A 55,718-nucleotide genomic window follows, 5' to 3' on the forward strand; every position below is an offset into this window, starting at 1 on the left:
CTTGACGATGAGCGAGCCCGAGCCGTACAGCGACAGTTCGGTGGAGCCGGTGTTGACCACGGTCACCTGGACCAGGATGTACGTCGTGTCCGGCGGGAACGTGGCGCCACTGCTCCGGCTCGGCGGCGAGGCGGGGGTCGGTGCGGCCATGGTGACCTTCAGACCGTCGGGGTAGGTGTAGCTGCCACCGAAGGACAGGCGCCGGGCCTTCTCGTCCGCCTCCCGCGCCGCCTGCTCGGCGGCGGCCTTCTTCGACCGCTCGTCCGCCAGGCGCCGCCGCTCGGAGTCGTCGTGCTCCTGCTGCTTCACGGTGCGGCTGCGCTCCCGCATGTCGGAGCTCAGGTCGGCGACCAGGAGGACGCCGGTGCTGACGGAGGCCAGCAGGCCTACGACGCCGAGAGCGGTGCCGGTGAGCGCCATCGCCCGGTTGGTGGCCAGGCGCTTGCGGACCAGGCTCAGACCGACGCCGCCGAAGCACACCGCGAGCAGGGCGGGCAGCCAGGAGAGCCAGAACAGGAACAGCGGCAGGCAGAGCACCACGCCCACGATCCCGAGCACCAGGGCCGTGATGCCCACGCCGTTGCGCGGCTCCGGGGTCGGAACGGGGTACTGCGCCCAGTACATGCCGTTCGGGTGCGGCCCGGGGGCGGGGAACGGGCCGGGAACCGGCCCCGGCATCGGCGGGGGAGCCGCCGGCGGCATCGCGTTCGGGTCCGGCGCGGCCCACGGGTTCTTGACGGGCGCCGGCGCATCCTCGAACACGGGCGCTGACGACGGCGCGGGCACGGGTGCGGACGACGGCGCGGGCACGGGCACGGGCTTGGCCTCGGGTGCGGCCTCGGGCCGGGCCGTGGCTTCGGCCTCGGACGCGGGCCGAGCCTCGGGCTCGGACTCGATCGGGGCCGCGGCCGCGGTTTCGGGCTCGGGACGGTCGGGCGGGACGGGGACGGTCATGCGGCACCTTGGGCTTCGGGAGGGCGGTGATCGGCGCATCGATCGCGACCCGGAAGTCTCTCCTGAAGGACCGTCGGGAGGCGAACCGATTTCCGTATCGTCCCACGGGTGGTGGCGCTTGCTGAGGGAGGGTCAGGCCGGTCCGAGGTAGGTGTGGACCACGGCGGGCTGCCCGGCGGCGGTCAGCCAATCTCCCGGGGCGGTGCCGACGCGCCGCCACCCGGCGCGCTCGTACAGCGCGATGGCGCCCGCGGCATCGGACTCGACCTCCAGCACCGGCCGGCGCCCGTCCGCGACCGCCGCCTGTACCGCCCGGGCCAGCAGCGCGGCGGCCAGTCCGGTTCTTCGAGCCGAGACGTCGACGAACAGCCGTGCCACGGCGGCGAGTTGTGAGGCCGGTCGGCCGACTGCCGCCGCCAGGTCGGGGCCGGTGCGGGTGAGGGCCACGTGGCCGAGCACGGCCGGTCCGTCGGCGACGACCCACACGCCGAGCAACTCCCGTGGCGTCAACCAGTGTTCGGTCTCGGCCGACCACACCGCCGGATACCCGTCGACCCGGTGGACGGCGGCCAGCATCCGGACGCAGGCGGGCAGATCGTCGTCGTGTCGCGGGCGGATCACCGGTTCGGCCATGGCCCGATCATGGCACGGGGTGGCCCGCCCGCCTCAGGTGGTGCAGGAGAGGACGCGGCCGTCGGTGGTGCCGAGCAGCAGGCGGCCGGGGCCGGGGACGGTGAGGGCGGTCGCGACCACCGCGACCCGGCCGACGGTCAGCGGGCCCCGGCGCCGGACGGTGCCGTCGGTGGCCGACAGGGTGACCAACTCGGCGTCGTCGTACGCCAGATGGACGGCGTCCCGGTCGACGTCGAGGTCCAGCGCGGTGGCCGGTCGGTCGGTGCGGAACACCCACCGCGGCGTGCCGTCGGCCGGGCTGCGGCGGACCACGAAGGAGCCGCCGGAATGCCGGCCGCGGCCGTCGTGGACGGTGCCCGCGTACACCAGGCTCCCGTCGGGGAGTTCGACGCCCGGGCCGGGCAGGTGGGTCTGCGCCGGGTCCCAGGACAGCGGAAAGCAGCCGCGGTACCGGTCGGACGGCCGGTACGGCCGGTCGTCGGCGGGCAGTTGCGAAGGGTCGGCCGCCACCAGCCACTGCTCGGACTGCGAGGGACGGCGGTGCGGGGCGGTGTACACCAGTCGGCCACGCCGGATCCGCAGGTCGCCGGGCCGGAACGGGACGAGGGCCGGAAGGCCGTCAGCACAGGCCAACAGCGTGAAACGGCCCGGGAGTTCACGGCGCGCGAGGAGGGAGCCGTCGGTGAGGGAGTGTTCGGCGACCGACGGCGGCTCGGCGGCCCGGACGAAGACCGACCGTCGGCCGGCGGCGACCGCGAACTCGCCGCCGTAGCCCTCCCGCCGGAGCGACCAGGCGACGGTGTCGGACGGCGTGCGGCACTCCACCACCACCTCGGGCATCGCCAACAGCAGTCGCCCGTCGGCGAGTTCCTCGACCGCGCCGATCGGGCCGCGTGGCTCCCAACCGCTGTGCAGGCCGTCCAGCAGGAGGCGGGCCGCCGCTGCGCCGTCGGGGCGCGGGACGGCGAGGCGCGGCCCCGCCAACTCCGCGGGCGGGACGGACGCCGGGGCGACGGCGCGCCAGTCGTCCCGGTGCAGCTCGGCCAGGTGGCCCTCCTGCCACGCGGCGCGGTCCCGCCAGTCGTCCGGCGGGGCGAGCAGCAGCCGCAGCGACCGGCCGTCCAGCCACTCCAGGCCGAGCACCTGACGGCCCGACCGGTGCTCGAACAGCGAGACGGCGGCGCCGGATTCGAGGTCGAGCAGCAGCAGCTCACCGTCGAAGAAGTAGCCGCCGTCGTAGCTGCCGGTGCCGATCGCGAGCAGCGGCAGGTCGGGGTGGAAGGCCAGCGCGTGCACGGGGAAGCGGCAGCGCGCCAGGGCCACACAGGCCAGGTCGGCGGTGCGATACACCGCGACCGGCTGCGGCCACGGGCCGACCGCCCGGCCCGCCACCGCGAGCAGCCCGCGGCGCTCGTCCGGCACCGCGAGCACGGGGTCGCAGGCCTCGGCGAAGGGGCGGTCGGCGAGGACGCGGTCGATGTGGAAGGCGCTGGTCACAGTGGTGATCCTGGCAGATCGTCCGAGCCGGGAATCTTCGTGGGGGAACGAAAGTTGGGATCTTCGGTCGACGGACGGCCGGATCGGACAGTCGGGGGAACGGCGATGGCCCATCAGGGCGGGGCGGCACAGAGCGGGGCGACACCGGGCAGGGCGGCGCAGGTCGATGCGGTGCGCGGCACCGTGGCCGCGGGGTTCGAGGGCGTGCGGGACGAATTCGCCGCTGTGCTGGGCGAGATGCACGAGTCGCCGGAGGCGCAGCTGGTGGTGCACGTCGGCGGGCAGCGGGTGGTCGACCTGTGGGCCGGCGGCGGGACGGACGCGGACACCCTGATGAGCGTGTTCTCCATCACGAAGGGCGCGACGCACCTGGTCGCGGCGCTGCTGGTGCAGGACGGCGTGCTCGACCTGGACCGCGAAGTGTCCTCGTACTGGCCGGAGTTCGGCGTGCACGGCAAGGAGCGGCTGACGCTGCGCGAGCTGCTCGCGCACCGCGCGGGCGTGCCCGGGGCGGACGGCGGCTTCACCGACGAGGAGCTGGCCGACGACCGGGTGATCGCCGCCCGGTTGGCGGGTCAACGGCCGTTCTGGGAGCCGGGGTCGGCGTACGGCTACCACGCGTTCGTGATCGGCGCGCTCACCGGCGAGGTGGTGCGGCGGGTGACGGGGCGTTCGATCCAGGAGATCTTCGAGGAGCGGGTCCGCGCCCCGTACGGGCTGGACTTCTACCTCGGCCTGCCCGAGGAGCTGGAAGCCCGCCGGGCCGAGACGCTGCCGCTGCGGCCGACACCGGAGCAGGCCGAGCGGCTCGCGGCCAGGACGCTCGACCCGACCAGCATCCTCGCCGTCGCCGGCAACCGGAACGGGCCCACCCCGACCGATCTGGTGGAGTTCGCCAACAACCGCACCGTGCGGGCCCTCGGGCCGACCTCGGCCGGCGGCGTCGGCACCGCCCGCGGCGTGGCGGCCATGTACGCGGCGGCGATCGGGGAGGTGGACGGCCGGGCTGCGCTGCTGAAGCCGGAGACCATCGTCGAGTTCGCCCGCCCGCAGTTCCACGGCACCGACGTGATCACCGGGAACGAGGACGTCTTCGGCCTCGGCTTCGAGGAACTCACCGCCCTGTTCCGCCCGTTGGGCCCGGACGCGTTCGGCCACAGCGGCGCCACCGGCTCCCTGGGCTTCGCCGACCCCGGCAGCGGCCTGGCCTACGCCTACACCCGCCGCCGCTTCGGCCTCCCGTCCCGCTACGGCGCGGGCCCGGAGAACCACCGCCTGATCGCGGCCGTCTACGCGGCGCTCCGGGCGTCCTGACGCCGCGTCGGAGCGCGTGTTGCAGGCCGGCTCCCGTGGGGGTGGGAGCCGGCCTGCAACGGGCGGGGCGTGCGGTCAGTGGCGGGCGGCCTCGTCGCGGCTCTCGACCTGGACGGCGGGCTCCAGCGGGGAGGCGATGTCCTGGGGCTTGCTGCGGGAGGCCCAGTCGCGGATGCCCATCAGCACCATGACGAAGAAGATGCCGTAGACGATGCCCGAGAAGTACAGCTCGGAGTGGATGGCCAGCGGCACGCCGACCAGGTCGACGGCCAGCCAGACGAACCAGAACTCGATGTAGCGGCGAGCCTGGCTGTACATGGCGAGGATCGAGCCGATGAAGATCCAGGCGTCGGCGAGGACCATCCACCACGGCGCGCCCGGGTAGAACGAGGCGTCGGTCCACTTGAGCAGACCGCCGAACGCGGCGGTGCCGAACACCATCGCGCCGATCAGCAGGGCGCGTTCGCTCCCGGTCGCCCAGCGGACGTTGATGGCGCCTTCCTGCTCGCGGCTGCGCTTCCAGGTGGCCCAGCCCCAGGTGGCCGACACGATGATCACGACCTGCCGGGCGGCGTTGCCGCCGAGGTGCACGTTCAGGCTGGCGATCAGCAGGAAGACCGAGCCGAGGATCTGCACCGGCCAGGCCACCAGCGAGCGGCGCAGGGCCAGCCAGACGGTGGCGAGCGCCAGGATGTTGCCCAGGAAGTCGGACCAGTAGACGGGGAGCCCGAGGAAGCTGAACTGCTCGTTCAGCCAGTGGAATGCGCTCATTACTCACACCTTTGTTCGTTCGGAGCGAGGCGGGGAGGGAGCGGCCGGCCGCGCGTCGGGGGAAGCGGGGGCGGGGCCGGCCGGGCACGCGGGCGTTGGGCGCGGACGTGGGTGTGGGGTGGGGGTGCGTGCCGTAAAGGAAGGGAGGGGGAGGGAAAGGAGGCGAGGCGGGGAGGGGCCGGCCGGGCACGCGGGCGTTGGGCGCGGACGTGGGTGTGGGGTGGGGGTGCGTGCCGTGGGGGAGGGTCGGTCGGCCCCGCAGGGGGAAGCGGGAGAGCGGGGCCGACCGGGCTTGTGGAGGGACGGTGAGTCAGTGGGAGGCGGCGGCCAGGACGTCGCGGCCGTGCGCGGAGTCCAGCAGCGCCTCCGAGTGGTGGACGTCCGCCCGGGCGGCGAGCAGCAGCTCGTCCACCGAGGCGAACCTGACGGTGTCCCGGATCCGGGCGACGAACCAGAGCGAGACGCGTTCGCCGTACAGGTCGTCGGAGGTGTCGTGGCAGTACACCTCGGTGTGGATCCGCGGACCGTCCTCGAAGGTGGGGTTGGTGCCGATGCTGATCGTCGCGCGGTGCACGGCGCCGGTGGCCGGGCGGGTCAACCAGCCGCTGTAGACGGCCGGTTGCGGAACGTCCGAACCGGGGTCGGGGGAGATGTTGGCGGTGGGGAAGCCCAGCCCCCGGCCCCGTCCGGCACCGTGGACGACGGTGCCGGACAGGCAGGTCGGCGAGGTGTCAGGCATGGGGGGACAGCTCGCGGAACTGGCTGGTGTGGAACACCAGCGGCTCCACGCCGGGGAACAGCTCGGTGGTGAGCAGCTCCATCAGGACGATCTCGTGGTCGCCGCCGTCGTACACCGCGCCGACCCGGGCGGTCAGCCACAGCGCGGCGCCCTCGATCAGCACCGCGCCGTCCGCCGTCGCCTGCCAGTCGGTGCCCTCGAAGCGGTCGCCCGCCCGTGAGGCCAGCCGCCGACAGAGTGAGCCCTGGCCGTGGCTGAGCACGCTCAGCCCCAGCACCGGCCGGTCGGCGAGGCGCGGCCAGGTGGTCGAGGTGCGGGCCACGCTGACCGCGATCATCGGCGGCTCCAGCGAGATCGACACGAACGAGCTCGCGGCGAACCCGTCCGGTGCGCCCTCGCGCAGCGCGCCGATCGCGACCACGCCGGTGGGGTACGCCCCGAAGGCCCGGCGCAGCGCGTCCGCGCTCAAGTCCTCGGCGGTCGTGGGGTGGTGGGCGGGAATGGCCATGGCCGTCGCCGTCCTCTCGTCGCGAATGGCGTGGGTGGGGTGGGATCAGTGGCGGTACCGGGCGGCCGGGTGGCTGGCCGGCAGCGCCCGGTCGTCGGCGCCGGTCAGGCGCTCGCGCAGCGACTCGCCGTCCTCGTACTCGCCGCGGAACACGCCGCGCTCGCGCAGGATCGGCAGCACCGACTCGACGAACTCGACGGTGGAGTGCGGCTGCACGGGCGGCGAGAGCAGGAAGCCGTCCAGGTCCGCGCCCTCGGCGAGCGCGCAGATCTCGTCGGCGATCTCCTCGGCGGTGCCGACCACCGGGCGGGCGCCGACGCCGTGGGTGTGCCAGTCGGCGAGCACGTCGCCGACGGTCTTGTCCGCGAACCGGGCGACCTGGGTCTGCGACATCTCGGTGGACAGCGCGCTCATCGGGGTGTCCGGCGCGTACGAGGACAGGTCCAGGCCGGTGAACATCGCGTACGAGGCCACGGTGACCTCCGGGCGCTGCGCGTCCAGGATCCGCTGCCAGCGGCGCTCGGCGTCCTGGGTGGTCGCGCCGACCACGCAGGAGAACGCCGACATGATCTTGACCTGGTCGGCGGCGCGGCCGGCCTTCACCGCCTCCTCGCGGATCGCCTTGGTGTGGCCCGCGAGCTGCGCGACGCTGCCGCTGCCGACGAACATGCACTCGCCGTGCCGGCCGCCGACCCGGCGGCCCGCCGGGGAGGCGCCGGCCTGGAACAGCACCGGGGTGCCCTGCGGGGAACGGGCCGTGTTGCCGTAGCCGTGCGAGCGGAAGTACGGGCCCTCGTGCTCGACCAGGTGCACCTTCGCCGGGTCGGCGAACCGGCCGGCCTTGTCCTTCTCCAGGGCGTCCGGCTCCCAGGAGCCCTCCCAGTACTTGTAGACCAGGTCGAGGAAGTCCTCGGCCATCGCGTACCGGTCGTCGTGCGCCACCATGTCCATCCCGAACGCCTTCACGGCGGTGTCGGCGGTGCCGGTGGTGACGATGTTCCAGCCCAGTCGGCCGCCGGACAGCTGGTCCAGGGTGGCCAGGCGGCGGGCGAACGCGTACGGCGGCTCCACCAGCACCGAACCGGTCACCACCAGGCCCAGGTCGGTGGTCGAGGCGAGCAGCGCCGAGGCGATCACGAACGGGTCCAGACGCGGCAGGTCGAGGGTCTCCTCGGTGGCGATCGGCGGGCGCACCCCGTTGATCTCCGACCAGCCCCAGGCGTCCGCCAGGAACAGGAAGTCCAGCTTGGCGTCCTCGCAGAGCTGCGCGACCTCGCGCCAGTAGCCGAGGGTGTCGAACAGATGGCGGCGGCTTTCGGGGTGGCGCCAGGTGGCGGTGCCGCTCGCGTTGGTCTGGGCGTTCTCGAACAGTCCGAGTTTGAGGCTGCGCATGGGTGTTCTCCGTTGAACTGGGGGTGCGGGGGAGTCGACTGGTCGTCAGGAACCGCTGACGAAAGGCGAGTTGAGTCCCGTTCCGCCAAGAACTTGAAACGGTGCGGGAATTGGTGCTGCGGGTGGTCAGGAGCCGTTGACGGCAGGGGATCCGAGCTGCGCCGCGGTCGGCATGGAGGACTGGGCGCCGAGCCCGGTGACGGCCAACGAGGCCGCCCGGACGGCGCGTTCGGCGGCGGAGAGCAGGTCGCCGCCGCGGGCGAGGGAGTCGGCGAGCGCACCGCAGAAGGTGTCGCCGGCGCCGACGGTGTCGACGGCGTCCACCACCGGTGCGGGCAGGTGGACGGCCGGGCGGCCCGGCTGCTTGACCAGCGCTCCGTCCGCGCCGAGCGTCACCACGACGGCCCCGCACGGCAGTTCGGCCCTCTCCAGCAGGTCGCGCGCGCCGTCCGGGCCGGTCGGGCGTGCGACGTCGAGCAGGGTGGCGAGTTCGCCGAGATTGGGGACCAGGACGTCGACCGCCGCCAGCACGTCGGACCCGACCGGCCGGGCCGGCGCCGGGTTGAGGACGACCGTGCCGCCCTGCTCCCGGGCCCGCAGCACCGCGGCGGCGACCACCTCGGGGGCGATCTCGTGCTGCACCAGCAACACCTCGCCCGCGCCCGACAACTGCTCGGGCAGGTCGGCGACGGTGAGCGCCGCGTTCGCGCCCGGGTTGACCACGATGGTGTTCTCGCCCGCCCGGTCGACGACCACCGAGGCGATCCCGGTGCTGGCGTCCGCGGCCGGGAGCACCGCGGTGACGTCCACGCCCTCGGTGGCCAGCGCCCGCAGGATCGTCTCCGCGTCCGCCCCGACCCGGGCCACCAGCCGGACCCGGGAACCGAGCCGGGCGGCCGCCACGGCCTGGTTGGCGCCCTTGCCGCCGACGCCTTCCACGAAGCGTTCCGCAAGCACGGTCTCGCCAGGTCGCGGCAGGTCCTGAACGGTCAGCACAAGATCGCGGTTGACCGAACCGACGACGGTGATGGACGACATCTGCGCTCCTTGGGAGCTCCTTGGGAGATCGATTTCCCACACTCTGGCCCAGCCCTCGCCGACCGTCAAGTACCCTCGTGCTGCGCATTCCGCCAGCTCGGACATCCCGGCCTGCGGCCGTCCGATCCGAGACCGCGCCGACACCGTTTCGACACCGGACCCGCCTCGGCGCCGCAACCGACACCGCTTACGACAACGCCTTCTGGCACCGTTCCCGACCGGGGAGGACCCCCACGTGACAGCGCCCCGACTCCTCGACGTCGCCGCCGCCGCCGGCGTCTCCCGCGCGACCGCCTCACGCGTCCTGGCCGGCACCCCGCGCAACGTCGACCCCGAACTCGCCCGCCGCGTCGAGGACGCCGCCCGCGAACTCGGCTACCGCACCAACCACTCCGCGAGGGCGCTGCGCACCGGCACCACCGGCACCGTCGGCGTGGTCGTCCCCTCCCTCGCCAACCCCTACTTCGTCCAACTCGCCGACGCCATCGCCCAGCAGGTCCGCGCCGCCGGCGGACAGCTGGTCGTCTCCGACGCCGCGAACTCGGTGGAGATCGAGGCCGAACAGATCGAGACCCTGCTCGGCGGACGGGTCGACGGGCTGGTCGTGGTCCCCGTCTCCGCCGCCGCCTCCGGCCCCGCCGTCCGGGCCGCCGCCAAACGGGCGCCCCTGGTCCTGTTCGACCGCTGGGCGCGCGGCTCCGGGACGGTCGCCGTCACCCTCGACAACGCCGCCGCGATGCGCCTGCTCCTCGACCACCTCGACACCCTCGGCCGCCACCGGATCGCCCTGGTCGCCGCCGACCAGGCGTCCTCCTCCGGCGCGGAACGCCTCGCCGCCTTCACCGAGGCCCGCGGCACCGGCGCCGCCACCGTCCTGCTCCCCAGCTTCACCACCGACGCCGGTCGCACCGCCGCACGGCGGATCGCCGCGCAGCGCGACGAGATCGACGCCGTCGTCTGCGGGGCGGACGTCCTCGCCGTCGGCCTGGTCTCCACCCTGCAGCGCTCGGCCGTGTCGGTGCCCGGGGAGATCGCCGTCACCGGCTTCGACGACACCGAGATACTCGAACTCCTCGACCCGCCGATCACCTCCATCCGCCACCCGCTCACCGCGATGGCCGAACGCACCCTGACGCTGCTTCAGGCCCCCGCCAGGGAACGGGCGGAGAGCGTGGAGCGCTTCGCCCCGCAACTGGTCGTGCGGGCCTCGACGGACGCGAACGCCTGACGGCGCGCCGGGCGGGCGCCCGCCCGGTCGAACGGTGGTCACCTCCCCGGCGGGGCCGAACACCGGTGGACCTCGATGCGGCCGCCACCGTCGTGCTCGCCCGCCTGCGCGCCGGCCGCCGTCCTCGGCGTGTCCCGGCCCGGGCGGACGTCCCGGATCAGGTCAGCGGACCGGGGTGGCTGAAGTGGCCGGCCCTGCGGTGGATGCGGTGGGCCTGCTGCCGGAGGCGGGGTGCGCGCGGCACCTCCGCGGTGGCGGGGCGGGAGAAGAACCACCGCTTGACCCCCTCGATCAGCACGAGGTAGACGACGACCATCGTCACCAGGGCGAGGAAGAAGGCGGGCGGGAGAGCCGTGAATCCCAATGTCGCGGCCACGGGCGAGAACGGGAGCGCGACGCCCAGGGCCACCACGCCGAGCGACGCGGCCAGCAGCGGGATGCTCGGGCGGCTGCGCAGGAACGGGATCCGGTGGGTGCGGATGGCGAAGATCACCAGGGCCTGGGTGGCGAGGGACTCCACGAACCAGCCGGAGCGGAACAGTTCGGGCCCGGCGTGGAAGACGCCGAGCATCACCCAGAAGGTGAGGAAGTCGAAGAGCGAGCTGACCGGGCCGAAGCACAGCATGAAGCGGCGGATGAAGGCGATGTCCCAGTGCGAGGGTGCGTGCAGCTGCTCGTCGTCGACCCGGTCGGTGGGGATGGTGAGCTGGCCGGTGTCGTAGAGGAGGTTGTTGAGCAGGATCTGCGAGGGCAGCATCGGCAGGAACGGCAGCACCAGGGAGGCGCCGGCAGCGCTGAACATGTTGCCGAAGTTGCTGGAGGTGCCCATCAGCACGTACTTGATCGTGTTGGCGAAGATCCGTCGGCCCTCGGCGACGCCCTCGGCGAGCACGCCGAGGTCCTTCTCCAGCAGGACGGCGTCGGCGGCGTCCTTGGCCACGTCGGTGGCGCTGTCCACGGAGACGCCGATGTCTGCGGCGTGCAGGGCCAGCGCGTCGTTGACGCCGTCGCCGAGGAAGCCCACGGCCCGGCCGCTGCCGCGCAGGGCGCGCACGACGCGGGCCTTGTCGTCCGGGGAGACCCGGGCGAAGACGGTGGCCCCGGCGGCGGCGTCGGCCAGTTGCCCGTCGCTCATCGCGGAGACCTCCCGGCCGGTGAGGGTGGTCCCGGCGGGCAGCCCGAGGTCGGCGCACACCTTCTCGGCCACCACCGGATTGTCGCCGGTGCAGATCTTGACGGTGATACCGAGGTCGGCGAGCCGGCGCAGGGACTCGGCGGCGCCCTGCTTGGGCGGGTCGCGGAAGACCAGGAACCCGGCCAGCTCCAGCCCGCTCTCGTCCGGCACCGCGATCGCGTCGAGGCCGCCGGCGTCCTTGGCCGCCACCGCGACGACCCGGTGGCCGGCGGCGAAGAGGCCGGCCAGTACGGGGGCGGCGTCGGCGGGGACGGCGGCACAGCGGGCCAGCACGGCCTCCGGCGCGCCCTTGGTGACGAGCACCCGGGTACCGTCGGGCCGCTGGAGGAGGGCGGAGGAGAGCTGACGCTCGTGGTCGAACGGAAGGCCGGCCAGCCGCAGGTGTCCGGCCGTCAACCCGGCGGCACCGGGGGCCTGCCAGAGAGCGGTGTCCAGGGGGTTGTCGCCCAGGTGGTCGCCGTCCAGGTCCCCTTCGGTGGCGAGCAGCCCGAGCAGCAGCACGTCCTCCCCGGCGGCGCCGGCGGGGTCGAGGGCGCTCTCGAAGGTGATCCGGCCCTCGGTGAGGGTGCCGGTCTTGTCGGTCACCAGGATGTCCATGTCGCCGAGGTCCTCGATGCACACCAGGCGCTTGACCAGGACCTTGCGGCGGGCGAGGCGGCGGGAGCCCGCTGCCAGGCTGGTGCTGACCACGGCGGGCAGCAGCTGCGGGGTGATCCCGACGGCGATGGCCAGCGAGAACAACAGCGCGTCCAGCAGCGGCCGGTGCAGCACCGTGTTGATCACGAAGATGCCGGTGGTGAGGACGGCGGCGACCTGGAGCAGCAGCACCGAGAATCGGCGCAGGCCGACCTGGAACGCGGTCTCCGGCTGCCGGTCCCCGAGACCGAGCGCGATCCGGCCGAACTCGGCGCGCCCGCCGGTGGCGACGACCACCCCGGTGCCGCTGCCCGCGTGCACCACCGTGCCCATCAGCGCGCAGCACGACAGTTCCGCCAGCTCCGGTTCGCCGTCCACCGCTGCCAGGTCCTTGTCCACCGGGGCGGATTCGCCGGTGAGGATGCTCTCGTCGCACTGGAGGCCGGTGCACTCCAGCACCCGCACGTCGGCGGGCACGATCCGGCCGAGGGCCAGCCGCACCACGTCGCCGGGGACCAGGCCGGTGACGTCCACCTCCTGCTCGTGGCCGTCGCGCAGCACCACGGCGGTGCGCCGCACCTGCGAGTGCAGGGCCTGCGCGGCCCGCTCGGCCCGGTACTCGTTGGCGAAACCGAGGGCGACGCTCAGCAGCAGGATCACGCCGATGATCACCGCGTCGGTGCGCTCGCCGAAGAAGAACGACACCACCGCGGCGGCCAGCAGCAGGAGCAGCAGGGCGCTGCGCAGCTGGCGGCCGAGCACCGCCAGGGCCCGCACCCGGTGGGTGCGGACCGCGTTGGGGCCGACGGCGGCGAGCCGCCGCCCGGCCTCCGCGCCGGACAGCCCGGCGCGGGTGCTGTCCAGGCGGGCGAGCACCTGGGCGGCGTCCTGCGTGGCGGCCTGGCGGGCGGGCATCCCGGCGGCGGCGTCCTGCTGCTCGGCAGCCGGACGCACCGGGTCCGGCCGGGTGAGGGTCCGGTGCATCGGCTGGAACTCCTGTCGGTCAGGGGTGCGGGTCACCGACCGGCGGCCGGCACGTCGGCGTGCTCGGCGCGGGCGGTGTCCTGGTGCGCGGTGTCGTGGGCGGTGTCGTGGTGCGCGGTGTCGTGGGCGGTGTCCCGGTGCGCGGTGTCCCGGACGACGACGACCGGGCAGGTGGCGTGGTGGACGCAGTGCTGGCCGACCGAGCCGAGCAGCGCCCCGGTGAAGCCCCCGTGGCCGCGGCTGCCGATGATCAGGAGTTCGGCGCCCTCGGCGGCGTCCAGCAGGACGCGGGCCGCGTTGCCGCGTTCCACCCGGCGGCCGATCTCGACCGGGTGGGCCGGGTCGCCCTCCTCCTCGACGACCTGGGCGAGTGTCTGCTCGGCCGCCGTGCTGAAGTCCGCGTCGCTCAGCGGCATCTCCCAGCCGTGGACGGCCGGATACTCCCAGGTGATCACCGCTTCCACGGTGGCACCCGTCAGAGCCGCCTGGCGTACGGCCCAGCGCAGCGCGGACCGGGACGACTCCGAGCCGTCCACCCCCACCACGATGCGCCGCTCCGCCGTGCTGCCGGTCCCGTTCATGCCGTTGTCCTTCCGATCGATGGGTTGTCGGGTCGCGCGGTGCGGTTCAGGCGCGCAGGTCGCCGGGCTGCACCGGCCGGTCGCCGCGGGCGGCGTGGATGTCGGTGCGGCACAGGTCCCGCACACCGCCCGGGCCCGCCGTCCACCGGGGTCGAGCGGGGCATTCGCGGCGGGCTGAAGGTCCCCGGCCGCTCCGGGCCGCTGGTCACCGGCGCTGCGCCGCGTCGTGCGGGACGACCGCCACCGGGCCGTGGGCGTGGTGGACGACCGCGTGCGCCAGGTGTCCCAGGTGCGGCGCGGCCAGCGGATGCGCGGGGGCGCGCCGGCCAAGGACCACCAGGGCCGCGCCGCGCGACGCCTCCAGCAGTGCCCGGGACGCGCCCCAGCCGGTCACCTCCGCCACCGTGCGCACCTCGGGGAACTTCTCCTGCCAGGGGGCCAGCGCGTCCTGCAAGCGGACCGTCTTCGCCTCCACCGGCGACCGCCGGACCTCCGCCGGCCCGATCGGGGCGTCGGTCCGCAGCGGCCCGTGCGGTTCGGCCCCGCCCTCCAGGGCCCGCAGTACGGCCCCGCGCCGGGCGGCCTCCTCGAAAGCGAACCCGAGGACGGCGCCGGACGGCCGCTCGCCGCTCGCTCCGACCACGACCTCGCCGGAGCCGTCCGGGTCCGCGGCGCCTTCCGGCACCAGGACGACCGGGCACCGCGCCTCCGCGGCCGTGCGCAGCGCGACGGAACCGAGGAGCCGCCCGGCGAGCCGGCCCGATCCCCGGGAACCGAGCACCAGCAGCCACTGCTTCTCACCGGCGGCGGCCAGCACGGACCACGGCTCACCGGGGATCGCCTCGCACGAGACGTCCAGCCCCGGCAGGGCGTGCGCGAGCTCGGCCCGGAGCGTCGTCGCGAACTCCGGCAGCCGGTGCCCGGCCGGTTCACGGTGCCCGAAGGCGCTGCCCGACGGTGACACCACGGTCACCAGCCGGAGGGCGACGCCGCGCCGGAGCGCGTCGGCCGCCGCCCAGCGGGCCGCTGCGGCGCTCTCGGCCGAGCCGTCGACGCCGGCCACGACGGAATCGCACATGGGTGGACCTCCAGGGGGTGCGGATGGTCCGGGCGGCGGTTCGCCCGGCCTCGTGCTCCCGACAGCGTCGCCGCGGCCCCGGCCGTCCGGACAGAGGTCGGAAGTCTCCGGCTGGTTCCGAAGGTCCCGCAGGCCGTCGCCCATCCGGGACGGCCTCGCCGGACGGCCCGCACCGGTTGTCCCGACCGGCCGGGACCATGGGCCCGGACCACGGGCCGGGCAGGCCCTCGACCCGGAGAGCGCGCCCCGGCCAGGATGGCTGCAGGCCCCCGGCGACCGCGCCCGGGGCCGCCCCGAGCAACGGAGAGCAGGGACACCGCCATGGGCACGTTCGTTCTGGCCGGCACCGACGGTTCGGCCGAGAGCACCGCCGCAGCGCACTGGGCGGCCGACGAGGCGCTGCGCCGCGGCCTCGCCCTGCGCCTCGTCCACGCCTGGACCTGGGAGGACGACCTGCACGCCGATCCCAGCCAGCCGGCGTCCGTGCGCACCCTGGCGGAGCGCATGCTGGCCGACACCGCGCAGCAGGTGCGCGAGGCCCATCCGGGGCTGGAGCTGCACACCGGCCTGCTGACCGGCGGCGAGCCCGCCGCCGACCTGGCCGCCGCCGCGGCCGACGCGGAGCTGCTCGCCGTCGGTTCGCTGGGCCTGGGCCGCTTCGAGGGCCTGCTGGTGGGGTCGATCGGCCTCGACGTCGCGGCGCGCTGCGAGGTGCCGGTTGTGCTGGTGCGGGCCGCGCAGCCGCAGCCGGGCGAGGCCCCCGGCGAGGTGGTCGTCGGGATCGACACCCGCGCCCCGGCGGACGCCGTCGTCGATTTCGCCTTCCGCGCGGCCGAGGCCCGCGGCGCGGTACTGCGCGTGGTTCACGGCTGGACTCCGCCCCCGGTCTGGGGCTACGCGGGCTGGGTGGCGCCGGAGACCGAGGCCGAGCAGTTCCGCGTCCTCGAGGCGGAGCTGCTCACCCAGGGGCTCGGCGGGTGGCGGGCCAAGTACCCGCAGGTCACGGTGGTCGAGGACAGCCGGATCGGCAGCGGTGCCGGGGCGGTGGTGGACGCTTCCGCCGGCGCCGCCCTGGTGGTGGTCGGCCGCCGCCGCCACCGCCTGGGCCGGGTCGCCCACGCGGTCAGCCACCACGCCAAGTCGCCGGTCGCCATCGTCCCGCACGACTGACCCGACGCACCTGGCCGCCGGTCACCACCGTGCCTTGGATCCGGAGCCGGGTCGGCCTGACGGCACGTCAAACGGACCGGTGGCCGGGCGAACAGCGCGAGCACCGGTGACCCGGCCGGGGGCGGTCCGGCAGGTTGGCGGGACGCCCGGCAGTTCGGCATGACGTCCGAGGACTTCGCCGAGCTGCTCGGTGACCCGATCCCCGCCCGCAGGGCGCTGTCGGCCGTCACTGCCGCGCCCGCCCGCATCCGCGCCGGCACCCGGAACCGGCCGGGCCCCGAACCGGTGACTTGAGTACCCGTACTCAAGCGAGTGCTGTCAGTGCCGGATGAGACTGTTCGGGCACGTCGGGACTTCGGGGCCCGGTGGTGACGGAGGGGAGAAACAGATGAGGCGCGCGACTTTCGCCTGGGTGGCCGCGGCGGCGGCCGTCGTGGTGGCGGCGGGGCCGGCCGTCGTGGTGGCGGCGGGGTCGGCGATGGCCGGGCAGAGCGGGGAACCCGAGCACGGAACGCCCGGGACGGGGGAGATCCTGCCGCACCCCGGACCGGACGGGTTCATCTGGATCCCGGACTGGATCGGCAACGGCGGCGCGGTCGGCGCCGGCCTCAACATGTCCGGCCCGCCCGTCACCGTCACGGTCGGCTGCCAGGGCGGCAGCAGCGGCCCGGGCGAGGTGCACGTCAGCTTCGGCGGCGGCACCACCCCGGTCGAGTTCACCGTGGCCTGCCCGGCCGACACCATCGGCCGCGGCTCGGCCGTGGTGCCGGTCGACCGGATCTCCTCGCTCAGCGTCGGCGTGGAGACCTCAGCCCCCGACGTGCACTGGGGCCTGACGATCACTCAGCCCGACGCCTGACCGTTTCGTTCGCCGGGCCGTGCCGATCTTCGGTGCGGCCCGGCGAACTGCGTTACGGCAGGGGCCGGCCGGCCGCCTCGGCAGCGTCGGGGTCCTCGGACTCCCAGATCCCGGAGCCGTCGGTGTACACCAGGTGATCCTCCAACTGGCCCGCCGGCGGCACCTCTTCCGTCCCTGCCAGGAACACCGTGACGTCATCCACCGCTTCGGGGGCGGGAGTTGCGGGACGCTCCGCCAGCAGGGCGAGTTCGCCGTCCGCGTGGGCGACCAGCAGGTCGCCGGTCGCGGTGGCGGTCAGCGCGGAGATCGGGGTACCGGCCGGGGACGGGTGCTCGACGGTCTCCCGCGTCTCGACGTCGAGTTCGAGCAGTGAGCCGGTCGGCGTGCCGATCCACAGCACACCGGGCCGGACGCCCCAGGCGAGGTTCTCGTCCGGCCACCGCTGCGCGTCGTCCTCGGCGAGCGTCCTCGTCAGGACCCTCCGCAGCGAAGGGAACGCGAAGACGTCCAGCGAGTCGACGTAGGCGTTGCCGCGGATCGCGAGGTGCCGGCCGTCGGCGCTGAACAGCGGAGTGCCGTAGCCGTCGGCGGCCAGGACCAGCGCGTGCCGCAACTGCCGCATCGCCGCCGGGGGTTCGGCCCCGGGCCGGGCGAACAGGCAGAAGGTGGCGGACTGGTCGCTGACCAGGGTGGCGACCAGCTCGCCGGACGGGTGGACGGCGACACCGGTGTCCCAGTAGGGGGCCGGGACGGCGCTGCCGGTGGCGAGGTCGAGCGCGTCCGAGGAATCGCCGGACGGCTTCGCCCACAGGGTGCGGCCGTCCGGGCTGAACGCCAGGTGGAGGTAGGCGGCCGAGACCTGCTCGGGCACCGACGGGCCGTCGGGCGTCCACCGGGTCAGGGTGCTGCCGTCGGCGACGACCAGCAGCGGGCGCTCCGGGTGCCACGCCACCGGCGGAGCAGTCTCGGACCGCCACCACTCGGCGGGGTCCGGCTCCCGGGCCGGCCCCAGGTCGACGGGCGCGAACTCGTGCAGCCGCCCGCCGCCGCAGTCCCAGACCCGGACCAGCCGGCTCTTCGCCGCGGTACCCGCCACCAGCGGGAGCCGGGGGTGGCGGACGAGCTGTTCGACGGGGTGCTTCGAGTCGGCCGACAGGCGGGCCAGCACGGCGAGTTCGGTCATGGCGGCACGGTAGCGGCGGGGTGTGACGACGTCAGGTGAGGGCGCAGGACGGACGCGCCGTCCTGACGGACCGGCGTCAGTGCGGAGCGAGCACGCAGAACTCGTTGCCCTCGGGGTCGGCGAGCACCGTCCACGGCACGTCGCCCTGACCGACGTCGAGGTCGGTCGCGCCGAGGGCCCGGAGGCGGGCGACCTCCGTGGACGTGTCGTCGCCGGGGTGGGGCAGCAGGTCGAGGTGGAGGCGGTCGGGGGCGGTGCGGGCGTCGGTGGAGCGGAGGAACTCCAGGTAGGGGCCGGTGCCGGCGGGGGAGCGCAGGGTCGCCTGGTCGTCGGCGACCTCGTGGACCGTCCAGCCGATCGCCCCGCCCCAGAAGCGGGCCATCCCCCGGGGGTCGGCGCAGTCCACCACGATCGCGGCGACCGGGCCGGTGTCCCGATAGATCTCACGGGGCTCCAGCACGCAGAACTCGTTGCCCTCGGGGTCGGCGAGCACCGTCCACGGCACCTCGCCCTGCCCGAGGTCGACGGGCGTCGCGCCGAGCGCCAGCAGGTGGGCGACCAGGTCCGCCTGATGGGCGGGGGAGGTGCTGGCGAGGTCGAGGTGCATGCGGTTCTTGGCCGGGCCCTTGCCCTCCGGGACGGGCACCAGGTCGAGGCCGATGGCGACCGGGTCCGGCCAGACCAGCTCGCCGGGCGGGGCGACGTACGTGGTCACGCCCGGATGGTGGGCGGTCCAGCCGAGCGCCTGCGCCCAGAACCGGCCGACCGCCACCGGGTCGAGAGCCTTGATGATCACATGAGCGGGTCGCAGCGCCATGTCGGCGATCCTATGCACTGCGACCCGCCACCCGGCCCGACCGGGCATCGGGCCGCGCCCGTACGGCCTGCGGCCGCCACCGCTCTGCCGTCACCTTGGCGGCCGCGGCCACCCGCCCCGACACCGAACCGATCGGCGTCGCGCGTCCGGGCCATCGACGGGCACACGAATCGACCGGCGCGGCGTCAGATCGCCCGAACGCCCCGGGCCCGGTTGAGGGCGGCCCGGAGCCGCAGCCAGGTCGGATCGCCGGAGAAGGTTCCGGTCACCATGGCGAGGTCGGCGCCGGTCCAGGTGCGAGCGCCGTCGGTGGTGGCGAGGTGCCCCTCCAGGTCGTCCTCCTGCGGCACCTCCTCCGTTCCCGCGAGGAACCAGCGGTTCTACGGCAGGGCCGAGAATGCCCCGCCCGGGTCGGTCCCGGACGGGGCGAAGGGGTTCTGCTTCGCGGTGCGGTGGTGCGGGACGGCCCAGCGGTCACGCGACCGGAACCGGGTGAGCCCGTCGGTCCGCGGTCGGCAGTCGTTCGGCGTACGGGGGAGTGGCGGACCGCGTAGCAGGCTCCGACGAGGATCTGCCAACGGGGCCGGGCCGGCGGGGGTCAGACTCGGACGAGTTCGGCAGCGCGCTGCCCCAGGTCCGCGGCGCCCGGGATGCCGCGTCGGGCCCAACTGGTCATTGTGGTACGGACTTTGTGAAGGTCTTTCTTGTGTCGGTCCGAGACGACTCCGTCCATGAAATCCAGGGACTGACCCCAAATCCCCACAGCCTCGTCGTGGCGGCGCTGGGCAGCGACGGACCGCGCCAGGTTCCCGAGCGTCAGGGCGTGAATGCGCCGGAACGCCTCGGGGTCACGACCGGCGAGAGCGGTGCGGTGGTGGCGTTCGGCCGCCTGATGGTCTTTCAGCTCGGCCAGGGTTTTGGCGGTGTGAGAAGCGACGGTTGCCGCTACCGGCCCGGTGGCGGCCGTGAAAGACGCCGGCGGAGCCGTGGTGTCCAGCATGGCGTCCTCGGCCGCCAGTAGCGCCGCTGCGGCCTTCTGTCCGCTCCCCACAGCTCCGTACGCCCTGGCGCTCGTGATCAGCAACAGGGCCTCGGTCTGCGGGTCCACCTTTCCACGCGCTCGCCGTAGGGACTCCTCCGCCAGTTCGGCGCAGAACTCCGGTTGCTTGAGGTTGAGAGCCTGATGGGCGAGGGCGCGCATCATCCAGGCTCCGTGTCCGGTCGGATCGCTCTCGCAGGCGAGTTGGTAGCCGAGAAGGTAGTACCGCTGCGCGGCGCCCTCCCGGCCCAGATCGTGGTACTTCCACGCGGCGAGGTACGACAGTTCGGCCGCCACGCCATAGGCATCCCGGCGAATCGCCTCGGAGGGATACACGGCCTGGAGCATCGGCACCACCGTGTCGGTCAGGTAGGTGGTCACGGCGCTCAGCCCGTGCCCACCGCCAAGACGCTCGTCAGCGGCAGTGAACACGCCGGTGATGTGCCGGACGGTGGCCACCTCGCCGACGCCCACCCGGCCACCGGCCCTCCCCGCTCGCAGGGTGGCGGCGACCGCCTGGTGATCGTAGGTCAGCGGCAGTGCCACAGCGGCAGCGGCGAACGCACTGGCGAGGAAGTCGCGGCGGGACTGCGTCACGGCTCGCCCGAGGTCGGCGGCGGTGGCCAGCGGGTCGGTGCCCATGGCCTCCCCGATCGCCTCCGACCCCAGCCCGATCTCCGCCACGGTCACCTTGCGGCGCGTCTTCCGGGTGAGGGCCTCGGCGAGGTACAGCGGGGTGCGCCCCGTGGGGGTGCCGCCGGCCACCCAGTGGGCGATGGCCGATGGAGCCGTGGCCAAGTGCTCCCCCGCCTCGGAAGCGACTGCGCGCACTGTCGTCGCCAGTGCCTGGTACGTGCATCCGGACTCCGCGATGGCCCGGGCCAGTGCCTCGTTCGGTGCCTTGTTGTCCGTCAACTGTCGCCCCTAATTGCGATCTTGAACGGGTTGAACGGGATCGGTGTGCTCATACCGTACCTCCGGAGCGTGACTGGCTGTTCACTGATTGCACCGACAGGCCAGGGGTTCCGTCCGACTGGCACGGCAGACGGCGACACCTGCCGAAGGCCAAGCGGTGAGCCCGCCAGCGGTTTCGCAGATTCCTCCCCGAACCTCGGGGAGGTGCACCAACTCGCAGCAGTACCCATGGAGGGAGCACAACCATGTCCGACAGCACCCAGGTCAGCAACCTGACGCGGCGCCTGGACCACTCGGTGCCGGACGGCGACTTCGTGCCGGTGGGCGTCGAGTCCCTGACGCGGCGGCTGGACCACTCGGTCCCGGACGGCGACTTCGCGCCTGCGGCCACCGAGGTCTGACAGCAACTCCGAATCGATGCCGAGTAGTTGACGGCATGGCGGGTCGGCTCGGATGGCCACCCGGGTCGGCCCGCCGCGCGGCATCGCCACACACTCCCAAACAAGGAGAGTCCGCAGTGAACACCACCATCGCCACCAGCGTCCCGACTGGCTCCTTCTTCGACCTCGGCCGGAAGGGTCCGGAACTGCGCCGCCTGCGCGAGGAGGGCGCGGAGAGCGCTCTGCCGTTCGCCTTGATGGAACGCCTCGTCGGGTCCGGTACCCCCTACGCGCAGCATGCCCGTTCCCTGCGCAGCGAGAACGTGACCGTGGCCGGCGCGGCCTTCGACTGGTTCGACGCCCGGCTTCCCGGCGAGATCGCCAGCGAGATCAACCTGACGGACTATGAGATCGCCGAGCACACCGACGGCCGCCGCGCAGCACTGTCCGAGGCGCTGGACCGCCTGTCGCTGGTCCACCCCGAGGGATTCGCCCGCGTGCGCGAGTTCGTTCGTGGGCTGCTGTGGGTCGGGCTCAAGCCCGGAGTCCGCGCTTCTTCGCTGACCAGTTCCAGCGACCCGGCGCTCCCGTACATCGTCGTGTTCTCCGACAAGGCCCGACACCACATCCCGCCGAACACGGTCAGCCCGGAGCCGTCCTCCCGCTTCTTGGCGGAGAACCTGCTCCACGAGGGAACGCACCAGTCGATCAGCTTCCACGTCCTTCAGCACCAGGTCTTCGCCGACGGGTACTCGTCCAAGGAGTCCCCGAAGATCGAGATCAAGTGGCGAGCGGGTCAGGGCGTCGCGCGCAACCAGTTCTGGGAGGTGGACCGGGCCTTCCACGCGACCGGTGTCTACAACCAGCTGCTGAGGTTCCGCCGCACCGAGCTGGACCGCGACGACCTGACCGCCACCGAGCGCGCGTGCTTCCGGGCCGCCTACGACGAGGGCCTTCCCGCTGTCCGCTACCTCATGCGCGAACTCGAACTCCTGAGTGAGAACTTCACCCCGCACGGAGTGGAGCTGCTGGCCGACCTGCGCCGCCAGACCGACCGGCTGTAGTGCCACCCTGAGCAGAACCGAACGAGGAGGGTCCGGTGCTCCAGCACCTCATCACACAGGACGCCGGCCTGCGGATGGTCCCGACCGACCGGGGCAAGTTGACGACTGCGGTTGGCCAACTCCATGAAGATCTAAGGGCTTTGCCCGATGGGGCCGACCCAGCCCGTGTCCGGGTCCTGACCAGATGGATCGGCGTCGGTCAGATGTGCCTGGGACACCACGAGGAGGCCCTTTCGTTCCTGCGGCAGTCGCTCGACTTGGCCGCAGCGAGCGGCAACACCCGAGCGGTCGTCGCCACCGGGCTCAACCTCGGCGACGCCCACCGCTACGCCGGTGACATGCGGACTGCGGATGCGCTCTACCGCAGCGCCCTGGGCACCGCGCGGAGCCAACACCCGGAACTGGTGGACTTCGCGCTCCAGCACACCGGCAAGTATCTGATGGAGCGCGGTGACCTCGCCGGTGCCGAGGCCCACCTCCGGGAAGCGCTGCGACTGCGGATCGCCAAGGGGGACATCGAGCTGATCGGGTCCACACAGGCAGCACTCTCGCGGGTGGAACTGCTGATCGAGCAAACCGCAGAGCCGGGGGCGGACAACGCGGTGCCCCGCCAGTGGAGCAGGCAGTGGACTTCGTGGCTCCAGTCCAACACCACGGCCCGGACCTCGGACCGGTGGGCAGAAGACTTCCCGGCCATCCGGAGCGCCGTGCGCGGGCTGACCGCGCATCAGCGGGTACACCCGCGCCACCTGCGAGACCAGCCGTTCCCGGTCGAGTTGATCAACGCTATGGCGCAGGAGGCCGAGGAGGCCCTGACCGCCAACGGATACCTCCACAACGGCAAGTGGAACGCGGCCGTGGGCGACGCCGCGAACCGCTTCGCAGGGCAAGTGGATCTCGCCGCAGTCGTCGCGGAGTCCACCGGCCTGGAGGTGGAGCAGCCGCACAACGGCGTCTATATCGCCTATCTGGAGGAGGGGCAGTTCCTCGACTTCCACGTGGACGAGTTCGGGTTCGGTGAGGCCAATCTGATCCTGTGCCTCAAGCACGAGCGTCCCGCCGCAGCTCCCACTGTGAGCACTACCGTCTTCATCGGCGCTGACGGCTACCGTGCGTGCGACCTCGCAGCGGGCGAGTGCGTTGTCTTCGATGGGGCGATCACCCCGCACGGAAGGACTCCCCTCGGCGCCGGAGAGCGCGTGGTCCTCGTCAGCTTCGGGTTCCGTGCGCGTGATGCGGCCAAGCGTTCGGTTGCTCACCTCCCGGCGGCCCCGCGCTGAGTGGACGAAGACGCGACCACGCAGCCGCCCCTCCGCGCAGTCGAGGACGCGGACGGTGCGGCCGCCGGTCGCGGTGGCGACCGCCAGTGGCAGGCGCGGGTGGCAGGTCGGTCGCTCTGCGGGGAAGTCGTCGTGGCCCGGGGTTCGGGCCAGTACTGCGAGTTCGGTCATGGCCGCAGGTCAGGGCCCGGAAATGACGGTGGGCAGCCAGGAGCAATCTTGCATGATTTTGCTGCGATGCGTATATTCATGCTGGGCCTTCAGGAAGGAATGCCATGGTATTGCGAGTTGCCGTCGCCGGAGCGAGCGGGTATGCGGGCGGCGAGGTGCTGCGCCTGCTGCAAGGGCATCCGGAGGTGGAGATCGGGGCGCTGACCGGCGGCTCCAACGCGGGGCAGCGCTTCGGTGCGCTGCAGCCGCACCTGATCGGGCTGGCCGACCGGGTGCTGGAGCCGACCAACCCGCAGACGCTGGCGGGGCACGACATCGTGTTCCTCGGCCTGCCGCACGGCCAGTCCGCCGAGCTCGCCGCCCAGCTCGGCGAGGACGTCCTGGTGGTCGACCTCGGCGCCGACCACCGGCTGAGGTCGGCGGCCGACTGGGAGCAGTTCTACGGCTCCCCGCACGCCGGCACCTGGCCCTACGGCCTGCCTGAACTGCCGGGCCACCGTGACGCGTTGAAGGGCAGCAAGCGGATCGCGGTGCCGGGCTGCTACCCGACGGCCGTGACGCTCGCGATGTTCCCGATGTTCGCCGCGGGCCTGGCCGAGCCGGACGCCGTGATCACCGCCGCGTCCGGCACCTCCGGCGCGGGCAAGGCCGCCAAGTCGCACCTGCTGGGCAGCGAGGTGATGGGCTCGATGAGCCCGTACGGCGTCGGCGGCGGCCACCGGCACACTCCGGAGATGGCGCAGAACCTGACTCCGCTCGCGGGCGAACCGGTCACCGTCTCCTTCACCCCGACGCTCGCGCCGATGCCGCGCGGCATCCTCGCCACCTGCTCCGCCAAGGCGAAGCCCGGCACCACGGCCGAGAAGCTCGGAGCCGCGTACCAGGAGGCCTACGGCGACGAGCCGTTCGTCCACCTGCTCCCCGAGGGCCAGTGGCCGCACACCTCGTCCGTCTACGGGTCGAACGCGGCCGTGCTGCAGGTGGTGCTGGACGAGCACGCCGGGCGGATCATCGCGATCAGTGCGATCGACAACCTGGTGAAGGGCACCGCCGGCGGCGCGGTGCAGAGCATGAACATCGCCCTCGGCCTCCCCGAGGAGCTCGGCCTCCCGCTGAACGGAGTCGCACCATGACGGACACTCAGAACCTCGGCGTCACCGCGGCGAAGGGCTTCCGCGCGGCGGGCGTCACCGCCGGCCTCAAGGCGTCCGGCACCTCGGACCTGGCGCTGGTCGTCAACGACGGCCCGCTGCACGCCGCGGCCGGCGTGTTCACCTCCAACCGGGTGCACGCCGCGCCGGTCAAGTGGTCCCGGCAGGTGCTGAAGGACGGCGAGCTGGCCGCCGTCGTCCTCAACTCCGGTGGCGCGAACGCCTGCACCGGCCCGGAGGGCTTCCAGGACACCCACGCCACCGCCGAGAAGGTCGCCGCCGAGCTCGGCGTCGGCGCGATCGAGGTCGCGGTCTGCTCCACCGGCCTGATCGGCGTCCGGCTGCCGATGGACAAGCTGCTGCCCGGCATCGAGCAGGCCGCCAAGGCGCTCAGCAGCACCGGCGGCGAGGCCGCCGCGATCGCCATCAAGACCACCGACACCGTGCACAAGACCGCGCAGGTCACCAGCCCGGCCGGCTGGACGGTCGGCGGCATGGCCAAGGGCGCGGGCATGCTCGCCCCGGGCCTGGCCACGATGCTGGTCGTGGTCACCACCGACGCCGTGGTCGAGGCCCCGCAGCTGGACGCCGCGCTGCGCGACGCCACCCGCACCACCTTCGACCGGGTCGACTCCGACGGCTGCATGTCCACCAACGACACGGTGCTGTTGCTGGCCTCCGGAGCCTCCGAGGTCGCCCCGGAGCAGGCCGAGTTCGCCGAGGCCGTGCGCGGCGTCTGCGCCGACCTGGCCCGCCAGCTGATCGGCGACGCCGAGGGCGCGTCCAAGGACATCCGGATCGACGTCGTGAACGCCGCCACCGAGGACGAGGCCGTCGACGTCGCCCGCACCATCTCCCGCAGCAACCTGCTCAAGTGCGCCATCCACGGCGAGGACCCCAACTGGGGCCGGGTGCTGTCCGCGATCGGCACCACCTCCGCCGCCTTCGACCCGGACCAGCTGGACGTCGCCATCAACGGCGTCTGGGTGTGCCGGAGCGGCGGCGTCGGCGAGGACCGCGAGCTGGTCTCGATGAAGGGCCGCGAGGTCGTCATCACCGCAGACCTGAAGGCCGGCCGGGCCGACGCCAGCATCTGGACCAACGACCTGACCGCCGACTACGTCCACGAGAACAGCGCCTACTCCAGCTGACCCGGGGGAATCGACACACGCCATGCAGATCGCACCCAAGGGCGAACAGGCCCGCAGCAACGCCGCCCTGCCCAAGGCCCGCACCCTGATCGAGGCGCTGCCCTGGCTGGAGCGCTTCCACGGCAAGACCGTCGTCATCAAGTTCGGCGGCAACGCCATGGTCGACGAGGACCTGAAGGCCGCCTTCGCCCAGGACGTGGTCTTCCTCCGCTACGCCGGACTGCACCCCGTCGTGGTGCACGGCGGCGGCCCGCAGATCAGCGCCCAGCTCGACAGGCTCGGCCTGGAGTCCTCGTTCACCGCCGGCCTGCGCGTCACCACCCCCGAGACCATGGACGTGGTCCGGATGGTGCTCGCCGGGCAGGTCCAGCGCGAACTCGTCGGCCTGCTCAACGCGCACGGCCCGTTCGCCGTCGGCATGACCGGCGAGGACGCCCACACCATGACCGCCGTCAAGCGCTACGCCGTGGTCGACGGCGAGCAGGTCGACATCGGCCTGGTCGGCGACATCGTCAACATCGAGGCCGGCGCGGTCAAGGCGCTGATCGCCGACGGCCGGATCCCGGTGATCTCCTCGATCGCCCGCGGCGCCGACGGCCACATCTACAACATCAACGCCGACACCGCCGCCGCCGCAATGGCGGTCGCGCTCGGCGCCGAGATGCTGGTCGTGCTCACCGACGTCGAGGGCCTCTACAAGGACTGGCCGAACTCCGACGACGTGATCAGCCAGCTCAGCGCCTCCGAACTGGAGGAGATGCTGCCGACCCTGGCCAGCGGCATGCTCCCCAAGATGGAGGGCTGCCTGCGCGCCGTCCGCTCCGGCGTCGGCACCGCCCGGGTGCTCGACGGCCGGGTCCAGCACAGCCTGCTGCTGGAGATCTTCACCGACGAGGGCATCGGCACCATGGTCGTGCCCGACGACGAGACCACCGTCCTGGGGGGCCTGGCATGAGCGACGAACCGACCGGCAACGCGGCCATCACCGCGCGGTACCAGCACACCCTGATGCACAACTACGGCACCCCGCGGATCCCGCTGGTGCGCGGCGAGGGCGCCCTGCTGTGGGACGCCGACGGCAACGAGTACCTCGACCTGGTCGGCGGCATCGCCGTCAACGCGCTCGGCACCGCGCACCCCGCGATCGTCGAGGCCGTCACCGGGCAGATCGCCACCCTCGGCCACGTCTCCAACCTGTTCATGGCCGAGCCGACCATCCAACTCGCCGAGAAGCTCGTCGAATTGGCCGGCCGCCCGGCCCGGGTGTTCTTCTGCAACTCCGGCGCCGAGGCCAACGAGGCCGCCTTCAAGATCTCCCGGCTGACCGGCCGCACCCACCTGGTCTCCGTCCAGGGCGCCTTCCACGGCCGCACCATGGGCGCCCTCGCGCTGACCGCCCAGCCCGCCAAGCAGGACCCGTTCAAGCCGCTCCCCGGCGACGTCACGCACGTCCCGCTCGGCGACGTCGAGGCCCTGCGGCAGGCCGTCACCACCGACACCGCCGCCGTCTTCCTGGAGCCCATCCAGGGCGAGAACGGCGCCGTCCCGCTGCCCGAGGGCTACCTGAGGGCCGCCCGGGAGATCACCCGCGCCACCGGCACCCTGCTGGTCCTGGACGAGATCCAGACCGGCATCGGCCGCACCGGCCACTGGTACGCCCACCAGGCCGAGGACGGCGCCGACCCGGACGTCGTCACCCTCGCCAAGGGCCTCGGCGGCGGCCTGCCGATCGGCGCCGTGCTCGCCTTCGGCGACACCGCCGAACTGCTCGCCCCCGGCCAGCACGGCACCACCTTCGGCGGCAACCCCGTGGTCGCCGCCGCCGGCCTCGCCGTGCTGCGCACCATCGAGGAGCAGGGCCTGCTGGAGCACGCCGCCAAGCTCGGCGAGCGCCTGCGCCACGGCATCGAGGCGATCGGCGACCCGCTGGTCGCGCAGGTGCGCGGCAAGGGCCTGCTGCTGGGCATCGTGCTGACGCAGCCCGTCGCCGGCCAGGTCCAGGCCGCCGCGCAGGACGCCGGCTTCCTGGTCAACGCGGCCGTTCCGGACGCCGTCCGGCTGGTTCCGCCGCTGATCCTCACCGAGGAACAGGCCGACCGCTTCCTCGCTGCGCTGCCCTCGATCCTCCGAACGGTCCGCGAAACCGCCCCCGGCGCGAACAGCTGAGCGTCTTTCAGGAGAATCTTCAGTTATGACCGAACCCCGCCCCGAGTCGCCCACGGCAGGCCCCACGCCGCAGGTCCCGCAGACCCGCGCCGCACGCCACCGCCGGATCGTGGACCTGCTGACCCGTCAACCCGTCCGTTCCCAGAGCCAGCTGGCCAAGCTGCTCGCCGACGACGGACTCGTGGTCACCCAGGCCACCCTCTCCCGGGACCTGGACGAACTCGGTGCGGTGAAGATCCGCAACCGGGACGGCGCGCTCATCTACGCGGTCCCGGCCGAGGGCGGCGACCGCACCCCGCGCGCCCCCATGGGCGAGTCCGCCAGCGAGGCCAAGATGGCCCGGCTGGCGGGCGAGCTGATGGTCTCCGCCACCGCCTCCGGCAACCTGGTCGTGCTGCGCACCCCGCCCGGCGCCGCCCAGTTCCTGGCATCCGCGATCGACACCGCCGAGGTGTTCGAGATCATCGGCACCATCGCCGGCGACGACACCGTGCTGCTGATCAGCCGTGACGCGGCCGGCGGGCAGGCGCTCGCGGACCACCTGATGCAGCTCGCCCAGGCCAAGTCGCAGTAGCCCTCCACCCCCTTTCCGTCCCACTGAGTGCCACCGGTTTGGCAATGCATACGCACTCGTGCATACTTATGCCTAACGCCGCATGAAACCTGTACTGAAGGAGAAAGCCGTGACTGAGCGCGTCGTACTCGCCTACTCGGGCGGTCTGGACACGTCCGTCTGCATCGGCTGGATCGCCGAGGAGACCGGCGCCGAGGTCATCGCCGTCGCGGTCGACGTCGGCCAGGGCGGCGAGGACCTGGAGGTCATCCGCCAGCGCGCCCTCGACTGCGGCGCCGTCGAGGCCGAGGTCGCCGACGCCCGCGACGAGTTCGCCAACGAGTACTGCCTGCCGGCCCTCAAGGCCAACGCCCTCTACCAGGGCCAGTACCCGCTGGTCTCCGCGCTGTCCCGCCCGGTGATCGTCAAGCACCTGGTCGCCGCCGCGCAGAAGCACGGCGCCACCACCGTCGCGCACGGCTGCACCGGCAAGGGCAACGACCAGGTCCGCTTCGAGGTCGGCATCCAGTCGCTGGCCCCGAACCTGAAGTGCATCGCCCCGGTCCGCGACTACGCGATGACCCGCGACAAGGCGATCGCCTTCGCCGAGGCCAAGAACCTCCCGATCGTCACCACCAAGAAGAACCCGTACTCGATCGACCAGAACGTCTTCGGCCGCGCCGTCGAGACCGGCTTCCTGGAAGACATCTGGAACGCCCCGATCGAGGACGTCTACGAGTACACCCAGAACCCGGCCACCCCGCGCGAGGCCGACGAGGTCGTCATCACCTTCGACGCCGGCGTCCCGGTCGCCATCGACGGCCGCAAGGTCTCCGTCCTGCAGGCCATCGAGGAGCTGAACAAGCGGGCCGGCGCCCAGGGCATCGGTCGCCTCGACATGGTCGAGGACCGCCTGGTCGGCATCAAGTCCCGCGAGATCTACGAGGCCCCCGGCGCGATCGCCCTGATCACCGCCCACCAGGCCCTGGAGAACGTCACCGTCGAGCGCGAGCTCGCCCGCTACAAGCGGCAGGTCGAGCAGCGCTGGGCCGAGCTGGTCTACGACGGCCTGTGGTTCTCCCCGCTCAAGCGCGCCCTGGACGGCTTCGTCAACGAGGCCAACCAGGCCGTCTCCGGCGAGATCCGGATGGTCCTGCACGGCGGCCGCGCCGTCGTCAACGGCCGCAAGTCGGACCAGTCGCTGTACGACTTCAACCTCGCCACCTACGACACCGGCGACACCTTCGACCAGTCCATGTCCAAGGGCTTCATCGAGATCTTCGGCATGTCCTCGAAGATCGCCGCCCGCCGCGACCTGGCCTGACCCCCCGGCAGTACCCGCCCCGGCCGCACCACGCGGCCGGGGCACCGCCACAGCACTTGAAGGAGCCCACGCGATGACCGCCGACCAGCCCGCAGACGTCCGCCTCTGGGGCGCGCGCTTCGCCGACGGCCCCTCCGAGGCCCTCGCCAAGCTCTCCGCCTCCGTCCACTTCGACTGGCGGCTCGCCCCCTACGACATCGCCGGCTCCAAGGCCCACGCCCGGGTCCTGCACAAGGCGGGCCTGCTGAGCGAGGACGAGCTCACCGGCATGCTGGCCGGCCTGGACCAGCTGCTCGCCGACGTCGAGTCCGGCGCGTTCGTCGGCACCGTCGCCGACGAGGACGTGCACACCGCCCTGGAGCGCGGCCTGCTGGAGCGCCTCGGCGCCGACCTCGGCGGCAAGCTGCGGGCCGGCCGCTCGCGCAACGACCAGATCGCCACGCTGTTCCGGATGTACCTGCGCGACCACGCCAGGACCATCGGCGCGCTGATCCTCGACCTCCAGCACGCGCTGGTCGGCCTCGCCGAGGCCCACCCGACCACCGCGATGCCCGGCCGCACCCACCTCCAGCACGCCCAGCCCGTGCTGTTCGCCCACCACGTGCTCGCCCACGTCCAGTCGCTGGGCCGGGACGCCGAGCGGCTGCGCCAGTGGGACACCCGCACCGCCGTCTCCCCGTACGGTTCGGGCGCGCTGGCCGGCTCCTCGCTGGGCCTCGACCCGCAGGCCGTCGCCGCCGAACTCGGCTTCGAGCGCGGCTCGGTGGGCAACTCCATCGACGGCACCGCCTCGCGCGACTTCGTCGCCGAGTTCGCCTTCGTCACCGCGATGATCGGCATCAACCTCTCGCGGATCGCGGAGGAGATCATCATCTGGAACACCAAGGAGTTCGGCTTCATCACGCTGCACGACGCCTTCTCCACCGGGTCGTCGATCATGCCGCAGAAGAAGAACCCCGACATCGCGGAGCTCGCCCGCGGCAAGTCCGGCCGCCTGATCGGCAACCTGACCGGCCTGCTCGCCACCCTGAAGGCGCTCCCGCTCGCGTACAACCGCGACCTCCAGGAGGACAAGGAGCCGGTCTTCGACTCCTGCGACACCCTCGAGGTCCTGCTCCCCGCCTTCACCGGCATGATCGCCACCCTCACCGTGCACCGCGAGCGCCTCGAGGAGCTCGCCCCGGCCGGCTTCTCGCTGGCCACCGACATCGCCGAGTGGCTGGTCAAGCAGGGCGTCCCGTTCCGCGTCGCCCACGAGGTGGCCGGCGCCTGCGTCAAGGTCTGCGAGGCCGAGGGCATCGAGCTGTCCGACCTGACGGACGAGCAGTTCGCCGCCATCTCCTCCCACCTGACCCCGGCCGTCCGCAGCGTCCTCTCCGTCCACGGCGCGATCGCCTCCCGCAACGGCCGCGGCGGCACCGCGCCCTCGGCGGTCGCCGTGCAGCTCGGCGAGATCAAGCAGGACCTGGCCGTCCAGCAGGCCTGGATCGGCTGAGCACCTCGCTGCCGGGCGGGCTCCTCAGGACGTGGCGAGGGGGGGCCATGACGACTCGGTCGGCGCGCGGCGCGGTGTCCGGCCTGCTGATGGCCGGTGAGGCGCCGGCTCCGGGGGAGAATCCCGGCGGCGAGGGGCCGGCGGGGCTGGTCGCCGCGGCCCTGGACCGGCGGGGCCGGACCATCGGCCCGGCCGTGCTGGTCACCCTCGCCGGGGCCGCGTGGATGTGGGGCGCGGTGTCGAAGGCCACCGGCCGGGAGCGGCGCCGGACGCGCTGACGCGGTGCCGCCCCCGCCCTGCGGCAGACCGGGATTCCCGGCGAAGGCCGTGTACGGATCACCGGTTCCGCGCGGGCTCCGCGGCGGGACCGCGGGCGGCATGCGTCACCCGGTGGCCGGTCCATGCCGGGGCGGGCCGGGCGGGGCGGCCCTAGGCTGAGTCCATGGCCGACGCAGCCGTGGCGCTTGCCGAGGGGTTCCGGGGGCAGATCGTGGTGCCCGGGGACGAGGAGTACGACCGGGCGCGGGGGGTGTGGAACGCGGCGGTGGACCGCCGGCCCGACGTGATCGCGCGGTGCACCGGTGTCGCGGACGTGCTGCAGGCCGTCGCGGTGGCCCGGGAGCACGGCCTGCCGGTGGCGGTCCGCGGCGCGGGGCACAGCGTGGCGGGGCTGGGGACGGGCGAGGGCGCGATGCTGATCGACCTGTCCGGCCTCACCGGAGTGCGGGTGGACCCGGAGCGCCGGACCGCCCGGGCGCAGCCGGGGGCGACCTGGGGCGGGTTCGACCACGAGACGCAGGCGTTCGGGCTGGCCACGCCCGGCGCGCCGTACTCGGCGGCGGGCATCGCCGGGACCACGCTCGGCGGCGGCATCGGCTGGCTGACCCGGACGTACGGCCTGACCTGCGACAACCTGGTGGAGGCGGACGTGGTGACCGCCGAGGGCCGGCTGCTGACGGCGAGCGCGGCCTCGCATCCGGAGCTGTTCGCGGGGCTGCGCGGCGGCGGCGGGAACTTCGGGGTGGTCACCTCGTTCACGTACCGGCTGCACCGGGTGGGCCCGCACGTGCTGTGCGGGGCGCTGTACCTGCCCAGGGAGGCGCTGGCGGCGACGGTGGCGGCGGTGCGGGACTTCATGGCGCAGGCCCCGGACGGGCTGACGGTGGCGTGCGAGTTCGGCCGTCCGCGCGGGGTGCCGGAGCTGCCGGCCGGGCCGGCGGTGCGGATCGGCCTGTGCTGGGCCGGCCGGGCGGACCGCGGCCGGGAGGTGGTGGCGCCGCTGCGCGCGATGCCGGGCGTGGTCGCGGACACCGTGCAGACCCGCCCGTACACGCTGTGGCAGCAGATGCTGGACACCGGCCGGGGGCCGGGGGCGGGGGTGTTCGGCCGGTCGGAGTTCCTGTCGGTGCTGGACGGCGCGGCGATCGACCGGCTGGCGGAGCAGGTGGCCGCGCTGCCCTCGCCGGACGCCCACGCGCAACTGGCGTTCCTGGGCGGCGCGGTGGCCCGGGTGGGCGCGGAGGACAGCGCGTACACCTACCGGCAGGCCCCGTACCTGCTGAGCGCGGTGGGCCGCTGGACGACCGGCCCGGCGGAGCCGCAGGTGGCGTGGGTGCGGCAGTGCCTGGAGGCGATGCGGCCGTTCTCCTCGGGCGGGGCGTACGTGAACCTGATGGGCCTGGAGGGGCAGGGCCGGGTGGTGGAGGCGTACGGGCTGGCGAAGTACGAGCGGCTGGTGGCGCTGAAGGACCGCTACGACCCGGGGAACCTGTTCCGGGTGAACCAGAACATCCGTCCGAGCGGTTGACGGGTGGTCCGGGCGGTGCGGGCGTGACGCTCGCCACGTCGGCGTCCGGGAGGTTGAGAAGAGTGGTCGCCTGGGTAGAGCGGTGGCGAACGTCTCTCTTGACGGTCGCCCGACCGCCCGGATACTGACCGTGAGCGCGTCGGTTCCGGCCTCTCGGACCACCGTCCGGTGGGACGCGTCGCGCTTTTCCCGGGCCGGGCCGATCCCCGTCCGGGCACACCTCGGACAAGGCCGGTGCCAGACCCTCACTCGCGTGCGCCGGGCGATTGACGATGGAGGCCCCATCCATGGGCATGAGTGTGATCATCGCAGCGGCACGACCGGATGAAGCGGAGCAGATCCTCAAGCTCCAGTACCTCGGCTACCAGAGCGAGGCGGAGCTGTACAGCGACTGGACGCTCGAACCGCTGACCCAGAGCCTGGAGAGCCTCCAGGCCGAACTCGCCGAGCACCGCTCCCTGGTGGCCCGCCTGGGCGACGAGGTGGTCGGCGCGGTGCGCGGCTGGGTGGACGAGGCCGGCGTCGGCCAGATCGGCCGCCTGGTGGTGCACCCGCGGATGCAGCGGCACGGCCTGGGCCGCCGCCTGCTGACCGCGCTGGAGGCGAAGCTCGCCGAGGACGGCGCCACCCGTTTCGAGCTGTTCACCGGCCACCGCAGCCTCGGCAACCTGCGGCTGTACCGCAGCCTCGGCTACCACGAGACCGACGTGCGCGAGGTCTCCCGCCGGCTGTCGATCGTCACCCTGGCCAAGCCCGGCGAGGCCTCGCTGGCGGCCTGAACCACCCCCGCGGCACCCGGCCCGGACGCGGGTCGGGTGCCGCAGTGCTTGCCCCGCAAGGGTCGTGTCCACATAACGGACAGTGCGTCCTGGGCATTGGGACGTTCACCAAATGTCTGATTTACTGGGTTCCATGACCACGACGACGACATGCATCCCCACCGGCGCGACGCCGGCAGGTGAGCGAAGCATGCGCCGTCGAATGTGTTGTCGCTGAGAGCTCTGCCCAGCCCCCGCTGACGTCCCGTCCGCCCGATGACCCGTCGAGGCCGCGCCCCGCGCGACCCGGTCGGCCGGCGGCCGTGACCGACACGACGCCAGCCCCTCGATCTTCCTCCCGGCACCAGGTGCCGTTCCCTGCATTGGCGCGGATGCCCGCACGGTCGTCCGCCGACGAACAAACGGAAGCAGCTGTGATCACCACCAAGGACCTGACCAAGGTCTACCGTTCCCGGGGCCGCGACGTCCTGGCGCTGGACAGCGTCGACCTGCACGTGCAGGAGGGCGAGGTGTTCGGGGTCGTCGGCACCAGCGGCGCCGGCAAGTCCACCCTGATCCGGTGCGTCAACCTGCTGGAGCGCCCCACCTCCGGCACCGTCACCGTCGACGGCGTCGAACTGACCGCGCTGTCCGGCAGCGAGCAGCGGGCCGGCCGCGAACTGCGCGAGGCCCGGCGGCGGATCGGCATGGTCTTCCAGCACTTCAACCTGCTCTCCTCGCGCACCGTGCAGCAGAACGTCGAACTGCCGCTGGAGATCATCGGCCTGGACCGGCACGACCGCCGCCGCAAGGCCGCCGAACTGCTCGACCTGGTCGGCCTCGCCGACAAGGCCGGCAGCTACCCCGGCCAGCTGTCCGGCGGCCAGAAGCAGCGGGTCGGCATCGCCCGCGCCCTGGCCGGCGACCCCAAGGTGCTGCTCTCCGACGAGGCCACCAGCGCCCTCGACCCGGAGACCACCCGCTCGATCCTGCAGCTGCTGCGCGACCTCAACCAGCAGCTCGGCCTCACCGTGCTGCTGATCACCCACGAGATGGACGTCATCAAGTCGGTCTGCGACTCCGCGGCGCTGATGCGCGGTGGCCGGGTCGTGGAGAGCGGCCGGCTCACCGACCTGCTCGCGGACGGCCACTCGCGGATCGCCCGCGACCTGTTCCCGCTCGGCGACTTCGGCTCCGGGCAGGCCGACCGCACCGTCCTGGAGATCACCTTCCAGGGGGACGCGCCCGCCCAGCCGTTCGTCTCCCAGCTGGCCCGCACCTACCAGATCGACATCAACATCCTCGGCGCCGCCGTGGAGACCATCGCCGGCCGCCTGGTCGGCCGGATGCGGGTCGAACTGCCCGGCAGCCACACCGACAACGTGGTGCCGATCGGCTACCTGCGCCAACAGGGACTCCAGGTGGACGTCCTCGACCTGTCGAACGGAGTGGCAGCATGACCTGGGAACGGATGCAGGAACTGATGTGGCCCGCCACCTGGGAGACCCTCGGCATGGTCGGCGTCGCCGGCCTCGCCACCCTGGTGATCGGCCTGCCGCTCGGGCTGCTGCTGGTGCTCACCGACAAGGGCGGCCTGCTGCAGAACGCCGCCGTCAACCGGGTGCTCGGGGTGATCGTCAACGTCGGACGCTCCATCCCGTTCATCATCCTGATCGTCGCGGTGATCCCGTTCACCAAGCTGTTCACCGGCACCTCGCTCGGCTGGCAGGCCGCCACCGTCCCGCTCGCCATCGGCGCCATCCCGTTCTTCGCCCGGCTGGTCGAGACCGCGCTGCGCGAGGTCGACGGCGGCCTGATCGAGGCGCTCAAGGCGATGGGCGCCGGCACCGGCACCATCGTCCGCAAGACCCTGCTGCCGGAGAGCCTGCCCTCGCTGGTCTCCGCCGTCACCACCACGCTGATCGCGCTGATCGGCTACTCCACCATGGCCGGCGTGGTCGGCGGCGGCGGACTCGGCGACCTCGCCGTCCGCTACGGCTACCAGCGCTTCGAGACCGCCTTCATGTGGGTCATCGTCGCCGAACTCGTGATCATCGTCACCGTGCTGCAGCTGCTCGGCGACCTGACCGCCCGCCGGCTCTCCCGCCGCGGCGACTACCGCAGCCCGCTGAGCCTCTTCCGCCCGAGGAAGGCGGCGAAGGCCGCGCCGCGCGCCGAGCAGACCGCCGAGGCGGTCGACGAGGACCTCGTCTCCTCCCACTGACCACCGCTCCCCACCAGGAGCGGTCCCCGGCCCACCAGGGCCGTTCGCACCCGCAGAAAGGCACTTTTCGTGCGTAAGTTTCTGAAGACCACCGTCCTGACCGCCACCGCCGCCGGGCTCGTCGTCGGCGTCACCGCCTGCTCCAGCGGCAGCTCCGACTCCGGCGCCGGGGCCGACCCGAACAAGCCCCTCGTGGTCGCCGCCAGCGCCACCCCGCACGCGCAGATCCTCAAGTTCGTGCAGGACAACCTGGCGTCCCAGGCCGGCCTCAAGCTGGACGTCAAGGAGGTCAGCGACTACGTGACCCCCAACACCTCGGTCCAGGACGGATCCGCGGACGCGAACTTCTTCCAGCACCAGCCGTACCTCGACGACTTCAACAAGAAGAACGGCACCGACCTGGTCTCCGTCGAGACCGTCCACCTGGAGCCGCTCGGCGTCTACTCCAAGAAGGTCAAGAACCTCGCCGACCTCAAGGACGGCGCCCAGGTCTCCGTCCCCAGCGACGCCACCAACGAGGCCCGCGCCCTCAAGCTGCTGGCCGACAACAACCTCATCACCCTCAAGGACGGCGCCGGCACCGCCGCCACCGCCGACGACATCGCCTCCAACCCCAAGCACCTGAAGATCAAGGAGCTGGAGGCCGCCCAGCTGCCGCGCTCGCTGGACGACGTCGACGCCTCCGTGATCAACGGCAACTACGCGCTCGGCGCCGGCCTCAAGCCCGCGAGCGACGCGCTGGCGATCGAGAAGGCCCAGGGCAACCCGTACGCCAACATCCTGGCCGTCAAGAAGGGCCACGAGAGCGACCCGCGGGTCAAGAAGCTCGCCGAGCTGCTGCACTCCGACGCCGTCAAGAAGTACATCGACGACAACTTCCAGGGCGCCGTCATCCCCGCGTTCTGAGCCGCACCCCGAATCACGCTCAGCCCCCACGGTGCCCCCGGCCTCCCCGCCGGGGGCACCGCGCTGACGAGCCGTGAGAGACGGAACGGGTACGCTGACACGCCCGATCAAGGGCGGGCGTACGGTGTGTCCACGACCCGGCGAGGAGAGACGGCAATGGTTGCGAACTTCCCCGAGACAGCCATCAGCACCGACCGGCTGCTGCTGCGCGCCCTTGAGGAGCAGGACGCCCCCGGCCTGACCGCGATGCTCTCCGACGAACTCGTCCAGACCTGGACCGGACACCCCCGGCCCTATACCCGGGCCGACGCCGAGGACCTGATCGGCCGTCGGGCGCCGGAGCGCCGCGCCCTCGGGCGCGGAATCGTTTTCGCGGTCACCGAACACCTCACCCAGCGCCTGGTCGGACTCCTCGAACTCGACCGCACCGACTGGCACCTGCGCGCCACCGAGATCCGCTTCGTGACCGCCCCCTGGGCCCGCGGCGAGGGCTACGCCCCCGAAGCCGTCCTCGGCACCGCCCAGTGGCTGTTCGAGGACCGCGGCTTCCAGCGCCTCGAACTGCGCACCGCCGCCGGCAACACCGCCGCCCAGCAGGTCGCCCAGAAGACCGGCGCGATCAGCGAAGGCGTGCTGCGCAACGCCGCGATAGTCCGCGGCGGTGAATGGGGCCCCGGGCCGGAGGAACACACCGACCTGATCGTGTGGAGCCTGCTCCCCGAGGACCTCGACCCGCCCGAACCCGCCCACCCCGCCGACCAGCCCCACGCCCTGCGCCACTGAACGCGCCCCGGGCGCGCGCCACTGCTCCGCACCACCCCCGCCAGGCGGTAGCCTCTGCCGAGGGAACGCCGACGAACACGATCGGCTTCCACCAGGGGCGGAACACGGCATAGGGAGAACAGCCGCAGATGGCTGACCGGATCACGGTCATCGGGTGGGACGGCACACCACTGACCCAGGCAGCCGCCGGCGCACTCGCCGCAGCCACCCTGGTCGCCGGAGCGGGCTACCAGCTCGCCGCCCTCCCCGTCCCGGAACGCGCCGAACGCATCGGCCTCGCCGACCTGCGGGCCGCCGCCCGCCGCCTCGCCGACCACCGCGGCACCGCCGTCGTCGTCGCCGAGGGCGACCCCGGCTTCTTCGGTGTCGTCCGCACCCTGCGCAGCCCCGAGTACGGCCTCGAACTCGAAGTGCTGCCCGCCGTCTCCTCGGTGGCCGCCGCCTTCGCCCGGGCCGGCATGCCCTGGGAGGACGCCCAGGTGGTCTCCGCGCACGGCGGGCGACTGCGCCGCGCCGCCAACGTCTGCCGCGCCCATCCCAAGGTCGCCGTCCTCACCACGGCCGACGCCGGACCCAGCGAACTCGCCCTGATGCTCCGCGGGGTGCCCCGCACCTTCGTGGTCTGCGAAGCCCTCGGCACCCCCGAGGAGGACGTCACCGTCCTCACCTCCGAACGCGTCCCCGACCACGACTGGCGCGACCCCTCCGTCGTCCTGGTGATCGGCAACGTCCCGCCCGCCGAGGCCGCCGCCGGCTGGCTGGCCGGCAAACCCCTCGACCACCCCGGACCGCAGCGCGGCTGGGCACTCCCCAACCGGGCGTACGCCGGCGCGGACGCCGACACCAGGCGCCCCCGCGCACTGCCCCCGCACGTCCGCGCGCTGGCGCTCGCCCGCCTTGCGCCCACCCCCGGCGACCTGCTGTGGACCGTCGGGGCCGGTGACGGCGCCCTCGCCGTCGAGGCCGCCCGGTTCGGCGCCGCCGTCGTCGCCGTCGAGGCCGAACCCGCCGACTGCGTCCGGATCACCGCCAACGCCCGCAAGGCCGGCGTCGAGATCGAGACCGCCACCGGCACCGGACCCGACGTCCTCGGCGCCCTCCCCGAACCCGACGCCGTCGCCGTCGAACACGGCGGCCCCGCCATGGTCCGCGCCGTCGTCGCCCGCAAACCCGAACGCGTCGTCGCCGTCGCCCGCAGCCTCGCCGAAGCCGGCGAGACCCGGCAGATCCTCGACACCGCCGGCTACCGCACCGACGGCCTGCTGCTCCAGTCCGCCCCCCTGCGCGCCGAGCCGGCCGGCGGCGCCGGACCTTCCTTCGGGCGCGGCGACTACACGTTGCTGATCTGGGGCGAACCGCAGGACTGACCGCGGGACGGACTCCGCCCCCGCGACCACGGGCGGCTGTACCCGGCCGCCCCCGGCTGCCCGCGGACCGCACACGACTGACCGTCAGACCTCGACGGTACGGTGATCCCCGTCGCATCCGGACACGGTTTCGAGAACGGTCCGGCCGCGGCCGGTAGGGTTTCCCCGGGGCGCAATCCGTCACGGCAGCACCGTGTCCGATTCGGCATGAATACCACCGATTTGACGCGCTGCAACCCGAACAGCCCGCTTCGCGGGCATTCGACGTGGTGCGCACCCGCCCGGAAGAATGCCGTGAGGGTCCGAAAGCGGCCGCGCCGTCGTGCCGGTTGCCCGGGGCTGTCGTTGTTTCTGATGGCACGCCACCCCTGAGGGTGACGACCGATGGAGTACGGGACGGGTCGGTGCGGCTCCGCCCCGGCGAAGTGGGCGGGACCCTCCGGGACACCCGCCGAGGACGCGCAAGCGGCCTGGAAGGAGCATTGACATGACCGACGGCGGCCACGCCCCCCACGCCGGTCCCCTCGCGCCCGAAACCGGGCCCGGCGGACCCGTCCCGGAGCACCACCTCGGCGCGCCCCTTCCGCCTGCCGCAGCCGGATGGCACGGCGAACAGCGGCCCGCGTACACCTTCCTCGACCAGCCCGACGGCGACGAGGACGACGACGTGCTGCTGATGCCCGCCCCGCAGACCGCCTGGGGCGACGCCGTGCACGGCACCGTCGAGGCCGCGGAGCCGGGCGACGCCGATGCTGCTGCCGCCGGTGACGCCGAGCAGCCGCCCGGCACCCCCGTCGCGCCGTCCTGGCCGCCGCTCGCCCCGCCTGTGCTGACCACGGAGCCGGCGGCCGAGCAGGCCGTCGAGGCGCCCGCCGCGACTCCGGTCGCCGCGCCGGCGGCGGAGAGCGCCCCGGCCGTCGGCGGCCCGCAGGCGCAGCCCGCCGCCGCGCCGCTCCTGACGCCCCCCCAGCAGCGCCGACCGCTGCACGCCGGGCCGCCGATCCCGGACCCGTCGCTGATGACCGGTCACGTCCCGGTCCGCTCGCTGGCCGACCGCGGCCCGTCCACCCCCGGTGGCACGCCCGCGTTCGGGGTGCCGATCGTCACCGCCGAAACGGTGCAGCAGTCGCAGCAGGTGCAGCCGCAGGCCGCGCCGGCCCCGCAGGTCCAGGCGGCGCCGACCGCCGTGCAGGCCGTGCCGGTGCCCGCGCCGGTGCAGCCGCAGGTGGTCGAGGCCGCCGCGGCCGCGGTCGTCGCCGAGGCGGCCGCGCCCGCAGCGACTGTCGAAGACGCGCCCGCCGCGCCTGCTGCCGAGCCGGAGGCCGCCGCCGCGCAGCCGATCGCCGTCGAACCGGTGGCCGCCGAGCCGATCGCGGTCGCTCCCGTGGTGGCCGAGTCGGCACCTGCCGCCGGCGAGGCCCCGGTGGAGCCGGAGGCCGTCGTGATCGCCGCGCCCGCCGCCGGCCTGGCGCCCGTCTTCGTGGAGCCGGTCGCGCCCGCCGCGCCCGCGCCCACCGCTGAGGCCCCGGTCGCCGAGGCTCCGGCAGCGGAGCAGCCCGTGGTGGCCGAGCCCGCCGCGGCCGAGCCGGTGGCACCCGCCGCCGACGCACCCGTCGCCGAGCCGGCTCCGGCGGACCCGCCGGCTGCCGAGGCGCCCGTCACCGAAGCGCCGGTCGAGCCTGCCGCAGCTGCGGCGGAGACGCTCGCCGTCGCCGAGCCCGAGGTCAAGGCCGAGGAGCCCGTCGCGGTCGAGCCGGTGGCGGTCGAGCCGGTTGTCGCCGACGCGGCCGACGAGCCGTCGGAGCCGCAGGCCGAGACCGCTGCCGCCGTTGACGTCCCGTCGGCCGAGCAGCCGGCGGCCCCGACCGTCGAGCAGCCCGCCGAGCAGCCTGCTGAGCAGTCCGCGCCGCAAGCGGCCGAGGCGGAGACGCCCGAGGGCGAGGCCGCGGCACAGCCGATCCCCGCGCAGGCCGCGAAGTCGGGCGGTCGGGGTGCGCACCGCCGCATCTCGGCGTTCCTCGCCGCGCCCGCCGGGCTGCCGATCCTGGAGCCGCAGACCGTCGCCGAGCCGCAGCCCGCTGCCGAGGCCGCCGAGCCTGCCGAGGTCGTCGAGCCTGCTGACGTCACCGAGGCCGCCGAGGTCGTCGAGGAGGCCAAGGCCGCCGAGCCCGTCCAGGCAGCGGAGGCCGAGACCCCGGCCGCGACCGCCGTCGAGACGCCGGAGCCTGCCGCCGCCGAGCCGACCGCCGGGGCCGCCGCGACCACGGAGCCCGCCACCGAGGCCGTCGCCGAAGCCCCCGCCGAGCCGGAGGCCACGCCGCAGCCCGTCGAGGCCGCAGAGCCTGCCGAGCCCGAGACCACCGGTGAACCCGCCGAGCCGACCGTGGCCGAGGCGGAGGCGGAGGCGGAGGCGGAGGCGGAGCCCAAGGCCGAAGCGGACGCCGACACCGAAGCCGCCGTCGCCGAGACCCCCGACACCCTCGACGCCGCCGAAGAGGACCGCGGTCCCGCCGCGCCCGGGTACGACGAGGCCGGGCGGGACGCCGTGCACCAGGTGATCCGGGAGCGGCGGGACATCCGCAACGGCTTCCGGCCGGACCCGATTCCGCACGAGGTGCTGATCCGGGTGCTGGAGGCGGCGCACACCGCGCCGAGCGTCGGCTACTCGCAGCCGTGGGACTTCGTGGTGATCCGGTCCGCGAAGACCCGCCGGAAGATGCACGAGCTGGCGGAGCGTCAGCGCGAGGCGTTCGCGGACTCGCTGCCCAAGGGCCGGGCGAAGCAGTTCAAGGAAATCAAGATCGAGGCGATCCTCGAGACGCCGGTCAACATCGTGGTGACGGCCGACCGCACCCGCGGCGGCCGGCACACGCTGGGTCGGCACACCCAGCCGCAGATGGCCCCGTACTCGGCGGCCCTCGCGGTGGAGAACCTGTGGCTGGCCGCCCGCGCCGAGGGGCTGGGCGTCGGCTGGGTGAGCTTCTTCGACGACGAGGAGCTGGTCCGCGAGCTCGGCCTGCCCGAGCACCTGGAGGTCGTCGCCTACCTGTGCGTCGGCTTCGTGGACGCGTTCCCGGACGAGCCGGAGCTGGAGCAGCAGGGCTGGGCGAAGAAGCGCCCGCTGTCCTGGGTGGTGCACGAGGAGCAGTACGGCAACCGCGCGCTGCCCGGCGAGGAGCCGCACGACCTGCTGTCCGACACGCTGCGCGGCATCCGCCCGCTGGACGCCAAGGCGCTCGGCGAGGCGTGGGACCGGCAGAAGCGGATGACCAAGCCCGCCGGCTCGCTCGGCGTGCTGGAGATCATCGCGGCGCAGCTGTCCGGTCTGGCCCGCAAGTGCCCGCCGCCGATCCCGGAGCCGGGCTGCGTGGCGGTCTTCGCCGGTGACCACGGGGTGCACGCCCAGGGCGTGACGCCGTGGCCGCAGGAGGTCACCGCGCAGATGGTCGGGAACTTCCTGGCCGGGGGAGCGGTGGTCAACGCGTTCGCCGCGCAGATCGGCACCGAGGTGTGCGTGGTGGACGTCGGCGTGGCCGCCGAACTGCCGGACGCCATCCAGCAGGGCCGCACCACCGGCCTGCTGCCGCGCAAGGTCAAGCCCGGCACCGACGACATGACGCAGGGCCCGGCGATGAGCCGGGACGAGGCGATCCGCGCCATCGAGGTCGGCATCGAGACCGCCCGTGACCTGGTCGCGGCCGGCAACAAGGTGCTGATCACCGGCGACATGGGCATCGCCAACACCACCGCCTCCGCCGCGCTGATCTCGGTGTTCACCGACACCGACCCGGCCGAGGTGACCGGTCGCGGCACCGGCATCGACGACACCACCCACGCCCGCAAGGTCGAGGTGATCCGGCAGGCCCTGGAGCTGCACAAGCCGGACCCGGCCGACCCGATCGGCGTGCTCGCCGCCGTCGGCGGGCTGGAGCACGCCGCGATCGCCGGCTTCCTGCTCGGCGCGGCCTCGCTGCGCATCCCGGTGATCCTGGACGGCGTGATCGCCGGCTCGGCCGCGCTGGTCGCCAAGGCCATCGCGCCGGAGGTGCTGGCCGCCTGCATCGCCGGTCACCGTTCCGCCGAGCCGGGCCACCAGGCCGCGCTCGCCAGGCTCGGCCTGCGCCCGCTGATCGACCTGGACCTGCGGCTCGGCGAGGGCACCGGTGCCCTGCTCGCCCTGCCGCTGGTGCAGAGCGCCGCCCGGGCGATGCACGATGTAGCCACCTTCGACTCCGCCGGAGTCACCGAGAAGGCCTGATCCACCGGCGTCCGGCCCGTCCCCGCTGCGAAGCGGGGACGGCCCGCCCGACGTCCCGTAGCCGGCCCGAGGGCGGGCCGGCTACGGCGCTCCCCGCACCGCCGCCCACCCAGGAGCTGCTCCCGATGACCGCGCCGCACCCGCACCCGTCCACCCAGGGCCTCACCCCGTACCCCGTCGGGCTGCTGCTGGCCGGCCGCCGCGTCGTGGTGATCGGCGGCGGCCAGGTCGCCCAGCGCCGACTGCCCGCGCTGATCGCCGCCGGCGCCGACCTGCACCTGATATCCCCGGCCACCACGCCCGCCGTCTCCGCGATGGCCGACGCCGGTGAACTGACCTGGCACCAGCGTCCGTACGCGGACGGCGACCTGGCCGACACCTGGTACGTGCTGGTCGCCACCGACGACCCGGACGTCAACACCGCGGTCTCCGCCGAGGCCGAACGCCTGCGGGTGTTCTGCTCCCGCAGCGACGACGCCTCCGCCGCCACCGCCTGGACGCCCGCCTCCGGCCACGACGCCGGTGCGACCGTCGCCGTGCTCACCGGCGACCCCCGGCACTCCGCCGCCCTCCGCGACTCCATCGTCGCCGGCCTGCGCGACGGCTCCCTCGCCGCCCGCCAGTACCGCGCCCGTGGCGCGGGCGTCGCCCTGGTCGGCGGCGGCCCCGGCGACCCCGACCTGATCACGGTGCGCGGCCGCCGACTCCTCGCCGACGCCGACGTGGTGGTCGCCGACCGGCTCGCCCCGCGCGAACTGCTCGCCGAACTCCCGCCGCACGTCGAGGTGATCGACGCCTCGAAGATCCCCTACGGCCGGTACATGGCCCAGGAGGCGATCAACCAGACCCTGATCGACCACGCCAAGGCCGGCAGGTTCGTGGTCCGCCTCAAGGGCGGCGACCCGTACGTCTTCGGCCGCGGCGGCGAGGAACTGCTCGCCTGCCTGGACGCGGGCGTGCCCGTCACCGTCGTCCCCGGCATCTCCTCCTCGATCAGCGTCCCGGCCGCCGCCGGCATCCCCGTCACCCACCGCGGCCTCACCCACGAGTTCACCGTCATCTCCGGCCACGTCGGCCCCGGCGACCGCTCCCTCACCAACTGGCAGGCCGTCGCCGGCATGACCGGCACCCTGGTCCTGCTGATGGCCGTCGACAAGATCGCCACCATCGCCGCGGAGCTCATCGCCCACGGCCGCCCCGGCGACACCCCCGTCGCCGTCGTCCAGGAGGGCACCACCAGCGCCCAGCGCCGCATCGACGCGACGCTCGCCACCATCGGCGAGACCGTCCGCACGGAGGGCATCAAGCCGCCGGCGGTGATCGTCATCGGCGACGTGGTGAACATCCTGGGCTAGAGGCCGAGGGATCAAGGGAGCCCCGACAGCGGCTCGGGGAACGGCGAGGCCGGGTCTGCGGTTGGTCACGGGGGCTCAGTGCGTGCCGAAGTTCCGGGCCCCGCCGTAAGGCCCGCCCTCGCGACTCCCCCCACGTGCGAAAATCGTCCAATGTCCGAGCCCATCACCGTCACCGACGCCGCCGACCCCCGGCTGAGCGACTACACCGACCTCACCGACGTCGAACTGCGGCGTCGGCGCGAACCGGCCGAAGGCCTCTTCATCGCGGAGGGCGAGAAGGTGATCCGCCGCGCCCTCGCGGCGGGCTTCCGGATGCGGTCGATGCTGCTCACCGCGAAGTGGCTGGGCGTGATGGGCGACGTGATCGCCGAGACCGACGCGCCCGTGCACCTGGTGGAGCCGGCGCTCGCGGAGCAGGTCACCGGCTACCACGTGCACCGCGGTGCCCTCGCGTCGATGGAGCGCAAGCCGCTCCCGACGGCCGCCGAAGTCCTCGACGGCGCCCGCCGGGTGGCCGTGCTGGAGGGCCTGGTCGACCACACCAATCTCGGGGCGATCTTCCGCTCCGCGGCCGCTCTCGGCATGGATGCCGTGCTGCTCTCCCCGGACTGCGCCGACCCGCTGTACCGGCGGGCCGTCAAGACGTCCATGGGCGCGGTGTTCTCCGTCCCGTACGCCCGCCTCGACCCGTGGCCGGACTCGCTGGCCGCCGTCCGCGCGGCCGGCTTCGAACTCCTCGCCCTCACCCCGTCCGGCGCCGAGGACTTCACCGTCGCCAAGTCCCACCTGCTGCCCCGGGCGGCCCTGATGCTGGGCGCCGAGGGCGACGGACTCACCCCGAAGGCGCTCGCCGCCGCCGACCAGCGGGTCCGTATCCCGATGGCGCACGGCATCGACTCGCTCAACGTCGGGGCCGCCGCCGCGATCGCGTTCTACGCGGTGAACCACGGCTGACTCCCGCCCCCGCCAGGGGAGTTGAGACTCGTCACGGATCTGCGGTAGACATGCCGCCATGATCACCAACGGCGCCGTCGCGCTCCGCCGCCTCACCCTCCCCGGCTACCGGGGCCCACTGCTGCTGGCCGCCCTGCTGGCCGCCGTCGTGGCGCTGCCCGAGGGAGGACTGCACCGCGCGATGAAACTCGCCGCGATGGTGGGCGGAATGTTCCTGTCGCTGCTCAGGGTGGTTCCGACGATCGCACCACTGATGCTGCTGCCGATCGCGTTCCCGTTCTTGCTGATCGCCGTCGTGGTGATCGGTGCGACGGTCGAACGGCCGCTTACCCGCCCGCGCCGCCCCGGCGCCAGCGCGCTGCTCGGCCTCGCGCTGGGCTGCGCCGCCGTCGTGTTGGGCTTCAGCGTCCCGGGCTGGGACCTCGGCCTGCTCGGCGTCGGCGGCTTGACGCTGGTCGGCCTGCCGCTCGCCTGGCTGCTGTGGCAGCAGTGGCCCGTCGCCCGCAACGCCGAGTCCCCGTCCGGCCGTTGGCGCTGGGCGGTGGCGCCGTTGCTGCTCGCCGCCACCGTGCTGACGGTCACCCAGACCGACCCCGCCGAGGCCCGGTTCGCGCTGGCCCGCCCAGCCCTCACCGGTTGGGCCGAGCACGCCCTGGCGACCGGCACGGCCGACCAGGGCTGGGTCGCGGGCTACCGCGTCATCGGGACCGAGTTCACCGGCGACGGTGTGAGGTTCGCCATCGGCGGCACCGGCGCGTTCGCCCCCCACGGCTACGCGTACTTCCCGCCCGGCACCACCCCGCCGACCAAGCGGGGCCACTACAACCCGCTGGGCAACGGCTGGTACGACTGGGAGGAGCACGACCGCTTCTAGAGCGCCATCTTCTAGAGCGCCGCCAGCACCGCCTCGTCGGCCCCGTCCAGCACGAACCCGTTGTCGAAGCGCACCCGGACCGACGAGCGCGGCCCCCGCACCTGGAACGCCTCCCAGTGCGGCGTCAACTTGGCGATCTCGCCCTCCAACTGCTTGAGGCTCTCGGCGGGCATGGTGTGCCCGTAGTCGTCGTGCAGCGCCCGCAGCCGCTCGTACTCGCGGACCTCCTCGGGCGCCGCCACCTCCCCGACCACGTGCTCGACGGTGCCCTCGACGCCCGCCCCCAGCAGCAGGACGCCCACGGGCTCCCCGCTCCCGGACGCGTCCCCCAGCTCCACGTCCGCCACCAGCTTGACCCGCGCCCCTGCGACCAGCGCCATTGCTCCCGTACCTCCCGGTCTCGCCCGATTTTCCGCGGATCATTATCCGCTGTGACCGGCCGATGACCCGTCAGGCTGCCCGGCGGGCCGCCGCCGGGGGCGATATCGGCCGGGGGGCCGGCCGGCGCGGGTCGTGGTGGCGACGGCCCGTCAGGTCGCCGACGCGCAGCACCAGGTCGGGGGACGGGGGAGCGGGCCAGATCGTCAGGCGGTGCTCCTCGACGGCGCGGGCGGCGGTGTCGGTCTCCCGGCCGCGGTCGCGGCCCCGGGTCTGCACCCGGACCCGGTACCAGCCGCGGCCCGCGTGCGCCAGGTTGCCGGCGTCGGCGATGTCCACGCCGTCCCAGGCGCGCAGGTGCAGCTCGCCGCTGCTGTACAGCGAGAGTTCCACCGCGCTCTCCCACTCCGGCCCGGGCTCCGCGGGCCGCTCGGCCGCGCGCTCCACGCCGAGCCGGATCAGGCCGGTGTGGGTTCCGCACAGCACCGTCAGGTGGTCCGGGCACCCGGCCGCCACCCCGTTGCCGTGGAAGAGCCGGGCCAGCGCGTGCGCGTCCCAGCCGTCCGGCAGCTCCGGGCCGTACAGGAAATACTGGCAGTACGCGACATGCATCGCGTCGGTCGTCCACATCATGCGGCACATGCTCCCGCCGGGCACTGACAGACCGTCACCGGCAGTTGAGCCCGGGCCGGATCCCTCAGTTCCCGGACACGCCCGAGCCCGGCCAGGACTCCTCCAGGCCGCCGTCCGGGCGGACGGTGTAGCGGGTCGAGGAGACCGCGCCGGTGCGGTCCACCCGCTCCTCGCGGATCAGCGCGCCGTTCTCCACCCGCCACACCGCTCCCGCCTCCGGGTTCGCGGTGGACGCCCGGCCGGCGATCAGCACCGGGGCGTCGCCGGTGAAGCCGTACAGCTGCACCAGGTCGACGGGGACGGAGCCCTCCACCCGGCGCAGCACCACCAGTGCCGCCGGGGCGTCCCGGAAGCGGGCGGGCAGCACCGCGGACAGCGTGACGGGCGCGCCCGCGTCGGTCGAGCGGCCGTCGTGGAGCTGGATCGCCGGGCCGCCGGCCGGGTCCGGGTAGCTGCGGTTGGGCCAGTCCGCGGCGGGCGGGCTGCCGAGTGCCGGGCCGAGGCCGGAGCCGCTGTGGCCGACCGTGTTCAGGCTGTCCACCGACAGCGTCGCACCCGTGGTCGGCTTCACCGGGGCGGTCACGGTCGGCTGCGGAAGGCCGTGGGTGGAGCGGTTCTCGCAGCCCTGCGCGATCGCGATGGCCAGCGCCACACCGAGCGTGACGGTGACGAACACCACCAGCCGCTGGCGCATCAGCCGCTGACGGGCCGTCGGCCGGGCGGGGCCCGCGGGACGCCCGGGCGGGGGAGTGCGGTCGCGGCCGGGCAGCGGGGTGCGCTCCCGCCCGGCGGGGGCGGCGGGCCGACGCTCGCGCACCGTGTCGCCGTCCCGGACCGGACGCCGCACCCGCTCGGTCCGGGCCTCCGGGTGCACCTCCTGCCGGGGCATCGCGGACGCGGCCGCCACCGGCCGTCCGCCCGGGGCCGCCGACGCGCCGTCGGCAGCCGGCGCCGGCACGGGCACCGGGCGGACGGCGGGGCGGACGGGCGGCGCACCGGCCGCGGCGCGCGGGCTGTCGGCGGCCGGTCGCCGGACGGCGCCGGGCACCGGGGCGCCCTGCGGGCCGGCCGCGCGGCGCGGCGGAGCACCGTCCGGTCGGGCGCCCGCCGGTCCCTCGGCCGGGGCGGCCTGCGCGGACCGCTCCTCGGCGCGGGCCGAGGCCCGGGCGGCCCGGCCGCCGACGCCGCGTGCGGCGAGTTCGCTCAGGCGCTCGTGCAGCGCGGCGGCCGGCGGGCGCTCGGACGGCTCCTTGGCCAGGCAGGCCCGCACCAGCGGCGCCAGCACCGGCGGAATCCCGGACAGGTCCGGCTCCTCGTGCACCACCCGGTACAGCATCACCTCGGACGAGGCGCCCGACCCGAACGGCGACTCCCCGGTCAGGGCGAACGCCAGCGTGGCCCCGAACGCGAACACGTCGGTGGCGGGCGTCACCGCCGCGCCGCGCACCTGCTCGGGCGCCAGGAAGCCGGGCGAGCCGACCGCCGTGCCGACGTGGGTGAGCGTGGACGCGCCGCGCGACCAGGCGATGCCGAAGTCGATGATCCGCGGGCCCTTGGGGGAGAGCAGGATGTTGGACGGCTTGAGGTCGCGGTGCACCACCCCGGCCTCGTGCACCTTCACCAGCCCGTCGGCCAGCGCCGCGCCGATCCGCGCGGCGTCCGGCCAGGCCAGCGTGCCTTCCTCGGAGACCTGCTTGTACAGCGACGGCCCGGGCACGTACGCGGTGGCCAGCCACGGGCGGTCGGCCTCGATGTCGGAGCCCATCACCCGGGCCGTGCAGCCGCCGCGGATCCGGGAGGCCGCCGCGATCTCCCGGGCGAACCGGGTGCGGAACTCGGCGTCCTCGGCGAGTTCGGCGCGGATCAGCTTCAGCGCGACCCGCTGCCCCTTGCGGTCCGAACCCAGGAAGACCACGCCCATCCCGCCGGCGCCCAGCCGCCGGTGCAGCCGGTACGGGCCGACGATGCGGGGGTCCTCACGCCGCAGCCGCATCATTGCCATTTGCCCGTACCCGTTCCCGTTCCGTCAGCCTGTGGGGTGAGGCCCCGTCGGATTGGGGCATCGTCAGACAACTGTCTCGGCACAGCTTACGGACAGGCAGCGGCCCCGTGCTGACACGCAACACACGAACCGCCGGTCGGATTGTCAGATCGGAGACGTCGGCGCACCGTCAGACCCCCTGCCCCGCAGGGAATTCGGCCACCCCCCAGGGGGTGCTGTCAGGGTCGCCTAAGGGGTTCGCGCACGCCGGTGTCCGACTCCAGGTGTACGTCACCCCGCTCCTCCTCCTACCAGCGGAGGCGATCGGAACGGTACGACGGCATGACGACCCGGACAGCCGTCCCGCCTACCGTTGTTCACAGCGAGGACGGCCCCGCTCGTCCCCCGAGAAGAACCGTCCTCGCTGCCAAGCAGCACGACCTGTTCCCCGACCCGACCGCAGCACCGCAGCCCGCAGGAGCACAGCAGACATGGCACCGCTCGACCGAGCCCTTCGCCGCCGGCCCCTGTCCCCGCACTCCGCGGAGACCCGGCACCCGATGGTCGCCCTTGCCATCGCCCTGCCCTGCGCGATCCTGCTGATGGCCCTGTTCGGGGCGTGGGACCAACTGGCGACCCAGACCCAGGCGGTCGCCGATCTGATCGGGCGCTGACCCCCCATGGGGTAGGGGTCTTCGCGCCGGCCCGGAGCAACCCTCATCACGTCGTGGACGGACGAAATGAGTGGCGCAGGCTGCAGCTCCGGCCAACCCGGTGGCCGGGAACGACACGTCGGTGAGGGCGTGCCGTTCCCGGCCACTCCCATGTCCGCCCTGCCCCCGACATGCGAAGAGCCGCCGTCCGAAACCGGACGGCGGCTCTCAACTGTGGTGCGCGATACTGGGATTGAACCAGTGACCCCTACCGTGTCAAGGTAGTGCTCTCCCGCTGAGCTAATCGCGCGGGGATGATCCGAAGACCAAGGATCCGAAGATCAGTGCGCGATACTGGGATTGAACCAGTGACCCCTACCGTGTCAAGGTAGTGCTCTCCCGCTGAGCTAATCGCGCAGGAACGTACCAGGAGCTCCGAGGAGCCCTGCCAGTGGTGCGCGATACTGGGATTGAACCAGTGACCCCTACCGTGTCAAGGTAGTGCTCTCCCGCTGAGCTAATCGCGCAGGGATGATCCGAAGACCAAGGATCCGAAGATCAGTGCGCGATACTGGGATTGAACCAGTGACCCCTACCGTGTCAAGGTAGTGCTCTCCCGCTGAGCTAATCGCGCGGGGAGGACCCCGGGCCGGAACCAGGGGTACCTCTTGGAGGTGGAGACGGGATTTGAACCCGTGTACACGGCTTTGCAGGCCGTTGCCTCGCCTCTCGGCCACTCCACCAGGCAACTGCGAAGAACGATCCTACCTGTTCTCCTTCGAGCGGACGACGAGATTCGAACTCGCGACCCTCACCTTGGCAAGGTGATGCTCTACCAACTGAGCCACGTCCGCCTGTCTTCCTGGAAGCCCTTCCGGTTTTTCCCGGCTGCGCTCCCTGGCGACGTGTTGAACTCTAGCGGATTTCTGGCCCAGCTGAAAAATCCGTTCCCGCAGCGTGGCGCGGGGGTGGCCGCCCGATGCCCAACCGTCGGGTCCGCCCGGACCGTTCCGACAGGCCTCCGACCTAGACTTTCACTACCGGGGCGATCCCCCGGCGCCCACGCCCGCGCCCGCGCGGGCGCAACGGGCAGCACCGCAATCCGCGAATCCGCGCAGGAGAACCGTGTCCGGCCGCACCGCCCCGCTCAGCCCCCACCAGCCGATGGCCCGCTTCGCCGGGCGCCTCGCCACCGGGCTGCGCGAAGTCACCCACGACCCCGCCGCCCTCGACCGGGGCGGATTCTGGGCCGTCGCCCACGACTTCGAGGGCCGCCTCACCTGCGCCCGGTTCGACGAGGTCCGCCCCGACCCCGCGCCGCCCGCCACCCACAGCTGGCGCGGCCCCGCCCCCGACAGCTGGCACAGCTCCCTCGACGCCGACGCCTACCGCTCGGGAGTGCGCCGCATCCGCGAGCACATCGCCGCCGGCGAGGTCTACCAGGCCAACCTGTGCCGGGTGTTGAGCGCGCCGCTGCCCGACCCCGACCGCACGGACATCGACGCACTCACCGGCCTGCTCGCCGCCCACAACCCCGCGCCGTACGCAGGAACGATCCGGCTCCCCGAGCACGGCATCGAAATCGCCACCGCCTCGCCCGAGCTCTACCTGAGCCGGCGCGGCCGCACCGTCCGCTCCGGCCCGATCAAGGGCACCGGTCGCACCGAGCACGACCTGCTCGACAAGGACCACGCCGAGAACGTGATGATCGTCGACCTGGTCCGCAACGACCTCGGCCAGGTCTGCGACACCGGCACCGTCACCGTCCCCGACCTGTGCGCCGTGGAGAAGCACCCCGGCCTGGTCCACCTGGTCTCCACCGTCGAAGGACGCCTGCGCGCCGACGCCGGCTGGCCGCAGCTGTTCGACGCGACCTTCCCGCCCGGCTCCGTCACCGGCGCCCCCAAGAGCAGCGCGCTGCGCATCATCCGCGCACTGGAGACCGCCCCCCGCGGCCCCTACTGCGGTGCCGTCGGCTGGGTCGACGCCGACCGCGGCCTGGCCGAACTCGCCGTCGGCATCCGCTCGTTCTGGATCGAACGGGACAGCGGCCGCCCCGTCCTCAAATTCGGCACCGGCGCCGGAATCACCTGGGACTCCGACCCGGACCGGGAATGGCGCGAAACCGAACTCAAAGCCGCCAGGCTGGTGGCGATAGCCTCCACCGGCACCCCCGCCTGACCGCAAGGAGCACGACGCCGATGATCTGGGTCAACGGAACCCTCACCGCCGAGGACGACGCCACACTCTCCGTCCTCGACCACGGACTGACCGTCGGCGACGGCGTGTTCGAGACCGTCAAGGCCGAGAACGGCGAACTGTTCGCCCTCACCCGCCACCTCGACCGCCTCACCCGCTCCGCCCGCGGCCTCGGCCTCCCCGACCCCGACCACGACCTGGTCCGCGAGGCCTGCGCCGCCGTCCTGGCCGCGCAGCCCATGCCGCTCGGCCGCCTGCGGATCACCTACACCGGCGGCCGCGCCCCGCTCGGCTCCGAACGCGGCGACGCCGCACCCACGTTGGTCGTCGCCCTCGGCACCGCGAACCGCCGGCCCGACACCACCGCCGTCGTCACCGTCCCCTGGCGCCGCAACGAACACTCCGCCGTGACCGGCCTGAAGACCACCTCCTACGCCGAGAACGTCATCGCGCTCGCCGCCGCCCACCGCGCCGACGCCAGCGAGGCCCTGCTCGCCAACACCGCCGGCCTGCTCTGCGAAGGCACCGGCTCCAACGTCTTCCTGGTCCTCGACGGCCGCCTCCTCACCCCCACCCTCGCCTCCGGCTGCCTGGCCGGCATCACCCGCCGACTCGTCGTCGACTGGACCGGCGCCGAGGAGGTCGACGTCCCCCTCGAAGCCCTCGCCGACGCCGAGGAGGTCTTCCTGACCTCCACCCTCCGCGACGTCCAGGCCGTCACCCGCGTCGACGCCCGTACCCTCCCCGGCATCGGCCCGGTGACCCGCAAGGCGATGGAGATCTTCGCCGACCGGGCGGCCCGGCACAGCGACCCGGTCTGACCATGGCCGGGCGCGCGGGCGGCGTGGGACGGTAGAACCCCGGTGGGGGAGGGAAGGGGGCCGGTATGACTACCACGTTGCGGCCGGACGGTGCCGAGGAAGCCGCGGCCAACAAAGGGCGGACGCGGCGCTGGCACATCATGGTGAACGGGCACCCGGTGGGCGGCCTGCGGACCACCGCGTGGCCCCGGGACGGGTTCTGCCCGGGCGAGATCGGCGAGCTGGAGGTCACCGAGGGGCGGCGGCGGGGCCGGGGCACCGTCGCGGTGCTCGCCGCCGAAGAGGTGCTGCGCTCCTGGGGCTGCACCCGGGTCGACGTCACGGTGCCCGCCGAGGCAGCGGCCGGCCTGCAGCTGGCCCACGCCCTCGGCTACACCGAGCGGATGCGCAACATGATCAAGCCGCTCACCGAACTCCCGCAGCTCCCGGCAGGACTGACGGACCGTCGGATCGGTCCGGAGCAGTACCCCGACTGGGAGCGGGCCGCCGTCGAGGGCTACCGGCAGGAACTGATCGACTCCGGCCTGGGCGCCGCCGAGGCCACCGCGAAGTCGGAGCACGACCACCGGCACGCCCTGCCGGCCGGCCCGGACACCCCGGACACGGTGCTGCGGCAACTCCTCGACGCCGACGGGAACGTCCTCGGCTGCATCTGGGTCGCCCTCCGCCAGGCCACCATGCCGGACGGCCGCCCGCTGGCCTGGGTGATGCTGGTGGAAGCCGCCCCGGAACACCGCGGTCGCGGCCACGGCCGCACCCTGATGCGGATCGCCGAACGCGAATGCCTCGCCGCCGGCGTCCACGACCTCGGGCTCAACGTGTTCGCCGACAACGGCGTGGCGATCCGCCTCTACGAGTCGCTCGGCTACCGGGTCACCCGGCGCGTGCTCAGCAAACCGCTGCTCTGAGGCCTCCCGACCGCCCCGCCGTCACCGCCAGCGGGGCGGTCAGCCGCCCAGCAGCTCCACGATGCGCTCCAGCAGCCCGTCCTGGGACTGCCCGCCGTCCAGCCGCTCGCCGGCCACCACGTACGTCGGGGTGCCCGTGACGCCGATCGCCCGGCCCTCGGCCACGTCCGAGTCGACCAGCAGCATGTGCCGGCCGTCGATCAGCGCGGTGTCGACCTCCTCCGCGTCCAGCCCGGCCGACCCGGCGATCTCCACCAGCGCCTTCGCCCCGCCGCGCTCCACGTCCTCCAGCCGGGCCAGCAGCGCCTCGACGAACTCCCAGCCGCGCCCCTGCTCGAACGCCTCGGTCGCGGCCTCCGCCGCCGGGTACGCGAACTTGTGCTTCTCCAGCGGGAAGTGCCGCAGCTCGACGGCCAGCGCGTCACCGAAGCGGGCGCGCAGCGCGTGGACGTCCGCCAGCGCGGTACGGCAGTCGGGGCACAGCAGGTCGCACCAGAACTCGACGCGGGGCAGGGAGGAATCGCTCATGCCCCAAGTCTCCCAGGTCCGCCACCCGGCCCCGACCGATCCCGACCGGCCCCGGCCCCGACCGGCGGCGCTCGGCGGTCAGCGCCCGGCCGCCGCCACCGCCTCGGCCTCCGCCGAACGCTGCCGGGCCCGGTACGCGGCCACGTGCAGCCGGTTCCCGCAGGTGCGGCTGTCGCAGTAGCGGCGGGAGCGGTTGCGGGACAGGTCGACGAAGACCCGGGCGCAGTCCGGCGCCTCGCAGCGGCGCAGCCGCTCCAGCTCGCCGGCCATCACGATGAACGCCAGCGCCATGCCCAGCTCGGCGGCCAGGTGCCGACCGATCGCGGCGTGCGGCGCGAAGTAGTGGATGTGCCAGCCGTGGTGGTCGTGGTTGGTCAGCCGCGGCGTGGTGCCGGCCTCGGCGACCAGCGCGTTGACCAGCTCCGCGGCCCGCTCGACGGTGTCCGCCGAGAACACCTCGCGCAGCCGGTCGCGCAGCTGGTGCACCGCGGCCAGGTCGGCCGGGCCGAGCGAGTCGATCTCGCTGATCTCCTGACCGACCACGAAGGCGCTCAGCGCCGCGACGTCGGGCAGCTGCTCGCTGCCGCAGGCCTCCGGCGCGGTGTTCAGCAGCTCCACCAGGATGCTCAGCGCGCATTCGGTGTCATGGGTGATCAGCACGTGGGAACTCCTCACGCGGCGGCGGCCCGAGGACCGTCGCGTCGGTCAAAGCGGGGCCCGACTCTACCGGCCCGGGACGCCGTTCGGGCCAGGACGGACCCGGACGTGGCTTAGCCCCGGACGTCCGCTCCGACAGGAGGGAACGCCCGGGGCCGGGCCCCGAGGCCGCCGGCAGGCGGCAGTGAACTGCGACCGTGCCCCCGAGTAGGACGGTGCGCATCGAGGCGATCCCGCCGCCGCGCGACGGCGGGCCTTGACTCGTTCGGTTCAGCTCTCGGCGAGGATGTGAGACAGCTCCCGGTCGAGGTCGAAGTGACGGTGTTCGGTGCCGGGCGGCACCGCGGCGTCCGTCCGCTTGAGGAAGGACTCAAGCGCCCGGGCCGGGGCCTCCAGCAGTGCCTCTCC

52 protein-coding genes and 6 tRNA genes (2 of these 58 cut by a window edge) are annotated in these 55,718 nt (G+C 73.5%); 31 read left to right on the forward strand and 27 right to left on the reverse strand.

The window, feature by feature from the left end; all coding sequences use genetic code 11:
- The 3 genes from ACI1MP_RS30160 to ACI1MP_RS30170 form a co-directional block, all read right to left on the reverse strand.
- Positions 1 to 954: the 5' portion of a hypothetical protein gene (locus tag ACI1MP_RS30160; protein ID WP_404869930.1), read on the reverse strand. 207 nt of this gene lie to the left of the window's left edge; 954 of the gene's 1,161 nt are visible here — the first part of the coding sequence; it begins with the start codon at positions 952 to 954; its stop codon lies beyond the left edge, outside the window.
- Positions 955 to 1,086: 132 nt separating this feature from the next.
- Positions 1,087 to 1,587, reverse strand: a complete 501-nt coding sequence (locus ACI1MP_RS30165) for a GNAT family N-acetyltransferase (protein WP_404869931.1) — start codon at positions 1,585 to 1,587, stop codon at positions 1,087 to 1,089.
- A gap of 33 nt (positions 1,588 to 1,620) precedes the next feature.
- Complete coding sequence (locus ACI1MP_RS30170; RefSeq protein ID WP_404869932.1) at positions 1,621 to 3,084, reverse strand: hypothetical protein; 1,464 nt, start codon at positions 3,082 to 3,084, stop codon at positions 1,621 to 1,623.
- Between the two features lie 105 nt (positions 3,085 to 3,189).
- Here ACI1MP_RS30170 and ACI1MP_RS30175 point away from each other — a divergent pair, with 105 nt between their 5' ends.
- Entirely contained in the window at positions 3,190 to 4,398 is a 1,209-nt protein-coding gene (locus ACI1MP_RS30175) for a serine hydrolase domain-containing protein (protein WP_404869933.1), read from the forward strand.
- 75 nt (positions 4,399 to 4,473) lie between these two features.
- Here ACI1MP_RS30175 and ACI1MP_RS30180 read toward each other — a convergent pair whose 3' ends face one another.
- The 5 genes from ACI1MP_RS30180 to ACI1MP_RS30200 form a co-directional block, all read right to left on the reverse strand.
- Positions 4,474 to 5,169: a nicotinamide mononucleotide transporter family protein gene (locus ACI1MP_RS30180; RefSeq protein ID WP_189272825.1), complete on the reverse strand. Its 696-nt coding sequence runs from the start codon at positions 5,167 to 5,169 to the stop codon at positions 4,474 to 4,476.
- A 310-nt stretch (positions 5,170 to 5,479) separates the two neighbouring features.
- Positions 5,480 to 5,908 carry a riboflavin kinase gene (locus tag ACI1MP_RS30185; protein WP_404869934.1) on the reverse strand — a complete coding sequence of 143 codons (429 nt, stop codon included), beginning with the start codon at positions 5,906 to 5,908 and terminating at the stop codon, positions 5,480 to 5,482.
- Positions 5,901 to 6,416, reverse strand: coding sequence for a flavin reductase family protein (locus ACI1MP_RS30190; RefSeq protein ID WP_380340555.1), 516 nt, complete (start codon positions 6,414 to 6,416; stop codon positions 5,901 to 5,903). The genes ACI1MP_RS30185 and ACI1MP_RS30190 overlap by 8 nt, the downstream gene beginning before the upstream one ends.
- A gap of 45 nt (positions 6,417 to 6,461) precedes the next feature.
- Positions 6,462 to 7,808, reverse strand: a complete 1,347-nt coding sequence (locus tag ACI1MP_RS30195; protein ID WP_043908672.1) for an NtaA/DmoA family FMN-dependent monooxygenase — start codon at positions 7,806 to 7,808, stop codon at positions 6,462 to 6,464.
- A 126-nt stretch (positions 7,809 to 7,934) separates the two neighbouring features.
- Positions 7,935 to 8,846 carry a ribokinase gene (locus ACI1MP_RS30200; protein WP_404869935.1) on the reverse strand — a complete coding sequence of 304 codons (912 nt, stop codon included), beginning with the start codon at positions 8,844 to 8,846 and terminating at the stop codon, positions 7,935 to 7,937.
- A gap of 235 nt (positions 8,847 to 9,081) precedes the next feature.
- Here ACI1MP_RS30200 and ACI1MP_RS30205 point away from each other — a divergent pair, with 235 nt between their 5' ends.
- Complete coding sequence (locus tag ACI1MP_RS30205) at positions 9,082 to 10,074, forward strand: LacI family DNA-binding transcriptional regulator (RefSeq protein ID WP_404869936.1); 993 nt, start codon at positions 9,082 to 9,084, stop codon at positions 10,072 to 10,074.
- A 157-nt stretch (positions 10,075 to 10,231) separates the two neighbouring features.
- Here ACI1MP_RS30205 and mgtA read toward each other — a convergent pair whose 3' ends face one another.
- The 3 genes from mgtA to ACI1MP_RS30220 all read right to left on the reverse strand — a co-directional run bounded on the left by mgtA (position 10,232) and on the right by ACI1MP_RS30220 (position 14,548).
- Entirely contained in the window at positions 10,232 to 12,889 is a 2,658-nt protein-coding gene (mgtA, locus tag ACI1MP_RS30210) for a magnesium-translocating P-type ATPase (protein ID WP_404869937.1), read from the reverse strand.
- A 32-nt stretch (positions 12,890 to 12,921) separates the two neighbouring features.
- Positions 12,922 to 13,470, reverse strand: a complete 549-nt coding sequence (locus ACI1MP_RS30215; RefSeq protein ID WP_404869938.1) for a universal stress protein — start codon at positions 13,468 to 13,470, stop codon at positions 12,922 to 12,924.
- Positions 13,471 to 13,675: 205 nt separating this feature from the next.
- Positions 13,676 to 14,548, reverse strand: coding sequence for a universal stress protein (locus ACI1MP_RS30220; RefSeq protein WP_404869939.1), 873 nt, complete (start codon positions 14,546 to 14,548; stop codon positions 13,676 to 13,678).
- A gap of 321 nt (positions 14,549 to 14,869) precedes the next feature.
- Here ACI1MP_RS30220 and ACI1MP_RS30225 point away from each other — a divergent pair, with 321 nt between their 5' ends.
- The 3 genes from ACI1MP_RS30225 to ACI1MP_RS30235 all read left to right on the forward strand — a co-directional run bounded on the left by ACI1MP_RS30225 (position 14,870) and on the right by ACI1MP_RS30235 (position 16,577).
- Positions 14,870 to 15,718, forward strand: a complete 849-nt coding sequence (locus ACI1MP_RS30225; RefSeq protein ID WP_380340538.1) for a universal stress protein — start codon at positions 14,870 to 14,872, stop codon at positions 15,716 to 15,718.
- Positions 15,719 to 15,877: 159 nt separating this feature from the next.
- Complete coding sequence (locus ACI1MP_RS30230; RefSeq protein ID WP_404869940.1) at positions 15,878 to 16,012, forward strand: hypothetical protein; 135 nt, start codon at positions 15,878 to 15,880, stop codon at positions 16,010 to 16,012.
- 94 nt (positions 16,013 to 16,106) lie between these two features.
- Positions 16,107 to 16,577, forward strand: coding sequence for a hypothetical protein (locus ACI1MP_RS30235; protein WP_404869941.1), 471 nt, complete (start codon positions 16,107 to 16,109; stop codon positions 16,575 to 16,577).
- Positions 16,578 to 16,629: 52 nt separating this feature from the next.
- On the opposite strand, the gene ACI1MP_RS30240 is transcribed toward ACI1MP_RS30235, so the two are convergent.
- The 4 genes from ACI1MP_RS30240 to ACI1MP_RS30255 all read right to left on the reverse strand — a co-directional run bounded on the left by ACI1MP_RS30240 (position 16,630) and on the right by ACI1MP_RS30255 (position 20,531).
- The gene (locus ACI1MP_RS30240) at positions 16,630 to 17,760 is read right to left on the reverse strand and encodes a hypothetical protein (RefSeq protein WP_404869942.1); all 1,131 of its coding nucleotides are present in this window, start codon (positions 17,758 to 17,760) and stop codon (positions 16,630 to 16,632) included.
- 76 nt (positions 17,761 to 17,836) lie between these two features.
- Positions 17,837 to 18,577 (reverse strand): VOC family protein, encoded by a 741-nt coding sequence (locus tag ACI1MP_RS30245; RefSeq protein WP_404869943.1) that lies wholly within the window; start codon positions 18,575 to 18,577, stop codon positions 17,837 to 17,839.
- 185 nt (positions 18,578 to 18,762) lie between these two features.
- Complete coding sequence (locus tag ACI1MP_RS30250; RefSeq protein ID WP_404869944.1) at positions 18,763 to 18,927, reverse strand: hypothetical protein; 165 nt, start codon at positions 18,925 to 18,927, stop codon at positions 18,763 to 18,765.
- Positions 18,928 to 19,175: 248 nt separating this feature from the next.
- Positions 19,176 to 20,531, reverse strand: a complete 1,356-nt coding sequence (locus ACI1MP_RS30255) for a tetratricopeptide repeat protein (RefSeq protein WP_404869945.1) — start codon at positions 20,529 to 20,531, stop codon at positions 19,176 to 19,178.
- A 245-nt stretch (positions 20,532 to 20,776) separates the two neighbouring features.
- On the opposite strand from ACI1MP_RS30255, the gene ACI1MP_RS30260 reads away from it, so the two are divergent.
- The 22 genes from ACI1MP_RS30260 (at position 20,777) to ACI1MP_RS30365 (ending at position 46,552) form a co-directional block, all read left to right on the forward strand.
- The gene (locus tag ACI1MP_RS30260; protein ID WP_380340518.1) at positions 20,777 to 20,932 is read left to right on the forward strand and encodes a hypothetical protein; all 156 of its coding nucleotides are present in this window, start codon (positions 20,777 to 20,779) and stop codon (positions 20,930 to 20,932) included.
- 116 nt (positions 20,933 to 21,048) lie between these two features.
- Positions 21,049 to 21,975 carry a hypothetical protein gene (locus tag ACI1MP_RS30265; RefSeq protein ID WP_404869946.1) on the forward strand — a complete coding sequence of 309 codons (927 nt, stop codon included), beginning with the start codon at positions 21,049 to 21,051 and terminating at the stop codon, positions 21,973 to 21,975.
- Between the two features lie 35 nt (positions 21,976 to 22,010).
- The gene (locus ACI1MP_RS30270) at positions 22,011 to 23,255 is read left to right on the forward strand and encodes a hypothetical protein (RefSeq protein WP_404869947.1); all 1,245 of its coding nucleotides are present in this window, start codon (positions 22,011 to 22,013) and stop codon (positions 23,253 to 23,255) included.
- A 275-nt stretch (positions 23,256 to 23,530) separates the two neighbouring features.
- Entirely contained in the window at positions 23,531 to 24,559 is a 1,029-nt protein-coding gene (gene argC / locus ACI1MP_RS30275; protein WP_404869949.1) for an N-acetyl-gamma-glutamyl-phosphate reductase, read from the forward strand.
- Positions 24,556 to 25,728: a bifunctional glutamate N-acetyltransferase/amino-acid acetyltransferase ArgJ gene (gene argJ, locus ACI1MP_RS30280; RefSeq protein ID WP_380340506.1), complete on the forward strand. Its 1,173-nt coding sequence runs from the start codon at positions 24,556 to 24,558 to the stop codon at positions 25,726 to 25,728. The genes argC and argJ overlap by 4 nt, the downstream gene beginning before the upstream one ends.
- A 22-nt stretch (positions 25,729 to 25,750) precedes the next feature.
- Positions 25,751 to 26,683, forward strand: a complete 933-nt coding sequence (gene argB / locus ACI1MP_RS30285; protein ID WP_380340503.1) for an acetylglutamate kinase — start codon at positions 25,751 to 25,753, stop codon at positions 26,681 to 26,683.
- On the forward strand, positions 26,680 to 27,894 hold the full coding sequence (locus ACI1MP_RS30290) for an acetylornithine transaminase (protein ID WP_404869950.1): 1,215 nt from the start codon (positions 26,680 to 26,682) through the stop codon (positions 27,892 to 27,894). The genes argB and ACI1MP_RS30290 overlap by 4 nt, the downstream gene beginning before the upstream one ends.
- A 25-nt stretch (positions 27,895 to 27,919) precedes the next feature.
- Positions 27,920 to 28,468 (forward strand): arginine repressor, encoded by a 549-nt coding sequence (locus ACI1MP_RS30295; RefSeq protein ID WP_043908648.1) that lies wholly within the window; start codon positions 27,920 to 27,922, stop codon positions 28,466 to 28,468.
- Positions 28,469 to 28,577: 109 nt separating this feature from the next.
- On the forward strand, positions 28,578 to 29,771 hold the full coding sequence (locus ACI1MP_RS30300; protein ID WP_043908647.1) for an argininosuccinate synthase: 1,194 nt from the start codon (positions 28,578 to 28,580) through the stop codon (positions 29,769 to 29,771).
- A 73-nt stretch (positions 29,772 to 29,844) separates the two neighbouring features.
- Positions 29,845 to 31,266 carry an argininosuccinate lyase gene (gene argH / locus ACI1MP_RS30305; protein ID WP_380340495.1) on the forward strand — a complete coding sequence of 474 codons (1,422 nt, stop codon included), beginning with the start codon at positions 29,845 to 29,847 and terminating at the stop codon, positions 31,264 to 31,266.
- A 47-nt stretch (positions 31,267 to 31,313) separates the two neighbouring features.
- Complete coding sequence (locus ACI1MP_RS30310) at positions 31,314 to 31,544, forward strand: hypothetical protein (RefSeq protein WP_404869951.1); 231 nt, start codon at positions 31,314 to 31,316, stop codon at positions 31,542 to 31,544.
- A 164-nt stretch (positions 31,545 to 31,708) separates the two neighbouring features.
- Positions 31,709 to 33,073: an FAD-binding oxidoreductase gene (locus tag ACI1MP_RS30315; protein WP_380340489.1), complete on the forward strand. Its 1,365-nt coding sequence runs from the start codon at positions 31,709 to 31,711 to the stop codon at positions 33,071 to 33,073.
- A 287-nt stretch (positions 33,074 to 33,360) separates the two neighbouring features.
- A complete protein-coding gene (locus tag ACI1MP_RS30320; RefSeq protein ID WP_100589990.1) occupies positions 33,361 to 33,852 on the forward strand; it encodes a GNAT family N-acetyltransferase in 492 nt (163 codons plus the stop codon).
- Positions 33,853 to 34,265: 413 nt separating this feature from the next.
- Positions 34,266 to 35,291, forward strand: coding sequence for a methionine ABC transporter ATP-binding protein (locus tag ACI1MP_RS30325; RefSeq protein WP_043908641.1), 1,026 nt, complete (start codon positions 34,266 to 34,268; stop codon positions 35,289 to 35,291).
- Positions 35,288 to 36,055 carry a methionine ABC transporter permease gene (locus ACI1MP_RS30330; RefSeq protein WP_404869952.1) on the forward strand — a complete coding sequence of 256 codons (768 nt, stop codon included), beginning with the start codon at positions 35,288 to 35,290 and terminating at the stop codon, positions 36,053 to 36,055. Before ACI1MP_RS30325 ends, ACI1MP_RS30330 begins: the two co-directional genes overlap by 4 nt.
- Before the next feature lie 69 nt (positions 36,056 to 36,124).
- The gene (locus tag ACI1MP_RS30335) at positions 36,125 to 36,961 is read left to right on the forward strand and encodes a MetQ/NlpA family ABC transporter substrate-binding protein (RefSeq protein ID WP_404869953.1); all 837 of its coding nucleotides are present in this window, start codon (positions 36,125 to 36,127) and stop codon (positions 36,959 to 36,961) included.
- 156 nt (positions 36,962 to 37,117) lie between these two features.
- Positions 37,118 to 37,744 (forward strand): GNAT family N-acetyltransferase, encoded by a 627-nt coding sequence (locus tag ACI1MP_RS30340; protein ID WP_404869954.1) that lies wholly within the window; start codon positions 37,118 to 37,120, stop codon positions 37,742 to 37,744.
- 128 nt (positions 37,745 to 37,872) lie between these two features.
- Entirely contained in the window at positions 37,873 to 39,111 is a 1,239-nt protein-coding gene (gene cbiE / locus ACI1MP_RS30345) for a precorrin-6y C5,15-methyltransferase (decarboxylating) subunit CbiE (protein ID WP_100589995.1), read from the forward strand.
- 487 nt (positions 39,112 to 39,598) lie between these two features.
- On the forward strand, positions 39,599 to 43,369 hold the full coding sequence (gene cobT, locus ACI1MP_RS30350; protein ID WP_404869955.1) for a nicotinate-nucleotide--dimethylbenzimidazole phosphoribosyltransferase: 3,771 nt from the start codon (positions 39,599 to 39,601) through the stop codon (positions 43,367 to 43,369).
- A gap of 125 nt (positions 43,370 to 43,494) precedes the next feature.
- The gene (cobA, locus tag ACI1MP_RS30355; protein WP_404869957.1) at positions 43,495 to 44,724 is read left to right on the forward strand and encodes a uroporphyrinogen-III C-methyltransferase; all 1,230 of its coding nucleotides are present in this window, start codon (positions 43,495 to 43,497) and stop codon (positions 44,722 to 44,724) included.
- A gap of 150 nt (positions 44,725 to 44,874) precedes the next feature.
- Positions 44,875 to 45,678, forward strand: coding sequence for an RNA methyltransferase (locus ACI1MP_RS30360; RefSeq protein WP_189272852.1), 804 nt, complete (start codon positions 44,875 to 44,877; stop codon positions 45,676 to 45,678).
- 58 nt (positions 45,679 to 45,736) lie between these two features.
- Positions 45,737 to 46,552: a hypothetical protein gene (locus ACI1MP_RS30365; protein WP_404869958.1), complete on the forward strand. Its 816-nt coding sequence runs from the start codon at positions 45,737 to 45,739 to the stop codon at positions 46,550 to 46,552.
- 11 nt (positions 46,553 to 46,563) lie between these two features.
- Here ACI1MP_RS30365 and ACI1MP_RS30370 read toward each other — a convergent pair whose 3' ends face one another.
- The 3 genes from ACI1MP_RS30370 to ACI1MP_RS30380 all read right to left on the reverse strand — a co-directional run bounded on the left by ACI1MP_RS30370 (position 46,564) and on the right by ACI1MP_RS30380 (position 49,565).
- Positions 46,564 to 46,932: a hypothetical protein gene (locus tag ACI1MP_RS30370; RefSeq protein WP_380344823.1), complete on the reverse strand. Its 369-nt coding sequence runs from the start codon at positions 46,930 to 46,932 to the stop codon at positions 46,564 to 46,566.
- A 70-nt stretch (positions 46,933 to 47,002) separates the two neighbouring features.
- A complete protein-coding gene (locus tag ACI1MP_RS30375) occupies positions 47,003 to 47,563 on the reverse strand; it encodes a hypothetical protein (protein ID WP_404869959.1) in 561 nt (186 codons plus the stop codon).
- 64 nt (positions 47,564 to 47,627) lie between these two features.
- A complete protein-coding gene (locus tag ACI1MP_RS30380; protein ID WP_404869960.1) occupies positions 47,628 to 49,565 on the reverse strand; it encodes a protein kinase domain-containing protein in 1,938 nt (645 codons plus the stop codon).
- A gap of 470 nt (positions 49,566 to 50,035) precedes the next feature.
- Here ACI1MP_RS30380 and ACI1MP_RS30385 point away from each other — a divergent pair, with 470 nt between their 5' ends.
- Positions 50,036 to 50,218, forward strand: a complete 183-nt coding sequence (locus ACI1MP_RS30385) for a hypothetical protein (RefSeq protein WP_100585058.1) — start codon at positions 50,036 to 50,038, stop codon at positions 50,216 to 50,218.
- Between the two features lie 214 nt (positions 50,219 to 50,432).
- Here the strand turns inward: ACI1MP_RS30385 and ACI1MP_RS30390 are convergent.
- From ACI1MP_RS30390 to ACI1MP_RS30415, 6 genes are all read right to left on the reverse strand, one after another.
- Positions 50,433 to 50,507, reverse strand: a tRNA-Val gene (locus tag ACI1MP_RS30390).
- A gap of 35 nt (positions 50,508 to 50,542) precedes the next feature.
- Positions 50,543 to 50,614, reverse strand: a tRNA-Val gene (locus ACI1MP_RS30395).
- 35 nt (positions 50,615 to 50,649) lie between these two features.
- Positions 50,650 to 50,724 (reverse strand) — tRNA-Val (locus ACI1MP_RS30400).
- Between the two features lie 35 nt (positions 50,725 to 50,759).
- Positions 50,760 to 50,831, reverse strand: a tRNA-Val gene (locus tag ACI1MP_RS30405).
- Between the two features lie 35 nt (positions 50,832 to 50,866).
- A tRNA-Cys gene (locus tag ACI1MP_RS30410) sits at positions 50,867 to 50,940 on the reverse strand.
- A gap of 38 nt (positions 50,941 to 50,978) precedes the next feature.
- Positions 50,979 to 51,051 (reverse strand) — tRNA-Gly (locus ACI1MP_RS30415).
- Positions 51,052 to 51,361: 310 nt separating this feature from the next.
- Here ACI1MP_RS30415 and ACI1MP_RS30420 point away from each other — a divergent pair.
- From ACI1MP_RS30420 to ACI1MP_RS30430, 3 genes are all read left to right on the forward strand, one after another.
- Positions 51,362 to 52,378 (forward strand): chorismate-binding protein, encoded by a 1,017-nt coding sequence (locus ACI1MP_RS30420; protein WP_380344195.1) that lies wholly within the window; start codon positions 51,362 to 51,364, stop codon positions 52,376 to 52,378.
- Between the two features lie 20 nt (positions 52,379 to 52,398).
- Positions 52,399 to 53,217, forward strand: coding sequence for an aminotransferase class IV (locus ACI1MP_RS30425; RefSeq protein ID WP_404869961.1), 819 nt, complete (start codon positions 52,399 to 52,401; stop codon positions 53,215 to 53,217).
- Positions 53,218 to 53,282: 65 nt separating this feature from the next.
- Positions 53,283 to 54,125 (forward strand): GNAT family N-acetyltransferase, encoded by an 843-nt coding sequence (locus ACI1MP_RS30430; RefSeq protein WP_380344188.1) that lies wholly within the window; start codon positions 53,283 to 53,285, stop codon positions 54,123 to 54,125.
- 39 nt (positions 54,126 to 54,164) lie between these two features.
- Here the strand turns inward: ACI1MP_RS30430 and ACI1MP_RS30435 are convergent, their stop codons facing one another.
- The 3 genes from ACI1MP_RS30435 to ACI1MP_RS30445 form a co-directional block, all read right to left on the reverse strand.
- Positions 54,165 to 54,653, reverse strand: coding sequence for a DsbA family protein (locus ACI1MP_RS30435; RefSeq protein ID WP_404869962.1), 489 nt, complete (start codon positions 54,651 to 54,653; stop codon positions 54,165 to 54,167).
- 78 nt (positions 54,654 to 54,731) lie between these two features.
- Entirely contained in the window at positions 54,732 to 55,313 is a 582-nt protein-coding gene (locus ACI1MP_RS30440; RefSeq protein ID WP_189272859.1) for a CGNR zinc finger domain-containing protein, read from the reverse strand.
- Positions 55,314 to 55,580: 267 nt separating this feature from the next.
- Positions 55,581 to 55,718, reverse strand: the 3' end of a protein-coding gene (locus ACI1MP_RS30445) for an SsgA family sporulation/cell division regulator (protein ID WP_030056266.1). 276 nt of this gene lie beyond the right edge of the window; only the last 138 of its 414 coding nucleotides appear in the window; its start codon lies beyond the right edge, outside the window; the stop codon is at positions 55,581 to 55,583.

The sequence above is a fragment of the Kitasatospora griseola genome, assembly GCF_044999035.1.
Classification (GTDB): domain Bacteria; phylum Actinomycetota; class Actinomycetes; order Streptomycetales; family Streptomycetaceae; genus Kitasatospora; species Kitasatospora griseola.

Coding starts and splice junctions, on each gene's coding strand:
- ACI1MP_RS30375 (WP_404869959.1), bottom strand. CDS start 47,563: ATGATGTGGACGACCGACGCGATGCATGTCGCGTACTGCCAGTATTTC.
- ACI1MP_RS30370 (WP_380344823.1), bottom strand. CDS start 46,932: ATGGCGCTGGTCGCAGGGGCGCGGGTCAAGCTGGTGGCGGACGTGGAG.
- ACI1MP_RS30260 (WP_380340518.1), top strand. CDS start 20,777: ATGTCCGACAGCACCCAGGTCAGCAACCTGACGCGGCGCCTGGACCAC.
- ACI1MP_RS30190 (WP_380340555.1), bottom strand. CDS start 6,416: ATGGCCATTCCCGCCCACCACCCCACGACCGCCGAGGACTTGAGCGCG.
- ACI1MP_RS30180 (WP_189272825.1), bottom strand. CDS start 5,169: ATGAGCGCATTCCACTGGCTGAACGAGCAGTTCAGCTTCCTCGGGCTC.
- ACI1MP_RS30235 (WP_404869941.1), top strand. CDS start 16,107: ATGAGGCGCGCGACTTTCGCCTGGGTGGCCGCGGCGGCGGCCGTCGTG.
- ACI1MP_RS30290 (WP_404869950.1), top strand. CDS start 26,680: ATGAGCGACGAACCGACCGGCAACGCGGCCATCACCGCGCGGTACCAG.
- ACI1MP_RS30360 (WP_189272852.1), top strand. CDS start 44,875: ATGTCCGAGCCCATCACCGTCACCGACGCCGCCGACCCCCGGCTGAGC.
- ACI1MP_RS30175 (WP_404869933.1), top strand. CDS start 3,190: ATGGCCCATCAGGGCGGGGCGGCACAGAGCGGGGCGACACCGGGCAGG.
- ACI1MP_RS30430 (WP_380344188.1), top strand. CDS start 53,283: ATGACTACCACGTTGCGGCCGGACGGTGCCGAGGAAGCCGCGGCCAAC.
- ACI1MP_RS30185 (WP_404869934.1), bottom strand. CDS start 5,908: ATGCCTGACACCTCGCCGACCTGCCTGTCCGGCACCGTCGTCCACGGT.
- ACI1MP_RS30330 (WP_404869952.1), top strand. CDS start 35,288: ATGACCTGGGAACGGATGCAGGAACTGATGTGGCCCGCCACCTGGGAG.
- argH (WP_380340495.1), top strand. CDS start 29,845: ATGACCGCCGACCAGCCCGCAGACGTCCGCCTCTGGGGCGCGCGCTTC.
- ACI1MP_RS30230 (WP_404869940.1), top strand. CDS start 15,878: ATGACGTCCGAGGACTTCGCCGAGCTGCTCGGTGACCCGATCCCCGCC.
- ACI1MP_RS30365 (WP_404869958.1), top strand. CDS start 45,737: ATGATCACCAACGGCGCCGTCGCGCTCCGCCGCCTCACCCTCCCCGGC.
- cobT (WP_404869955.1), top strand. CDS start 39,599: ATGACCGACGGCGGCCACGCCCCCCACGCCGGTCCCCTCGCGCCCGAA.
- ACI1MP_RS30195 (WP_043908672.1), bottom strand. CDS start 7,808: ATGCGCAGCCTCAAACTCGGACTGTTCGAGAACGCCCAGACCAACGCG.
- cbiE (WP_100589995.1), top strand. CDS start 37,873: ATGGCTGACCGGATCACGGTCATCGGGTGGGACGGCACACCACTGACC.
- ACI1MP_RS30165 (WP_404869931.1), bottom strand. CDS start 1,587: ATGGCCGAACCGGTGATCCGCCCGCGACACGACGACGATCTGCCCGCC.
- cobA (WP_404869957.1), top strand. CDS start 43,495: ATGACCGCGCCGCACCCGCACCCGTCCACCCAGGGCCTCACCCCGTAC.
- ACI1MP_RS30220 (WP_404869939.1), bottom strand. CDS start 14,548: ATGTGCGATTCCGTCGTGGCCGGCGTCGACGGCTCGGCCGAGAGCGCC.
- mgtA (WP_404869937.1), bottom strand. CDS start 12,889: ATGCACCGGACCCTCACCCGGCCGGACCCGGTGCGTCCGGCTGCCGAG.
- argB (WP_380340503.1), top strand. CDS start 25,751: ATGCAGATCGCACCCAAGGGCGAACAGGCCCGCAGCAACGCCGCCCTG.
- argJ (WP_380340506.1), top strand. CDS start 24,556: ATGACGGACACTCAGAACCTCGGCGTCACCGCGGCGAAGGGCTTCCGC.
- ACI1MP_RS30420 (WP_380344195.1), top strand. CDS start 51,362: ATGGCCCGCTTCGCCGGGCGCCTCGCCACCGGGCTGCGCGAAGTCACC.
- ACI1MP_RS30310 (WP_404869951.1), top strand. CDS start 31,314: ATGACGACTCGGTCGGCGCGCGGCGCGGTGTCCGGCCTGCTGATGGCC.
- ACI1MP_RS30340 (WP_404869954.1), top strand. CDS start 37,118: ATGGTTGCGAACTTCCCCGAGACAGCCATCAGCACCGACCGGCTGCTG.
- argC (WP_404869949.1), top strand. CDS start 23,531: ATGGTATTGCGAGTTGCCGTCGCCGGAGCGAGCGGGTATGCGGGCGGC.
- ACI1MP_RS30315 (WP_380340489.1), top strand. CDS start 31,709: ATGGCCGACGCAGCCGTGGCGCTTGCCGAGGGGTTCCGGGGGCAGATC.
- ACI1MP_RS30435 (WP_404869962.1), bottom strand. CDS start 54,653: ATGAGCGATTCCTCCCTGCCCCGCGTCGAGTTCTGGTGCGACCTGCTG.
- ACI1MP_RS30240 (WP_404869942.1), bottom strand. CDS start 17,760: ATGACCGAACTCGCCGTGCTGGCCCGCCTGTCGGCCGACTCGAAGCAC.
- ACI1MP_RS30295 (WP_043908648.1), top strand. CDS start 27,920: ATGACCGAACCCCGCCCCGAGTCGCCCACGGCAGGCCCCACGCCGCAG.
- ACI1MP_RS30385 (WP_100585058.1), top strand. CDS start 50,036: ATGGCACCGCTCGACCGAGCCCTTCGCCGCCGGCCCCTGTCCCCGCAC.
- ACI1MP_RS30245 (WP_404869943.1), bottom strand. CDS start 18,577: ATGGCGCTGCGACCCGCTCATGTGATCATCAAGGCTCTCGACCCGGTG.
- ACI1MP_RS30215 (WP_404869938.1), bottom strand. CDS start 13,470: ATGAACGGGACCGGCAGCACGGCGGAGCGGCGCATCGTGGTGGGGGTG.
- ACI1MP_RS30200 (WP_404869935.1), bottom strand. CDS start 8,846: ATGTCGTCCATCACCGTCGTCGGTTCGGTCAACCGCGATCTTGTGCTG.
- ACI1MP_RS30225 (WP_380340538.1), top strand. CDS start 14,870: ATGGGCACGTTCGTTCTGGCCGGCACCGACGGTTCGGCCGAGAGCACC.
- ACI1MP_RS30380 (WP_404869960.1), bottom strand. CDS start 49,565: ATGGCAATGATGCGGCTGCGGCGTGAGGACCCCCGCATCGTCGGCCCG.
- ACI1MP_RS30425 (WP_404869961.1), top strand. CDS start 52,399: ATGATCTGGGTCAACGGAACCCTCACCGCCGAGGACGACGCCACACTC.
- ACI1MP_RS30320 (WP_100589990.1), top strand. CDS start 33,361: ATGGGCATGAGTGTGATCATCGCAGCGGCACGACCGGATGAAGCGGAG.